The following is a 57,671-nucleotide window of genomic DNA, read 5'->3' on the forward strand; positions in this document are numbered from 1 at the left end:
TGTCGCGGTAGTGAAAATATGCTGTAAGCGTTGTTGCTGTTTGTGGGAAAGATCGATAAATAATCCATTTAACATCGTCATAAATTCTTGTGCTGCCTGCTGAAAATCCTCTGCTCCGTAAGTGTCAATCCATTGTTGATAAGGATTGTTTGCCACTGGCGTTTGCTGACTCAGTATTTTGCCTATTTCCGCATAACCTAGCATACAGGGTGCGAGTGCGGTATAAAGCTCAGCCAATCCCCCTTTCATTCCACAATCTAAAACATAACGCGTATAAGCCACACAAGCGGTTGATTCTTGCACCTGATGCAACGTCTCTTCTGAAATGCCCCACGCTTTACAAAAAGCAACGTGTAGCTGAGTTTCTTTTAATAACACCTCATTCGCTTGATGTGCAGTCAAAATTTCAGCAAAATTTTCTGCTTTAAAAATGCCTAAAGATAAGGCACGACTATATTGAAATAAATATAAATAATCTTGCTGCAAGTAGTGCTGAAAACATTTTTTAGCCAGTGTTCCCTGACTTAATTGTTGAACAAAAGAATGGTGAATATAATTATCCCAATACGGCTGGCTTTGGACGATCAAGTTTTCTACGGTAAGCATTTGATTTTCCTTTTTTTTTATATTGAAGTAAATAATGCCATCTTGTCCCATTTACCACATAAACCCAATGAGAGAAAATGTCCCATTGAGTTTAGCCTAAAAAAATAAATTTGCGAATGAAATCTTTTCTCAATTAATCACTTTTAGCGACTTTCATAATGCGATGAACTTCCAGTTCTAATTTTTTGTCGGATTTATCCACTTCAACCAAAATTTTTACCTCATCGTTCGGGGTAATAGTTTTACCACGCCACGCACGAGGTTCAATTTCTAGCTCAATTTCTCCGCTCTTATCACGGAATAAAAAATCATCTTTGCTTAGTTGTTTGACAATATGGCCTTGTAAAACAAGATGTTGCTCATCTTCCCAAGACGCTTGTTGGCTAATTTGGCTTATTGGTAAATTATTCATCACGGATTTTTTACCCTTAATTTGAGCTTGCGGATTATTAGGATCAACAAACCCTCCGTGCATTTTATGGGCTTTTTTATGCTTATGGTGATGTGTTTCTTGTGCTTTTTCTCCTTTCTCCGTATTTGACACAGGTTGTACTGTCTGTTGCTCTCGCTCAGGGGATTGTTCACTCGTTGTTGGCAAATTTTCTGCACTCACCATAAGGCTAGCAGTTGATAATAGTAAAATTGTTGCTAAACTAAGTTTTTTCATTGTTACACTCCTTTCAAATGGCAAGACGGCTGTCTTGCTGGAAAGATTAAAACAAAGAAATATTAAGAGAATCTTAAGATAGGTAAAAAAGGAAAAAGAATGCGTTGTGAAAATATGTCGGCATTTATTGTAATGGATATTGTGCGTGAAGCGGCGAAATACCCGAATGCCATTCATTTTGAAATTGGCCAACCAGATTTACCCCCATCTCCGAAAGTGAAACACGCCTTACAACAAGCCATTACAGACAATCAATTTAGTTATACAGAAAGCCTTGGCTTACCGGCATTGCGTGAAAAAATCAGTGAATTTTATTACCGCACTTATCAAGTGGATATTGCACCACATCGCATTATTCTTACCCCCGGCACAAGTGGCGCATTTCTTGTCGCCTATGCCTTAACGCTTAACCAAGGAGATAAACTGGGGCTAACCGATCCTGCGTATCCGTGCTATAAAAATTTTGCTTATATGATGGATATTGAGCCTGAATTTATCCCGGTAGATAAACAAGATTGTTATCAGCTTTCCCCGCAACAACTTGTCAATCGCCCAATCAAAGCCTTACAAATTTCCTCGCCCGCTAACCCTACGGGCAATATTTATACCCCTGAACGCCTGCAAGCCCTGAATGAATATTGCATTGCCAATAAAATCGATTTTATTTCCGATGAACTTTACCACGGCTTAGTTTATGATGAACAAGCCGCCACAGCCTTGCAATTTAATCCTAATGCCTATGTGATCAACGGATTTTCTAAGTATTTTTGTATGCCGGGAATGCGTTTAGGTTGGCTTATTGTGCCAGAAGCAAAAGCCCGAGAAGCAGAAATTGTGGCGCAAAATATTTTTATTTCAGCGCCCACATTAAGCCAATACGCCGCATTAGAAGCCTTTGATGATGACTATCTAAACCAAATTAAAGCCAAGTTTAAACAACGCCGAGATTTTCTTTATGAAGAACTAAAACAACTGTTTAACATTGAATTTAAACCACAAGGCGCATTTTATCTTTGGGCAGATGTGTCTGCTTACACCCAAGATAGCTATGAATTTGCAAAAAAAATGCTGGCTGAAATTCAAGTTGCTGCAACTCCCGGGATTGATTTTGGTGAAAATGGCACAAAGCACTACTTACGTTTTGCTTATACCAGAGATATTGAACATTTACGCGAAGGGGTTGAGCGAATGAAGCGGTGGCTTACTAAACAGACTAATCACACAACAGCAAAATAAAAAGAATAAGGAATAGTATGAATTTTCAAGCAGATACAGAACAAGCCCTGTTGGATATCGTAAAGCAAGAAGTCGTGCCAGCGTTAGGATGTACCGAGCCGATTTCCCTTGCATTAGCCGCTGCCACGGCGCGACAATATTTAAATGCAATACCAGAGCGTATTGAAGCAAAAGTTTCGCCTAATTTGATGAAAAATGGAATGGGCGTCACCGTACCCGGTACGGGAACCTTAGGGCTAACAATGGCGGCTGCGATTGGAGCCATTGGTGGTGATCCTAATGCAGGATTGGAAGTGCTAAAAAATATTACCACGGAACAAACTGAGCAAGCGAAAAAAATGATTCAAGAAGACAAGGTTTCTGTTTCTATTTTTGAAACGGAGCATATTTTGTATTCTGAGGCAACGTTATATCATCAGCAGGACAAAGTGAGTGTTCGCATTGCTGCACACCATACCAATGTCATTTACATTGCCAAAAATGATCAGCTGATTTTCACCAAACCTTGCGCCGTAGAAAGTGATAATTTATACGAAATTTTCACCGCACTTTCTGCGAAAGCCATTTTTGATTTCTCCATTCAAGTGGAGCTTGCCAAGATTAAATTTATTGATGAGGCAGAAAGGCTAAACTCTGCCCTTTCACAAGAGGGCTTACGGCAAGATTATGGTTTGCACATTGGACGTACGTTACAAAAACAAATTGCTGCGGGATTGCTCGGTAATGATTTAATGAACCGCATTATCATCGAAACAACAGCAGCTTCTGATGCCCGAATGGGCGGTGCCAATTTACCCGCAATGAGTAATTCTGGTTCAGGTAATCAAGGCATCGCTGCAACAATGCCTGTTGTGGTAGTGGCAAAACATATTAACGCTTCAGATGAGCAACTTACTCGCGCATTATTTCTTTCTCACCTTATGGCAATTTATATTCATAGCAAATTACCAAAACTTTCCGCATTATGTGCTGCGACCACCGCCGCAATGGGCAGTTCCGCTGGCATTGCTTGGTTACTGACGGGCAAATTTGAAACCGTGAGTATGGCAATTAGCAGTATGATCGGTGATATTAGCGGCATTATCTGCGATGGCGCTGCAAATAGCTGTGCAATGAAAGTATCCACCAGTGTAACCTCAAGTTATAAAGCCGTACTAATGGCATTAGATAATATGCAAGTAACAGGCAATGAAGGCATTGTAGAACATTGTATCGATCGCTCAATCAATAATCTTTGCAACATTGCTTCACGTAGTATGCAATATACCGACCGCCAAGTAATTGAAATTATGGTGAGCAAACCCAAAAAATAAAATAGAATAAATAAGCTTATTTAATGAATGGCAATATAAAAGAGGGGGATATTATCCCCCTGCTAGCTTAACCTTAAAACCTTTTTGTTCTAATAATTGTTTGAGTAACTCTCGTTTTTCGCCTTGGATTTCAATCAAGCCATTTTTCACAGAGCCACCACAACCACAACGTTTTTTCAGTTCTGCAGCTAATTTTTTCAATTCATCATCGGGCAAGTCTAGACCTTTTATTACGCTAACGCCACTCCCCTTTCTTCCACTCACTTGGCGTTCAATGCGAACGATGCCATCACCTTTAGGGCGAATAGGCTGTTGGTTTTTTTCTGTTTTGATTCTGCCTATTTCCGTAGAGTAAACTAAAGTGCTTTCTGACATATTAGCCCTCAATAGAAGCATTAATTGCACGCAATACTTCTGCTGGATTTTCAGCTTGAGTAATTGGACGGCCGATAACCAAATAATCAGAACCCGCTTGAATTGCCGCTGCTGGTGTCATTACACGACGTTGATCACCAAAGTCTGCGCCAATAGGACGAATACCCGGAGTGATCAGTTTGAAATCGCTACCACAATGTGCGCGTAAAATTTCGACTTCTTGTGGTGAACATACTACGCCATCAAGTCCTGCACGTTGAGTTAAATGAGCGAGACGAATCACTTGCTCCATTGGTGAGGCATTAATGCCAATTTGCAGCAGATCGAGATCTTCCATACTCGTTAGCACAGTAACGCCAATTAAAATTGGCGCATCTTTTCCATAAGGCACAAGAATATTTTTGGCTTCTTCCATCATTCGCAAGCCACCACTGGCGTGTAAATCCACCATCCAAACGCCTAAATCTGCCGCAGAACGCACCGCTCTTGCCACCGTGTTAGGAATATCGTGAAACTTGAGATCAAGAAAAACGTCAAAATTACGGCTATGTAGCTGTTTGACAAAATTTGTGCCTAGTGTGGTAAACATTTCTTTGCCTACTTTTAAGCGACATTGGCTTGGGTCAAGCTGATCCACCAAAGCAAGGGCTTGTTCTTCTTTTTCATAATCTAAGGCAACAATGACTTTACTGCTCATTTTCTCTTCCTCGTTAGTTAATGATATTCAATATCTGGCGTGGGTTTGATGGTTTCCCATTGGCGGCAAGAAGGGCAGCACCAGATGAGTTTATTGGTTTGATAACCGCAATTCGTACAGCGATAATCAAAACCTTGTTTAATCCGCTCACCAACCATTTTTGAGAGTAAAATGAGGCTCTCTTTACCTCGCCCTTCTTCTGCACTTTCAATTTGATATTGGATAAAGCGATGAAAAACAATGGTTGTTGGATTTTGATTGAGCTGTTGATAAAGTTTGGCTTGCGCTGCCACAAGGCCATCTTTTTCTGCAATAAAATCCGCTAAGGCAAGATCAACGGCGCTACTTTTGCCTACTTGGCTTGCTTTAATAAGAAAAAGCTCAAAATTATCTTGTTGATGTAATTCTTCATAGCAATATTTTAAGGCGGATAATGCCTCACTAATATAAGCGGGATTTTGCTGTAAAATATTTTCTAAATTTTTTACCGCACTTTGGTAATCCAGTTGCAAGATTTCATTTTGAGCCAATAATAGCGAGGCTCGGATACAATTTGGATAGACGGTTAATGCACGCTGTAAAAGCGCGGTGGTTATTTTTCTTTGTTCTGAATCTAGGCTCTGAGCATATTCACAATAGTAATGCGCCAAAGGGATAGGATCAAAGTGCGGTGAAATTTTGGCAAGTTTTTCTGCGACATTAATGGCTTTTTTCCATTCTTTCATTTTTTGATAAATCACCGCTAACTGCTGTAAGGCATTTTCAGCAAAATCGGGTTCATCGACTAAAAGAATATACAATGCTTCAGCACGATCAAAAAAACCAACCGTCATAAAATCCCGTGCAAGCTGTTGTTTGGCGAGAAGTTTTTGTTCAAAGCTATAATTTGGACTACGATCTAGGGCTTGGTGGATTCGCAATGCTCGATCTACTTCACCACGAGAACGGAATAAGTTTCCTAATGTGAGTTCCGCTTCAAATTGCGAACTTTGTTCAATTTCATTTTCTTGCTCTTGTTTTTGTAAAATACCTAAAAACAAATCAACTGCTTTTTCTTGCTGATTAGAGAGAAGCAAATTCACCCCCGTTACATAATCACGGGATAATTTATTCGTGATGTCTTCCTGATCCTTTTTCGCACTACGATGCCCCATATACCATCCATAAGCTGCGGCAATAGGAAGCAGTAGAAAAAGCAGCTCGAGCATTATTGTGCAGCCTTATCTCGGCTTGAAGTTAATTCAGTAATTTGTGAGGAAAGGCGTTTTACCTTGCGTGCTAATCCCATATTTTTTAATTTTAATTTGAGATAAAAAAAGCCAGTAATAAACCAACCTAAAAGCAAGCCAAAACCAAATAAGATAGCCACTAAAGTAGAAAGCTGTAGTTCACTTTGAGCAACAATATAATTAAAGGTAATGAGTTGATCATTATTCGCCCCAATGGTGATGGCGACAAGTACAACGGCGAGTAAAATAATAAAACCGAAAATATACTTAATCATTACGCACTCCAAAAGATTTAAATAAATACAAAAAACGACACAAAGGTGCCGTTTAGTTAGCTGACTATTATGCTTGAATATCTACACGCATTCTAAGATCTTTACCAGCTTTAAAGTGCGGTACAGATTTCGCATCTAATTCAACTTTAGCACCCGTTTTAGGGTTACGCCCTACACGAGGCTGACGGAAATGTAGTGAAAAACTGCCAAAACCACGAACTTCAACACGCTCTCCATTTTCTAAGGTCTGCGCAATTTGCTCTAAAATCTCTTTTACTGCATTTTCTACCTCTTTAACTGAAATAGAAGGATGCTGTTGAACTAATGCTTCAATGAGTTCTGATTTAGTCATAATATTCTCCTAACTATCAATAAGTTAGCGTGAGTTTCCTCACGCCAACTTTAAAGGGAACTAAAATTATTCACCTTTAGCTGCTTTGAATGCTTCAGCCATTGCATTTGGAATAACCACTTCTTCTTTATTCACATTTGCAACTGCCGCCGCTTCTTCAGCTTGATCTTTCGCTTTCACAGATAAGTGAACTAAACGGGCTTTACGATCTACACCGGTGTATTTCGCTTCAACAACATCACCTTCAGCAACTTCACTTGTTAAATCAGCAGCACGGATGTAACCTTCAACACCGCCGTCTAACTCAACTTTAGCGCCTTTTGCATCTGCTTCAACAACTTTAGCACTTACGATAGCGCCTTTTTTGTTTGCTGCGATGAAGTTATTGAATGGATCATCTTCAAGTTGTTTGATACCTAAAGAGATACGCTCTTTTGCTGAATCCACTTGTAATACTACTGCAGAGACTTCATCACCTTTTTTGTAGTTACGAACGGCTTCTTCACCTGGAACATTCCAAGAAATGTCAGATAAGTGAACTAAACCATCAATCCCCCCTTCAAGACCGATGAAGATACCGAAGTCAGTAATTGACTTAATTTTACCTGTAACTTTATCGCCTTTGTTGTGAGTGTCAGCAAATTGTAACCACGGGTTAGGTTTACATTGTTTTAAACCTAAAGAAATACGACGACGTTCTTCGTCAATTTCTAATACCATTACCTCAACAGTATCACCTAAGCTAACCACTTTAGATGGGTGAATGTTTTTGTTTGTCCAATCCATTTCAGAAACGTGAACTAAGCCTTCAACGCCTTCTAAAATTTCAACGAAACAACCATAGTCTGTTAAGTTAGTCACTTTACCAGTTAATTTGCTACCAACTGGGTGATTTTCTGCGATAGCAACCCAAGGATCTTGACCTAATTGTTTTAAGCCTAAAGATACACGAGTACGATCTTTATCGAATTTTAATACTTTAACTGTGATTTCATCACCCACATTCACGATTTCGCTTGGGTGTTTAACGCGTTTCCAAGCCATATCAGTGATGTGTAATAAACCATCAACGCCACCTAAATCAACGAATGCGCCGTAGTCAGTTAAGTTTTTAACTGTCCCTTTAACTTCTGCGCCTTCAGCAAGGTTAGCTAAGATTTCTTCACGATCTTGACTGTTTTCTGATTCAATAACAGCACGACGAGAAACCACAACGTTGTTACGTTTTTGATCTAATTTGATTACTTTGAATTCTAATTCTTTACCTTCAAGGTGTAAGGTATCACGCACTGGACGAGTATCTACTAATGAACCCGGTAAGAATGCACGAACACCGTTTAACTCAACTGTGAAACCACCTTTCACTTTACCGTTGATTAAACCGATAACTGTTGCTTGTTCTTCATAGGCTTTTTCTAATTCAATCCAAGATTCGTGACGTACTGCTTTTTCACGAGATAATTTAGTTTCACCGAAACCATCTTCCACAGCGTCTAACGCAACGTTTACCACGTCGCCAACTTTAACGTCTAATTCACCTTGTGCATTTTGGAATTCTTCAGCTGGGATACGCGCTTCAGATTTTAAACCTGCATCGACATATACGAAGCCTTTTTCAATAGCAACAACTGTACCGTTAACGATTGAACCTAAACGAGTTTCAAGGTCTTTTAATGATTCTTCAAAGAGTTGAGCAAAAGATTCTGACATAATTAATCTTCTAAATTTAGTTAATAACGTCCACTTTATATCCATAAAAAGTGGGGCTGATAATAAATGTTTATCCATCCTTGAATAAACTGATGAAAATAATTTAAGCCTTAGAGACTAACCTTCTGACGAATATAATCAAGTGCTTGGGCTATTACCGCCTCAATACTTAATTCCGTGCTATCTAATAGCAATGCATCATCCGCAGGTTTAAGTGGCGCAACAGGACGATTTCTATCGCGAAAATCACGCTCTTTTATCTCGGCTAAAATCTGTGCAAAGTTACCACTAATTCCTTTATTTTGCAACTGTTTATAGCGTCTTTTCGCTCTTTCTTCGACACTTGCATCTAAAAATAACTTGACTTGTGCCTGAGGGAAAACCACCGTCCCCATATCTCGCCCGTCTGCGATAAGCCCTTTCTCCGTCGCAAAGCTTTGTTGTAACTGCAATAATGCTTGGCGCACTTGTGGAAACACCGCCACTTTTGAAGCCGCATCAGCCACTTCTTGAGTGCGAATTTGTCCACTCACATTTTCCCCTTCTAAGATAATTTTCACTTCATTATCTTCAGGTAAAAATGCCACATCTAAATGACGTGCTAAATTTGCCAACGCCATTTCATCATCTAACGACACTTGCTTTTTCAACGCAGCCAATGCCGTAACACGATAAATAGCTCCGCTATCTAACAAAGCAAAACCTAATTGCTGTGCCAACGCATAACATAACGTGCCTTTACCCGCGCCACTTGGACCATCGACGGTGATAATAATATTGTGCATAATTATCCTTATTTATCTTCTCATTTATGAAACTAAGCATAGCATAATTACCGTATTTTATCACCGCTATAGATCAAAGTGCGGTCAAAAATTTTCTTATTTTTTAAGACACTTGAGTCACGTCAATCGCATTTGCATTCCAAAAATCGACTGGGGCATTTAGAACAGGACGAACGACGCCAACACGAATAACAAAATCACCAAAACTTTCTTCGCTATTACGTTCAGTTGCCCAATAGCCAATCAGTCGATCAATTTCTGTCAAAATATCATCAATGGTTTGATTTTCTTGATAAAGGCGAGGAATACGACAACCTTCACGATCTCCACCAAGGTGAAGGTTATAACGCCCTATCGCTTTCCCGACTAAACCAATTTCAGCAAGCATTGCACGTCCACAACCATTTGGACAGCCTGTAATACGGGTCACAATATATTCTTCAGGAATACCGTGCTTAGCCAAACTTTTTTCAATTTCAGTCGTAAAATCAGGTAGAATACGTTCAGCTTCTGCCATTGCTAATGGGCAAGTAGGAAAAGCCACACAAGACATTGAATATTCACGTTGTTTGGTAATTTTTTCCATTAATCCATACTGGCGAGCAATCGCTTCTATACGCGCTTTTTCCTCTTCTGGCACGCCTGCAATAATAATATTTTGATTTGCTGTAATACGAAAATCACCCTGATGGATTTTGGCAATTTCCAGCATTCCTGTCATTAATGGTCGCTTAGGATCGTTATCTGTAATTCGCCCACTTTCAATAAATAAGGTTAAGTGCCATTTATTATCAATGCCCTTTACCCAACCAATACGATCACCTCGCTCAGTAAATTGGTAAGGACGAATCGGTGCAAAAACAAATCCCATACGGCGTTCAACTTCTGCTTTAAACCCTTCTAGCCCCATTGCTTGAATGGTATAACGCGTACGCGCATGTTTACGATCTGCACGATTACCGAAATCTCGTTGTGTGGTGACAATCGCCTCAGCGGCTATAAGGGTTTGCTCAAGGGAAATATACCCCAGTTCTAATGCCACGTGGGGATAGGTTGTTGTATTACCGTGCTCCATTGATAAGCCACCGCCCACTAAGACATTAAAGCCCGCTAGCTCTCCATTATCGCCTTTAATGGCAACAAAATTCATATCATTACCAAACACATCAACATCATTAAGCGGTGGGATAGAAACGGTGGTTTTATATTTACGTGGTAAGTAAGTTTTCCCTAAAATCGGTTCCTCTTCTGGTTCAAGTAAGTTTTCCGAACTCATCGCCTTCTTCCCGTCAATCCACACATCTAAATACCCTCGTGTACGAGGCAATAAATGCTCAGAAATTTTCTTTGCCCATTCATAAGCTTGCTGATGAAGCTCACTTTCAATTGGATTTGAAGTACATAACACATTACGGTTCATATCAGAGGCTGTTGCAATTGAATCTAAGCCAATGCGATGTAATAAACGATGCATATCCTGTAATTTTGTTTTCGGCACACCGTGATATTGGAAAGTTTGTCGATTAGTTAAACGAATTGAACGATAGTAACTATTTTCCCGTGCGAATTTGTCAATTTCGATCCACTGAAACGGCTTAATGATCCCTCCCGGTAAACGACAACGTAGTAGCATAAACTTGCGAGGTTCTAATTTTTGAGCCAAACGCTCAGCGCGAATATCGCGATCATCTTGTTCATACATACCGTGAAAGCGAATAAGCTGAAAATTGTCGCCATTGAAGCCCCCCGTTAAACCATCATTTAAGTCTTCTAAAATTGTACCGCGTAAAAAATTGCTTTCTTCTTTCAGACGCTCATTATCTGAAAGTGGTTGTGCTTTCCATTCTAAGCCTTTTTGTATGTTGTCTGTCATTTCCATCACTCCTCAATCTTAATACACATCACGTTGGTAGCGTTTTTCTTCGCGCAATCCATCTAAATACTCTTCGGCTTCATCAGCAGTCAATTTACCTTGGGTCGCAATCACCTCTAAGAGCGCTTGATTCACATCTTTTGCCATTTTGGTCGCATCACCACACACATAAATATATGCCCCCTCTTGTAACCATCGCCATATTTCTTCGCCATTTTCTCGAATCTTATCTTGCACATAGATTTTTTGTGATTGATCCCGTGACCACGCGAAGCTGTATTTATGTAAGAAGCCTTCCTTAGCAAATTGTTGCCATTCGGTTTGATACAAAAAATCGAGAGCAAAATGCGGATTACCGAAAATAAGCCAATTTCGCCCTTCGGCATTTTCCGCTGCTCGCTGCTGAACAAAAGCGCGAAATGGTGCAATTCCAGTACCAGAGCCGATCATAATAATGGGGCTTTTTGGATCCTGTGGTAAACGGAAATGATCGTTTTTCTCGATAAAGACTCTGACCCGTCCATCTTCTTCTACACGATCGGCTAAATAGCTTGATGCACCGCCAGCACGAGCTTTGCCTTGATAGTCATACCGCACAACGCCCACTGTTAAATGCACCTCTTCCCCTACTTCAGCTGCACTTGATGAAATGGAATACAAACGTGGTGTTAGTGGTCGGAATAAACTCGCTAATTGTTCAGCGGTTAGTTTGGTAGGAAATTGATGTAACACATCAACGATCGGCGTTTGTGCCACAAATTGGTGGCATTTTTCAACATCTTGCACGATCTCATTTAATAGATCATTTTTCGCCAATATGGCATAAGACTTCACAAAAGCCACATTATTTTGCGTTAATTCTAGCTCAGATTGAAGTGCGGTGGAAATTGATAACGTTTTTTCTTTTAATGTCACTTCTGCATCGCCCTCAACACCAACGGCAGCTAAGATTTCTGCAACCAAATCAGGATCATTTTCAAAATAAACACCGAGTGCATCACCCGCTTGATAGTCCAACCCTGAACCAGACAGGTCAAGTTCTAAATGTCTAACATCCTTCGCAGAACGACTATCCGTTAAGCGTTGATTCGTTATTAAGGAAGCGCTAAACGGGTTTTCTTTATTAAATGGTGATATTGAAGTCAGTGCAGCTTTCTTATGTTCTTGAATAGCCCCCCCTTGAGTTTGGGTCTGTTGATTTATAACGTTTTCTTTAATGGCATTGGTAATATTATTCACCCACTCTTCAGCAACAGATTTAAAATCCAAATCTACATCAACACGACTTAGCAAACGCTCTGCCCCTAAATTCGCAAAAGCGTGATCAAAATCTTTTCCCGCTTGACAAAAATGCGGGTATGAACTATCCCCCAAGCTCAACACGGCAAATTTCATTCCCGCCAATTTCGGGGCTTTTTTACCTTGCAATAATTTCAATAACAATACGCCTTCTTCTGGCGGTTCGCCTTCACCTTGTGTAGAGGTCACCAAAATAACCACCTTTTCTTGTGCAATATTTTTCGCTTTGTAGTCAGCCAGTGATTTACGAGAAACTGCAATGCCTTCACTTTGTAGCCGTGCCGCAAGTTGATCAGCCACCGATTTAGCGTTGCCTGTTTGCGAAGCTGACAGTACGCTCACCTCAAGAATGGTATTGGACGCAGAAAAAGTGGGGGAAAAACCCACCGCACTTTTCATTGCCGTCTCGCTCGCCTCTTGTGATTTCGCCCACGCATAGCCAGACAGCCAAGCCAGTTGAATATTGTTTAAACCTGAAAGTGTCTGTAACACTTCAGGGCTAAGTGGTAAAGTGATATTTGCCATCATTCCCCCAATAATAAAAATAAAATACAATTTCTACACGGTTTGCTTATCAGCACAGGGTTTAAAAGTGCGGTCGTTTTTTAATGATTTTCTAAAATCATTCCGCCCGCAACCGTGTGATAGGTAACCTCATCAATTAAAATAAATGCACCCGTGGCTTTATTTTGTTCGTAGGTACTGGCAGTTATCGGTTGCTGTAAACGAAGACGTACTTGGGCAATATCATTCATTTGGATCTGTGTTGCATCACTATTGTTCAGCAAGGTTTTTAAATCCAAAATTTGCTCAATCTCATTCACTTTAGCAAAAACCGTTTGTGTTCCCTGCTTAAGCAAATATTTACGCGCAGGATTAAGAGGCGTTTGGTCAAACCAGCAAAGTGTCGCCGTTAAGGTAGTTGTTGGCGCTAATGATGAATTAAGGGCTAAAAAGGTATCGCCACGAGAAATATCAATATCATCAGCAAGACGAAGTGTAACTTGTTCCCCCTCACTGGCTTGTGATACCAAGCCATTTGGTGAATAAATTTCAGCAATATGGCTTTGTAATCCATTTGGTTCAATTCTCACCGGATCACCCTGTTGAATGTTTCCCGCTTCAATACGCCCTTGATAGCCACGAAAATCATCTGCTTTATCGGGATCTAAACGTAAAACAAATTGAACCGGAAAATGAAATGTATCCTTTTTTTCTGAACGCGTATCATCAGTGGGTAAATTTTCTAATATCGTTAAAAGTGGCTCACCTTGATACCAAGGGGTACGTTCACTTTTATGTACGATATTGTCCCCTTGCAAAGCGGAAACGGGAACAAATTGCACTTCTGGTAATGCAAGCTGCTGCGCTAACCTACTATAAGCATTGATGATCGCGTTGAACTTCTCTTGAGAGAAATCCAATAAATCCATTTTATTTACGGCGACTAAAATATGCGGGCAACGCAAATGTTTTAAAATCGCAGAATGGCGTTTTGTTTGCGGCAGCAGCTCCACATTCTCTTGTGAAAAATCAAGCTGTGTCGCATCAATCAATACCACTGCGGCATTCGCTGTTGAAGCGCCCGTGACCATATTACGGGTATATTGTTCGTGTCCCGGTGTATCCGCAATAATAAATTTTCGTTTTGCGGTAGAAAAATAACGATACGCAACATCAATCGTAATGCCTTGTTCACGTTCGGCTTCAAGCCCGTCAGTTAAAATGGAAAAATCGATCGCTTCCCCGTTTCGTTTAGATTGGTTTAGGCTTAAAAGCTGATCACTTAATAATGCTTTGCTGTCATAAAGTAAGCGTCCAATTAAAGTACTTTTACCATCATCAACACTGCCTGCTGTGATAAAACGTAACGGTGCATATTGGGTTAATTGGCTCATAGTTATTCCTTCTTTCTCTATCTTTTCTGAAATGCTGTTTGCTGGTAATTTTTTAGAAATAGCCTTGCTTTTTACGTCGCTCCATTGCGGCTTCACTCGTGCGATCGTCCATTCGCGTTGCACTACGTTCAGAAATTTCACTTAATGCCGTTTCCTGAATAATTTCACGTGGTGTTGTTGCGTGGCTTGCGACAGGGCAAGTACAACTAATGTCCCCTACCGTACGAAAGCGTACCGAACGAATGAGACTTTCTTCCCCTGCTTCCTTTGGCGTTAATGGCGTGATAGGAACCAAAAGCCCGTTTCGTTCCACCACTTCACGGTTATGAGCATAATAAATAGAAGGCAATGCTAATTTTTCTTGTTCGATATATTGCCAAATATCCAGTTCTGTCCAATTAGAAATCGGGAAAACACGCATATTTTCACCTTGGTGCAGTTTTGCATTGTATAAAGACCACAATTCAGGGCGTTGTGCTTTTGGATCCCATTGACCAAATTCATCACGAAAAGAAAAAATCCGCTCTTTCGCACGTGCTTTCTCTTCATCGCGTCGAGCGCCTCCCATCAAGGCATCAAAGCCATAAGCGTCAATCGTTTCTAGTAAGGTAATGGCTTGAGCCGCATTACGACTATCATTTTCTTTACGCAAAACGACCGTTCCTTTGGCAATGGAGTCTTCTACTTTGCCAACAATTAATTTTGCTTGAAGTGCTGCCACGGTATCATCACGAAATTGGATTACTTCAGGATAATTATGCCCCGTATCAATATGCACCAAAGGAAAAGGTAAAACTAATTTTCGTCCCGCTAATTGAAAGGCTTTGCGTGCCAATGCTAGCAACACAACACTGTCCTTCCCACCTGAAAAAAGTAAGGCTGGATTACGACATTGTGCGACAACCTCGCGAATAATATAAATAGCCTCAGCCTCTAGCCAGTCAAGATGACCTGTTTCAATCTGATTTTGTGTTGTCATTATGCTTCCTTCTGTTTATTCTCATTAAAATCGGTATAGTAAAAATATGGTTAACATTTCATCTATTTATGTAATCCGCACTCTTTGCTATCTTTATTCTCCCACCACCAACGTCCAGCTCGAATATCGTCTCCTGCTTTTACAGGCGCTGTGCAAGGGGCGCAGCCAATACTTGGAAACCCCTGTTCATATAACGCATTGTAGGGAATTTGATACTTCAAAATATAAGCCCACACCTCGTTTTCAGACCAATCATAAATAGGGTTATATTTCGCAATTTGGCGACTTTCATCTTGCTCATAAAAAGGTAACGTAGTACGTGTTGTTGATTGCGAACGGCGTTGCCCTGTGAGCCAACAATCTGCTGAAGCTAAGGCACGATTTAACGGTTCAATTTTACGCAAATAACAGCATTCTCTACGCAATGCTACGCTTTCATAAAAAGCAAATTTCCCTTTTTGTTCTTCATAGTGTTTTATGGCTTGAGTATCTGGATAGAACAGCTCAAAATTCAATTGGGGATAGGTCTTTTTTAACACGCTCAGCAAGGCTAAGGTTTCAGGATTTAATTGCCCTGTTTCAAGAGTGAATACGGTAATTTTCGCTTTAGTTTTCGCAATGACATCGGTAATCACCATATCTTCCACCGCAAGACTACTAGCAAATTTAATCTGTTGATGTGCGTTGCTAATGTCTTGCAATCGTGCCAAAAGCTGTTTTTCTTTCGCCTCAAGCTGAACAAAATCATCTTGTGTCGGCTGAGGGATCATCCATAATTTAGGTTTTTCCATTGGTTTGCTTCCTCTTTTAACCCTCAATATTCGTTATGCAACCTGCTTTGGTTGTAAACGTGTGAATGTAAAGTGCGGTGCTTTTTGAGGCTGTTTTTCTTCCCCAAACCACGCTAATTTTTCCTGCAAGGCGACCACTTCCCCCACAACGATTAACGCGGGGGTCGGTGCGTTTTCAGCAATTTCTGCCAAATTTGCTAAGATGCCTGTTTGTGTTTGTTGTGTTTCTAATGTTCCGTGCGAAATGACGGCGACAGGCGTCGTACTGGCTCGCCCAAATTGCTGTAATTGTGTAGCGATCTCGTGGGCATTTAAGGTTCCCATATAAATAACTAAGGTTTGCTGGCTTCGGGCAAGGCTTTGCCACTCAATCTCTGCCGCATCATTTTTGCGATGCCCTGTAACAAACACCGCACTTTGGGCATAATCACGATGCGTAAGCGGAATGCCTGCATAGGCGGTTGCCCCAATCGCTGCGGTAATACCGGGTACTACTGAAAATGGAATGTGGTGTTGTGCCAGAATTTCCAACTCTTCGCCAGCTCGCCCAAAAACAAAAGGATCCCCACCTTTCAATCGAACAACACGTTTCCCTGCCTTGGCATACTTCACAAGCAAGGCATTGATCTCTTCTTGTGCCACAGCATTCCCCCGCCCCCGTTTGCCGACAAAAACACGTTGTGCATCACGGCGAATTAAATCTAAAACCGCTTCTGAAACCAACGCGTCATACAACACAATATCGGCTTGCTGAATTTCTTGTAATCCTTTTAAGGTCAATAATCCCGCATCTCCCGGTCCTGCCCCTACAAGCGTAACGCTCCCCCCTTGAAAATCAGCGCTGTCAAGTTGATATGCTAATTCTTGAGTTGCTTGTTCAAGCTGGTGGTTTTTGATGAACTGCGCAAATCGCCCATTAAATAATTGCTCCCAAAAACGGCGACGTTGTGTAACCGAACGAAAGCGTTGCTTAACTTTATACCGCCATTTCCCCGCAAGCGCTGCCATCGTCCCTAAATACTGCGGTAAACGAGCTTCAAGCTTTTCCCGTAATAACCTCACCAATACCGGGGCTGTGCCACCACTGGAGATCGCAATTTGAATAGGATCACGATCAATGATTGAGGGGAAAATCGCACTGCAATGGGCTTGATCATCAACAACATTAACAAATTTATGCTGATTTTCGGCAAGAGTGAAAATACGTTGGTTTAATGTCTTATCGTTGGCTGCCGCAATCACGAAAAAAACCTGTTGCAACTGTTCTGAATGAAAGGTTTTCGCTAACCAAATAATACGTTCCTGTTGCCAAAGTGCGGTGAGTTCTGCACCAAGTTTTTCCGCTACAACGCGTACTTCTGCATTCGCTTTCAGCAATAAGCTCACTTTGCGTGCGGCAACAGCACCGCCCCCAACAACCAGAACGGGACGATTTGTTAATTCAGCAAATAATGGAAAATATTTCATAATCTCACTCCTTAAACTGTTTTTTAATCAGCTTGTGAATTGCAATGCACGCAAGCCTGAAAATAAAGTTGATCAAACAACGCGTTATCTGCAAAATGTTGCTGATTAATTGTTGCCCAATCACCAAATTGTTCATTAACATCAAGCGCATTTACCTTTGGGAAAAGTGCGGTGAATTTTTGTGCTATTTTGGCATTACTTGGACGAAAGTGATGTTGAGCGGCGAGTTCTTGTCCTTGTTCCGACCATAACCCTTGCAAATAAGTTTGTGCCAGCTTATGCGTACCATTGATTTTTGTATTCGTTGTTTCCGCCACCAATACAGGGGTGTATAAAGTAAGGCTCGGATAAATTACGCTAAACCCTTGTGTATCAAGACGCTGAGCCGCTAAAGCCGCTTCATTTTCAGGGGTTATCAACACATCCCCAAAATGACGTTGCGTGAATACCATTGTGGCACTTCTCGCCCCCGCTTCTAATACCGGCACATTGCGTAAAAGACGGCGTATAAAATCCAATTGCTGTGCTTCACCAGAAAATGCCTGCTTGGCGTAAGAATACGCTGCAAGGTAAGCAAAACGTCCATTGGCGGAAGTTTTAGGGTTAGCAAAAACCACACGAACATCATTACGCGTGAGATCTTGCCAATCTCGAATTTGTTTTGGATTTCCTTTTTTTACCAAAAACACCATTACCGAACCAAAGGGCGTAGCATTGTTTGGGAAACGCTGCGCCCAATCAGATGCAACAAGCCCTTTTTGCACCAATAAATCAATATCATTCGCTTGGGTTAATGTCACAATATCTGCTGGAAGCCCTTTTGCCACGCTTAACGTTTGCTTACTTGCACTACCATGGGATTGGGAGATCACGATGTTCGCGTGTTGCTGGCGAAAAGCTTGATTATAATCGTGATAAAAATCGCGAATAACGTCATAAGCAACATTAAGCAACACCTTTTTTTCTGTTTGTCTTGAGCAATTTAGCAGCCCAAGCACAATCACAAATATGCCTGCCAAAAGCACAACACCTTTCTTCATTCTTGCTCTCCGAAAACAGCATTTGAAAACGATGAACAAGTTATAAAGCAAAAATTTACAATTCAAAAATAACAAAATTTTATTTTTTATAACAAAATGGAATTTATAAGGCAAAATAAAACAGATATAAATTCCATTTAGGAATAATAAATGCGTTTTTGTTCTTTGCGCTTGTAAAAAAGTGCGGTTATTTTTGACAATGTTTTTTGCTGATATGTCATATGAAGCAAAGGTACGACTAGAATTTGCCCTTCAATCAATCTATGAAGGTAACATCGTGAAAAAAAAGAGTAATATGGAGAAATCAACGATGCGAACCGTTCTTCCTTTTTTTAAAAGTGGTATGACTATCAGTATTTTATGGATAGTTTCGATGATTATATTGCCATTGGCACTATTAATTGCTACTGCATTACAGCTTAGCGGTAAAGAAATTTTAGCCATCGCGTTAAGTAAACCTGTTATTGCCGCGATTTGGCTTTCTTTTAAACAAGCTTTCATCGCTACGCTGATTAATATGCTGTTTGGTTTTTTACTCGCTTGGGTGTTAGTGCGTTATGATTTTATTGGGAAAAACCTCATTAATGCACTCATTGATTTACCCTTTGCCTTACCCACTGCGGTTGCAGGGATTGCGTTATCTGCACTTTATTCGCCACAAGGATTGTTTGGAAAATGTTTATCTAATATAGGTATTCAAATTGCTTATACCCCTAATGGGATCACTGTCGCCTTAATTTTTGTTAGTTTGCCTTTTATAGTGCGAGCCATTCAGCCTGTTCTGACCGCTTTCGATTCTAGCTATGAAGAAGCCGCCCATCTTTTGGGAGCTAGCCCGCTCATAACACTCATCCGTGTCATTCTTCCGCCACTTCTTCCCGCTCTTATCAGTGGAGCAGGAATGGGATTTGCGCGTTCATTAGGTGAATATGGTTCGGTGATTTTCATTGCCGGGAATGTGCCTTTAGTTTCTGAAATTGCACCATTGATTATTATGTCAAAATTGGAATTGTATGATGTTCAAGGGGCTGCCGTCGTGGCACTCGTAATGCTTTTTATCTCTTTTCTATTAATTTTGGCTATTAATATTATGCAATGGCAATTCAGCAAACACATTACAGAGGTGAAATAATGAAAGATTTTCGTTACGCCAAATGGCTTCTCATTACCCTTGCTCTGGGCTTTTTTGCCATTGTGTTACTCGCCCCCTTATGCAGCATATTTTATTATGCCTTTGCACAAGGCATTCATTTTTTTCTCGCTTCTTTAAGCAATGAAGAAGCTTTAGCAGCAATTTGGCTTAGCTTAAAAGTGGCATTGATTATTTTACCAATCAACATTTTTATTGGTGTCGTAATGGCTTGGACGATTGCCTATTTCAATTTTAAAGGCAAAGCTATCTTGACCGCGATGCTTGATTTGCCCTTTTCTCTCTCGCCAGTGGTTGTGGGGCTAATGTTTTTGCTTCTCTTTGGCTTAGATGGGCTGGTAGGAAATTGGCTATTTGAACACGGCATTCGCGTGATTTTTGCTGTGCCAAGTATTGTGATTGTTACGCTTTTTGTTACTTTTCCTCTTATCGCGAAATCCCTTATTCCAACAATGAATGCACAGGGAAACAGCGAGGAGCAAGCCGCGATTATCCTTGGCTCAAATGGCTGGACGTTATTCTGGCGTGTCACTTTTCCGAAAATTAAATGGGCATTACTCTATGGCATCATTTTAAGTAATGCCCGTGCAATGGGGGAATTTGGTGCAGTGAGTGTCGTTTCAGGGCATATTCGTGGCTTAACCAATACCCTACCGCTCTATATTGAAATCAGCTATAACGAATACCAATTTGTTGCTGCTTTTGCTTGCGCAAGCCTACTGGCGCTACTCGCGCTATTCACACTCGGATTAAAATATTTAGTGAGCTGGCAAGCTAAACGCAAACTTAATAATACATTTAATAAATAGGAGGCGATGATGTCGATAAAAGTTGAGCAATTAGAAAAACATTTTGGCAAATTCCACGCCTTACAAAACATTCACTTACAATGCGAGCAGAACCAACTTACTGCCTTGCTTGGACCAAGTGGCTGTGGAAAAACTACCTTATTACGCATTATTGCAGGGCTAGAATTTGCTGATCAAGGGCGAATTTTATTTAATAATCAGGATGTTACCCATCTTTCTGCCAAGCAACGTCAAGTGGGCTTTGTGTTTCAACATTATGCGTTATTTCAAAATATGACCGTATTTGATAATGTCGCCTTTGGTTTACAAGTGAAACCACGAAAAACACGCCCTAGCCGTGAAAAAATCACACAAAAAGTTACCGCACTTTTACAGTTGGTTGAACTTGCCCATTTGGCACACCGTTATCCTCATCAGCTATCAGGTGGTCAGCGCCAACGCATCGCACTTGCACGCGCCTTAGCCGTTGAACCCAAAGTCCTTTTATTAGATGAACCCTTTGGCGCCCTTGATGCTCAAGTGCGTAAATCATTACGTCGTTGGTTGCGTGATTTACACCAAGAATTAACAATAACAAGTTTATTTGTTACTCACGATCAAGATGAAGCCTTGGACGTTTCCGATCGTATTGTGGTGATGAATAAAGGAAAAATTGAGCAAGTCGATGTTCCCAATAAAATTTACCACGCCCCACAAACGCCTTTTGTAACCCAATTTGTCGGCGATGTGAATGTTTTTCACGGGCATATTGATCAGGGAAAATTAGTCATAGGGGAATTTAGCCACCACCTCAATTCTGCTGCCAATACGCCAACATCCGTTGAAAATCAATCTGCTACGGCTTACATTCGTCCTTATGAACTCACGCTTTCACGGCAAAATCAAAATGCGTTAGCATCAGGAATCATTACGCATATTAATGCGATAGGCTTTATTGTACGCATTGAAATTCAAAGTGAACAAAGTGAGCAACCGATCGAAGTGATTTTGACCCAACAAGCTTATTTAAAAGAAAAATATCAAGTCAATGATCAGGTTTACCTTGTGCCAGATAAACTTAATTTATTCCAGCAGATGAATATTTAAATAACCGCTTACTCATACAATGAAAATGGAAAATATTTAACCGATTTGCAAGAAAAGGAACGCACAAAAATTGTATTTTATCGCCTTGTTAAATTAATAGGCGCTATTTTGGCGCTTATTTTTTAGCTAAATATTGTATTTAAATCAGTTTCCAATTTATCCAACATTTCATACCGTTTACGATACATTGAACGTTTTTTGCTTTGAATATCTTCTAAAGGTTTGCGTTCTATCTCAAGTGGTAATGTCCAGTAACCTTGAACATTTAAATTACCGGCATTTTCTTGCCAGAACTCATCATAATTAAAAAGTAAACGCTTAGAATCATTCCAGCGAAATTTAGCTTGTCGTTTATGAGAAATACCAACTAAATCACAACCTAATTGTTTTGCTAATAATTTAAAGGCATTGACAAGCATAAACATTGGTCTCATTCCATGTAATTCTTTTGTCGCAAGGCGAACAATATCTTGCGCATTTTCCCCTTTCGGGCCTTGAATAGAAGCAATTAAGATTTGATGTGGTGATAAAAAAGTAAAAGAAGCATCATACACACTACGCTGATTCTCTTGATCATAAATATTCAGAGAGAAAAAACCTTCCAACGGATCAATTTGATTAAGATTAATCTTTAAAAACAATTTTTCCGTTAATTGTGATAGTGACAATGTTTGCTGTTCAACCAGTTGTTGGCAAAATGCCTCTCCTAACTTATCTTCTGCAAGTAAAAAATGTTGTGAAATACTATCTAATCGCTGCTGCACATTAAAAGATTTATCACAATACGCATAAAGCAAAGCGTTAGTGCGATATAAATTTTGATTAAAAAACGTCGCCCATAATGGCTTTTCATTTAAAAATGCGGTGAATGTTTGACATTGCTTGGCATATAACGATGTCCTCACCAAATAACGTAATTTTTCTCTTATACGCTTTAGTACTCGTTTTTCAACAGGATAAAGTTGAGCAAAAGAAGGAAAAGAAAACGAACTGGACATAAAAATACCGATAAAAAGCCAAAATAAGATGGAAATTTTAATAAAAAATAACCGCACTTTCAATGTAATAAAAGTGCGGTTAAATTTTTACACGATTTTAATTAATCTTTTTTATTATTTAACTGTGGTAAAAAAGAGTCTTTTGAAATGCTTAACAAGCCAGTTTGGGTGTAAATACCTAATTTATCACGGGTATCGACAATATCTAAGTTACGCATTGTTAATTGACCGATGCGATCTAATGGATCGAATGGGGCATTTTCAATTTTTTCCATACTTAAACGTTCTGGGTGATAGGTGCTGTTTGCTGATGACGTGTTTAAGATGGAATAATCATTGCCACGGCGTAGTTCAAGAGTAACTTCACCAGTGATCGCACGCGCAACCCAACGCTGCGCAGTTTCACGTAACATTAATGCTTGCGGATCGAACCAGCGACCTTGATACAATAAACGACCTAGACGTAAACCGTTAATGCGGTATTGTTCAATGGTGTCTTCATTGTGGATTGCACTGAGCAAACGCTCGTAGGCAATATGTAATAATGCCATTCCCGGCGCTTCATAAATACCGCGAGATTTTGCCTCAATAATGCGGTTTTCAATTTGGTCTGACATTCCTAAACCGTGGCGACCACCAATGCGGTTTGCTTCAAGGAAGAGTTCGACTGAATCGCTAAATGATTTACCATTTAATGCCACTGGCACGCCTTCTTCAAAGCGAACCGTAACTTCTTCAGGTTTAATTTCTACCTCTTCGCGCCAGAATGGTACGCCCATAATTGGATTCACAATACGAATGCCACGGCTTAATAATTCGAGATCTTTCGCCTCGTGTGTTGCCCCCAGCATATTAGAATCTGTTGAGTAGGCTTTTTCGACAGACATTTTATATTCAAAACCATTGGCGATTAAGAATTCTGACATCTCGTGGCGACCGCCGAGTTCCTCAATAAAGCGATCATCTAACCAAGGTTTATAAATTTTTAAATTTGGGTTAGTTAATAAACCGTAACGATAAAAACGCTCAATATCATTCCCTTTGAAGGTACTTCCATCGCCCCAGATATTGACATCATCTTCTTTCATTGCAGAAACCAACATTGTTCCTGTTACCGCACGACCTAATGGTGTGGTGTTGAAGTAGGTTGCGCCCCCTGTAGAAATATGAAATGCCCCACATTGGATCGCCACAATCCCTTCGTGCGCAAGCTGGCTACGACAGTCGATTAAACGTGCGTTTTCCGCACCATATTCCATCGCTTTGCGTGGAATGGCATTGTAATCTTCTTCATCAGGCTGACCTAAATTTGCCGTATATGCATAAGGAATTGCCCCATTTTGACGCATCCAAAGCAATGCGGCACTGGTATCTAATCCGCCAGAAAAGGCAATCCCAACTTTTTGTCCTACTGGAAGGTTTTGTAAAATCGTGTTTGACATAGTAATACCTTAGTTGTTGCTTTTGTGTGAGTAATGTTAAACCGGTTTATTATCAATGAAATCGCCTTTAAAGTCCATTAGGCATTAAAGCGATTTTACTGCTGGAAGCATTAATTCAGGATCAGGATATTGATAAACAAAATCTAATTCTTGGCAAATTTTATTGCCTTCAATAATTCGCCTTGGATCCGTAGATGAACAAATAAAGTGCGGTGCAATTACACCAAGTTTTTCCGCCATTTTCCCATAATATTGCGCTTTGGTCGGATGATAAGGCGCAGAAAGATGATACAAACGCTGCCCACTTGGGGTTTCAAGCAAAAGCTGAATCGCTCTCGCACAATCATCAATATGCACTAAATTGACTGGCGTGTTACCTTGTTTCACATCTTGCTTATTTGCTAACGCATAAACTGGATGACGATCTGCCCCCACAAGCCCTGCAAAGCGGATAATATCGCAATCAACATTAGGCAATGTGGCTAGCCATTTTTCAATTTCAAGCAAGCCCTGCCCAATTTCACTGTCAGGTTGTGGCAACTGCGCTTCATCAAAATGCCCACTTTGCATCGGAAAAACGGAACTGGAACTAATAAAAATAAAATGCTGAACACCGTGATTTAGCGCCTCATTGACCAAATTTTTAATGCCTTGCACATAATCTTTGACATCAAAAAAATATTGGCTTGGTGGAATATTTATCACCAAGCTATCCACGGTCAAAAGCGCAGATAAATCATCAGGATCGGCATTGATTTCAGGCTCAAGCAACAAGTGATAGGTTTCCAATCGCATTAAGCGCATTTGTTCCACCTCATCGTGTGTACGTTTCGTGCCTTTTACTGTCCAGCCTAAATGTTTTAAATGGCGAGCAAGGGGCAACCCTAACCAACCTAATCCAACGATTGCAACAGATCGCATATTACCTCGGTAATCCAATTATTGTGTCGTCAATTCTAGCCGAAAAAGCACCGCACTTGAAAATAATTTGCTTCCCGATTGATTATTTCGTCAATAAATCCAATGCTTCTTGGTATTTATCCACCGTTTTTTGGATCACCTCAGCAGGAACTTTTGGGGCGGGAGGTTCTTTATTCCAACCGCTGTTTTCCAGCCAATCACGGATAAATTGTTTATCAAAAGAAGGCGGATTTATGCCTTCTTGGTAGCTGTCCACCGACCAAAAACGGCTAGAATCCGGTGTTAGCACTTCGTCCATTAAAGTAAGCGTGCCGTTTTCATCTAGTCCAAATTCAAATTTGGTATCACAAATGATAATGCCTTTGGTTAATGCATATTCTGCCGCTGCTTTGTAAAGTGCTAGGGCTTTTTCTTTTACTTGCGCCGCTAATTCCGCCCCAATGAGTGCTTCACATTCGGCATAGCTAATATTGATGTCGTGATTGCCCACTTCTTCTTTACTTGACGGGGTAAAAATTGGCTCAGGCAATTTGCTCGCTTCTTGCAAACCTTTCGGTAATTCAAGCCCACAGATCGTTCCTGTTTGTAAGTAATCTTTTAAGCCACTTCCCGTGAGATAGCCACGAACAATAGATTCAATTTTAATCGGCGTTAAACGCTGACATACAACAGCACGATCTTTGACTAAATCAGCTTCCGCTTTTGGCAATACATCATAGACACTGTCGCCGGTAAAATGATTTGGCATAATAGGGGCTAATTTATTAAACCAGAAGTTAGAAATTTGGGTAAGAATTTCGCCTTTGCGTGGAATGGGATCATCTAAAATCACATCAAATGCCGATAAACGATCGGTTGCCACCATTAACATTCGTTTGTCGTCAATTTCATAGAGATCACGCACTTTGCCTGAATAAATTTTTTTTAGACTTAATTCGCTCATTTTTACCTCGTTTAGCTCATAAAAAAACTGCCGAATATTGTACCGCACTTTTAATTAATTTACGCAAACGTTTGCTTGTTTTTTTAGAATAATTGAATAAATCCTTATTACAAAGAGAAAAGAAAAAGAAAGTATTGAGAATCACACAAAGATCAGGGAAAATAACCCTCATATTTTTCAGTATAACGAATAATAACCTATGTCTTTAAACGATTATCCACAACAAGTTAATAAACGTAGAACTTTTGCTATTATTTCTCACCCCGATGCAGGTAAAACCACTATCACAGAAAAAGTGTTGCTTTATGGAAATGCGATTCAAAAAGCAGGGTCAGTGAAAGGGAAAGGTTCTGCGCAACACGCCAAATCAGACTGGATGGAAATGGAAAAGCAACGTGGAATTTCCATTACCACTTCTGTCATGCAATTTCCTTACAATAATTGCCTAGTCAATTTATTAGATACTCCGGGACACGAAGACTTCTCTGAAGATACTTACCGCACATTAACCGCAGTAGATAGCTGTTTAATGGTGATAGACAGTGCCAAAGGGGTTGAAGAGCGCACCATTAAACTAATGGAAGTCACTCGCTTGCGTGATACGCCAATTCTCACTTTTATGAATAAATTGGACCGCGATATTCGTGATCCGATGGAATTATTAGATGAAGTAGAAAGCGTACTCAATATTCATTGTGCGCCGATTACTTGGCCGATTGGTTGCGGTAAATTATTTAAAGGTGTTTATCATCTTTATAAAGATGAAACCTATCTTTACCAAACAGGGCAAGGGCATACGATTCAACAAGTTCGCGTGGTGAAAGGTCTTGATAATCCTGAATTAGATCAAGCAGTAGGCACAGATTTAGCACAGCAATTGCGAGATGAATTAGAACTGGTACAAGGCGCATCTAATGAATTTGATCTATCTCTTTTCCTTTCTGGCGAATTGACCCCTGTATTCTTTGGTACAGCACTAGGTAATTTCGGGGTTGATCATTTCCTTGATGGTCTAACTGAATGGGCGCCAATTCCACAAGCTCGTCAAGCAGATACCCGAATCGTAGAAAGCAGTGAAGAAAAGCTTACTGGCTTTGTCTTTAAAATCCAAGCCAATATGGATCCAAAGCACCGCGACCGTGTTGCATTTATGCGTGTTGTTTCAGGAAAATATGAAAAAGGGATGAAACTGCGCCACGTTCGTATCGGTAAAGATGTCGTGATTTCAGATGCACTTACCTTTATGGCAGGCGATCGTACTCACGCTGAAGAAGCCTATGCGGGGGATATTATCGGTTTACATAACCATGGCACGATTCAAATTGGCGATACTTTCACGCAAGGGGAAGAATTAAAATTCACTGGCATTCCAAACTTTGCCCCAGAATTATTCCGCCGTATTCGCCTTAAAGATCCACTCAAACAAAAACAATTACTCAAAGGTTTAGTACAACTCTCAGAAGAAGGTGCTGTGCAAGTTTTCCGCCCTCTCACCAATAATGATCTTATCGTCGGTGCGGTAGGGGTGTTGCAATTTGATGTGGTTGTCGCTCGCTTAAAATCTGAATATAACGTCGAAGCCATTTACGAAACCGTAAATGTCGCCACCGCACGCTGGGTGGAAGGTGATGATGTGAAAAAATTTGAAGAATTTAAACGTAAAAATGAACAAAATCTTGCTTTAGATGGAGGGGATAATCTCACCTATATCGCCCCAACAATGGTTAATCTGAACCTCACTCAAGAGCGTTATCCTGACATCACTTTCTTTAAAACAAGAGAACATTAATCACCAAAATGGGCTTACTGCCCATTTTTCTTACTTTACCAATCCCTCTCATATACAGCAAATATTCCCCCTTTACAAAAAAGTGAATTAATCATTTTATCTATAAAATAGCAAGTTTATCTTTTCTAAAAAAACTTGAAATACCCCTTATTCAAGCTTACAAGAATATAGAAATGAAGAAAAAACGAAGCAATTACATCATTAAGCTACCATAAAATTTAAGAAATTATTAACTCTCACCTTATTTTTGCTACTAATAATGTTCTTTAAAGAAAAAATTACGCTGAATGAAGGTTATTCTGGTAAAAAAACTAGGAAGAATTTAGTGAGATTGAACAGTTTTAGAAAAAACCTTGCTTATCCAATAGTTAATAGGTTTTGTAATACTTCTTATAATTTTATAGTAGATACAAAAAGAAAATTACTCTATATAAACGTAAATGACGAATAGAAAAGCTGAATTTACAATTATCTTATTGATTTACTTGATATTTTAAATGGTGCCCGAGGGCGGACTTGAACCGCCACGACTCGAAAGTCGAGGGATTTTAAATCCCTTGTGTCTACCGATTTCACCACTCGGGCTGAGTGATATGCTGACTGCGGTTGAAATATGGAGGCGTGTCCCGGAGTCGAACCGAGCTACATGGATTTGCAATCCAGTGCATAACCGCTTTGCTAACACGCCGTAGCGTAAATTGGAGCGGGAAACGAGGCTCGAACTCGCGACCCCGACCTTGGCAAGGTCGTGCTCTACCAACTGAGCTATTCCCGCTTTCGCTGCAACACATTCGCTGTCAGTGGCGTGCATTTTACTAACTTCTTGAACGCTGTCAATTAAAAATATGAAAAAACATTATTGATTGATGAAAAAAAATGCAAAGCTAACAAACTTGCTTTAAAACAAAGCGATTTATGGATAATTTTAGATCGTTTTTAATCCTTGTGTCTTATCAGCAAACTAAATTTAAAATCTACTTTCAACAGGCGATCCTTTATGCCAAAATGGCACTATTCTATTTATCAAGACTGCACAAAATTGTTTTCTTTATGAATACAAAGTGCGGTGCAATTTTTTGTAATTTTTACGAGGAAGGATATGACACAACAATATAAGATTGAAACATTACTCGCGCAAGCAGGCAATCGCACAGATGAAAGAACCGGTGCCGTTTCCACACCAATTTTTCTTTCCACTGCCTATGGCCATCATGGTATTGGTGAAAGTACCGGTTATGATTATACCCGAACAAAAAACCCAACCCGTACCGTTTTAGAAGAAACTATTGCAAAATTAGAAGGCGGTGAAAGGGGCTTTGCTTGCGCCTCAGGTATGGCTGCCATTCAGTTAATTATGCAGTTATTTGCTTCTCCGGATGAATGGATTGTCTCTAGTGATGTGTATGGCGGTACTTATCGTTTATTAGATTTCGCCTATAAAAATACGCACGGGGTGAAACCTGTTTATGTCAATACGGCCTCTCTTGATGCCATTGAGCAGGCCATTACGCCAAACACCAAAGCGATTTTTGTGGAAACCCCTTCAAATCCGTTAATGGAAGAATGCAATGTGCCAGCTATTGCTAAATTGGCGAAAAAACATAATTTGTTACTTATTGTTGATAATACATTCTTAACGCCAGTACTCTTCCGTCCTTTAGAATGTGGCGCTGATATCGTAATCCACAGTGGCACAAAATATCTTGCAGGGCATAATGATGCGTTAGTGGGCTTAGTCGTTGCCAATGGGCAAGAATTATGTGATCGTTTATTCTATATCCAAAATGGGGCGGGCGCAGTGCTTTCACCATTTGATAGTTTCTTAACTATTCGCGGAATGAAAACCTTAGCATTACGTATGGAACGCCATCAAAAAAATGCCCAAGAATTAGCGAAATTCCTCGCAAGCCAACCACAAGTGAAGGATGTACTTTATCCAAATAAAGGCGGAATGCTCTCTTTCCGTTTGCAAGAAGAGTCTTGGGTAAATCCGTTCTTAAAAGCAATTAAGCTCATTACTTTTGCTGAAAGCCTTGGCGGTACAGAAAGTTTCATCACCTACCCTGCAACCCAAACGCATATGGATATTCCAGAAGCAGAACGTATTGCCCGCGGTGTGTGTAATTGCCTGCTACGTTTCTCGGTGGGATTGGAAGATGTGGAAGATCTCAAAGCGGATCTACTACAAGCCTTCGCCCAATTAAACTCATAAAACGGAGAAAAGATAATGAAAGTCGCTGTTTATAGTACCAAAAGCTACGATCGTAAATATTTAGAATTGGTCAATGTGAAATACGGCTTCGAGCTGGAATTTTTTGATTTTATGCTCACGGAATCGACAGCGAAAATGGCAGAGCATTGCGATGTGGTGTGTATTTTCGTGAATGACGATGGCAGTCGAAAAGTATTAGAAAAACTCGCCGCACTTGGCGTAAAAATGGTGGCGTTGCGTTGTGCTGGTTTTAATAATGTCGATCTCAAAGCGGCACAAGAATTAGGCATTCAAGTGGTTCGTGTACCAGCCTATTCACCAGAGGCGGTGGCTGAACATACCGTTGGTTTAATGCTAACGCTAAACCGTAAAATTCATCGTGCTTATCAAAGAACAAGAGAAGCGAATTTCTCTCTTGAGGGTTTAACCGGCTTTAATATGCACGGACGCACCGTTGGCGTGATTGGTACAGGAAAAATCGGCATTGCGGTAATGCGTATCTTAAAAGGATTTGGTATGCATATTTTGGCTTACGATCCGTTTAAAAATCCTGTTGCCGAAGAATTAGGCGCAGAATATGTTGAATTAGATGAATTGTATGCAAAATCACATATTATCACTTTGCACTGCCCTGCTACGCCAGAAAATTATCATCTACTCAATCGTGATGCCTTTGCTAAAATGCGTGATGGGGTGATGATTATCAATACAAGTCGTGGAACATTGATTGATACACAAGCCGCAATAGATGCGTTAAAACAGCGTAAAATTGGCGCATTAGGAATGGATGTGTACGAAAATGAACGTGAGCTATTCTTTGAAGATAAATCAAACGAAGTGATTCAAGATGATGTCTTCCGCCGTTTATCATCGTGCCATAATGTACTTTTAACAGGGCATCAAGCATTTCTTACCGAAGAAGCGCTAACCAGTATTTCTAATGTTACCTTAGAGAATATTTATACCTTGCAAACAGGTAAGCCTTGCCCTAACCTAGTGTTGCCTTCTTAACTTTTAACAATTGAACTGATTAGTGTGAGCAATTTGATTTTATGCTATGATGCCCACACTTTAGCAATCACGCCAATATGGCTAGAAACAAAAAATAAGGAAAATAAAATGAGTGAAGTATTACATACTACTGACGCCACTTTCGAGGCAGATGTTTTAAGATCTGATGTCCCTGTATTGTTAGATTTTTGGGCGCCTTGGTGTGGCCCTTGCCGTATGGTAGGCCCTATCCTTGATGAATTAGCTGCAGAACTTGGTGATAAAGTCAAAATCGTAAAAATTAACATTGACGAAAACCAAGCAACCCCATCCCAATTTGGCGTTCGCAGTATTCCAACATTATTAATGTTTAAAGAAGGAAAAGCTGTCGCAACACAAGTAGGTGCATTACCAAAAAATCAATTAGCGGCATTTATTGCACAAAATAGTTAATTTCCTCTAAAAAATAACCTCATCAAATGATGAGGTTATTTTCATTTCAATGGTAGAAATTTTGCATTCTCTCTCTTGCTTAACTTGGCAACATTCCCAAAATTACACAATATGCTATAAAATTTATCTACTTCAAACGCTCTTTCAACCAATGAAAAAATGTATCGCCATTCATAAATCCTGTAATTCGAGCGGATTCAATTTCATTACCTTGCTGATCAAAAAAGATAAGGGTTGGTAACCCTAGCACATTTAATTTTTCCATTAATGCTTTGTTTTCATTGCTATTTTTTGTCATATCAACTTGTAACAATAAAATATTGTCAAACGCCTGCTGAACCTTGGGATCAGAAAAAGTATATTTTTCAAATTCCTTGCACGCCACGCACCAGTCAGCATACAAATCAAGCATAGCAAAAGTGCGGTCGTTTTTTTGCAAAATTTTTTGTAGCTCTTCATAAGTACTTACTTTTTGAAAAGTATTTTGATGAGCGTTTGTTACTTGCACTAAATTAGATTCAGCCCACAGCCACCCTTGCAAGGGCTTAACCAACATCATTGCTAAGATGAAAAAGCCAATACGCAACACCCAGCCAATGCCTCGCCCCTGTATTTGCAAGCCTGCCCATAAGCAGAAAGACACACCAAGCAACGCCCATAAGCGGTTTTCCCAGATTTCGGGCAAAATGCGAGAAAGCAGGAAAACTGGCAAAGCAAGCATAACAAAGCCGAAAATCACTTTCACTTTGTCTAACCAATCACCCGATTTTGGCAAGATGCGATTACCGAAAACCGTCGCTAGAATCAATGGCACGCCCATTCCTAAGGCGAGTAAATAAAGAGTAATCGCGCCCGTAAATAAATCACCGCTTTGCGCAACATAAAGTAATGCCCCCGATAATGGCGCGGAAGTACAAGGTGATGCCACAAGTCCTGCGATCATTCCCATTACAAAAACGCCACCAAACGCGCCCCCCTTTTGTTTTTGGCTTAATAAGGTCAGCTTTGTTTGCAATGATGAAGGCAATTGTAAGGTGAATACACCAAACATTGATAAGGCAAGCAAAATAAAAATCAACGATAAACCGATTAGCACATAAGGACTTTGCAGTGCAATTTGAAACGGCAAGCCTATCGCAGCCACCGCTAAACCAAGCAAGGTGTAAGTCAATGCCATTCCTTGTACATAAGCCAAACTCAAGCCTAAGGCACGCACGGTGCTTGGGCGTTGCCCGCTACCAATCACCACCGCGGAGAGCAACGGTAACATTGGCAATACACAAGGGGTAAATGCCAAACCAACGCCTAATACAAAAAAGCCAAACACAGCATATTTGCTTTCAAAGAGACGTTGCGCCAAAGATTGCTGTTCATTTAATGCAGGCATAAGTGCGGTGTTTTTGGGCGAAGATTTTTCTACTGAATCTAATGATGAAGGCTGCCATTGCACAATTTTGGTTTCTGGCGGGTAACAAAACCCTTTGGTGCAACCTTGGTAGGTCACGCTAACTGTGTGTGGTGTTGTTGATGAAATCGGCACAGTTAAGGCTAAATGGTCACGATAAATTTCCGTTTCACCAAAAAATTCATCTTGATATTTTTCTGCGGGTGGAAACGGTAAACGTGCAATTTTTTGTTCCGCTTGTTCAACTGAAATTTCTTTTTTATAAAGATAATAATCGGGTGCAATTTGCCATATTAACTGCAAATTCTCCCCATTAGATTGGGTAGAAAATTGAAACGCCTCATCCGCGTGCAAAAATCGCGGTTTGCTATCAAACAGCCCTGCCTGTGCCACAAGTGCGGTACAAAAACAAAACAAAAAGGTAAAAATCTTTTTCATTCTCGCTTACTACCCTGATTAAATATTAAAACATAAAGCTCATTTGTGTGGGCTTATTCTAGCACAGTATCAACAGGCTAGATGGATAAAAAGTCTTGAGTTCTTTCACTTTATCTTATTTTCTTCGCTTACCTTCACCTTACTTAATTCTTAAAGAAAAATAAGAGTTGATAATCGTTATTATTTGATATAGTATGCCCACCTTAGTTATTTCGCAATAAAAAATAAGAGGCTATCAAATGAAAAAAGGAATTCATCCTGAAAATTACCGTACGGTACTTTTTTATGACAGTAACGCCAAACAAGGCTTTTTAATTCGTTCTTGTGCCAGAACTACACAAACGATGAAATGGGAAGATGGCAAAGAGTATCCCGTATTTATGTGTGATACCTCCTCTGCCTCTCACCCATTTTATACTGGCAAAACAAGACAAATTAATAATGAAGGCAGAGCAAGTAGCTTCCTGAACAGATATAGCAAATTTGGCTCACTCAAATCAAAATAAGGAGACATTATGCAAGTCCTTTCCTCATTAAAAACCGCAAAAACACGCCATCCTAAATGTAAAGTGGTTCGCAGACACGGTGTTGTTTATGTCATTTGCAAAGAAAACCCTCGCTTTAAAGCACGACAAGGTGGAAAAAAGAAAAAGCGTTAATTATTTGTAACATTATTTATCCATATCGCCCTCTAAGTTTACTAGAGGGCGTTTTTTCTTATCGCCTTAAATCCATTAAACCTATGATTTAGATCATAAAATTAAACAGAATTCACCACTTATACTTGTTACAATAATGTTGCAATTATACAATGGCGAACTTAGAATACCTCAGAATTATTAGTTTAAATCGCCAATAAAAATTGGAAAGGAAGACGTTAATATGGTTACAGCAAAAGTTTTAATCGTTGAAGATGAAGCCATTACAAGGAACACGCTAAAAAGCATTTTTGAAGCAGAAGGATATGACGTATTTGAAGCCAATGACGGCGTACAAATGCACAACATTCTTTCCAGCCAAGAAATTAATCTTGTCATTATGGACATTAATTTACCCGGCAAAAATGGACTAATGCTCGCACGAGAATTGCGTGAAACAACCAACACCGCATTAATGTTCCTCACAGGGCGTGATAATGAAGTGGATAAAATCTTAGGCTTAGAAATTGGCGCGGATGATTACATCACCAAGCCATTTAATCCAAGAGAATTAACGATTCGTGCGAGAAATTTATTACAACGCACTATGGCTGAAAACACCAAACACACCTCTCAACAAGTGGAACAATATCGTTTTAATGGCTGGACGTTAGATCTCAACAGCCGCACATTGATTAATCCAGAAGGTGAAGAATACAAACTACCGCGTAGTGAATTCCGTGCGATGTTACAATTTTGCGAAAACCCGGGGAAAATTCAATCTCGTGAAGAATTATTGAAAAAAATGACTGGGCGTGAACTAAAACCGCAAGATAGAACCGTGGATGTAACCATTCGCCGCATTCGTAAGCATTTTGAAGATCACCCTGATACCCCAGAACTTATCTCCACCATTCACGGTGAAGGGTATCGTTTTTGTGGGGAAATTGAGGCATAAGATAAGCGAATTTTTTAAGTGCGGTATAAAAAATAAAAATTTTTCCACCGCACTCATTTTTTGCTTTCTCTTCAAACGGCTTGCCTTTACTAATTTCCACTAACCCCTTAAAATGCTCCAAAATTTTTCTGGTATCACATAATGAACTCCTTAAAAACCCTTTTTATTCCTTTAATTATCAGTTTGTTACTGGCTGGCTGTGCGCTTGATATTGATGAGAACCGTCCAACCAATGTGCAATATATTGAAAAAAACGACCGCACTTGGCAGCAACATTTGCAACAAATTCAACAAATCCAAGCCTATCACGCAGAAGGGCAAATTGGCTATATCAGCACCAAACAGCGCTTTTCTACTGCCTTTGATTGGCAATATCAAACCCCCACCGCCTATACACTGGTGCTTTCTTCCGCCCTAAGCCGCGCAAAACTTACCTTCAAAATGCACGCGCAAGGTTTAACCATTTCTGATGAAAAAGGTAATCAGCGTTCTGCAAAAGATGCGCAACGATTATTACGTGAAATTATCGGAATGGATATTCCTCTCACCCAACTGGCCACTTGGCTAAAAGGGGAACCAAACAATCAGCAAGATTACAACGTAGGGACAAACCATTTGCTGGCGAACTTCACTTATCGCATAAATGATGAACAATGGACGGTAGATTATTTAAATTATCACCAAGAACGCTCGCCCGCCTTGCCGAGAGATATTTTGCTAAAAAACGCCCAACAAACCTTAAAAATTCGCGTTAATCATTGGAAATACTAATGAAAAATTATCATTTTTCCACCGCACTTTTAAATCCACCAAAAAATGGACGATACCGCTTTCCTAGCCCTGCAAAATTAAATTTGTTTCTTTATATTAATGGACGCTTGGAAAATGGTTACCACGAATTGCAAACCCTGTTCCAATTTCTGGATTTTGGCGATTGGCTAGACATTGAGGTAAGGGAGGATTCACAGATTCTTCTCTCACCAGAGATACCTCAATTAAAACAAGAAGAGAATCTCATTTATCGTGCCGCGCGTTTACTCCAACAGCATACAGGTTGCCAACTAGGCGCGAAGATTCACTTGGATAAAATCTTGCCAATGGGAGGCGGCGTTGGCGGAGGCTCATCGAATGCGGCGACGACACTGGTAGCACTTAATACGTTGTGGAATACCCAATGTTCTCTTAAAGAATTAGCGGAATTAGGCTTACAACTGGGGGCAGATGTGCCAATCTTTGTTCACGGTAAAGCGGCTTTTGCTGAAGGAGTAGGAGAAAAAATTGATTATTGTCATCCACCAGAAAAATGGTATGTGGTGCTAAAACCTGAGGTTTCTATTTCAACAGGGCTTATTTTTCAAGATCCTCATTTGCCACGCAATACCCCAAAAAAGCCTCTTTCACAACTTTTAGCTGAAAATTATACAAACGATTGCGAAAAAATTGTGCGAGATCATTATCCAGAGGTTGAAGAACTACTGGGCTGGTTGTTACAATATGCCCCCGCAAGACTAACGGGAACAGGGGCTTGTGTTTTCGCAGAATTTGACGATGCTCAATCTGCTCAAGCAGTATTTCTAAATAAGCCAAAAGACTGTTTTGGTTTTGTTGCACAAGGAGTGAATGTTTCGCCATTGCATCAAGTGATGAAACATTTATTCAAATAAGATCAATATGTTACACATTCTTCCATCTAAAATTCTGAGGTTAATTTTACAATGCCTGACATAAAACTTTTCGCTGGTAATGCAACGCCAGAACTAGCAAAACGAATTTCTGAACGCTTATATCTCTCACTGGGTGATGCCACTGTGGGACGTTTTAGTGATGGAGAAATTCAAGTTCAGATCAATGAAAACGTGCGTGGTAGTGATGTTTTCATTATTCAATCAACCTGCGCGCCAACAAATGATAACCTAATGGAATTACTTGTGATGGTTGATGCCTTACGCCGTGCATCAGCAGGCCGTATCACTGCGGTAATCCCTTATTTCGGCTATGCGCGTCAAGATCGCCGTGTACGCTCTGCTCGTGTTCCAATCACGGCAAAAGTCGTGGCAGATTTCTTATCAAGCGTTGGGGTGGATCGCGTTTTAACTTGTGATCTTCACGCGGAACAAATTCAAGGTTTCTTTGATGTACCAGTGGATAACGTATTTGGTTCCCCAGTGTTAATTCACGATATTTTAAAGAAAACCGATCTTGAAAACCCAATCGTTGTTTCGCCTGATATTGGCGGTGTGGTTCGCGCTCGTGCAGTTGCTAAATTGCTCAACGATACCGATATGGCAATCATTGATAAACGTCGTCCAAAAGCGAATGTCGCACAAGTAATGCATATTATTGGTGATGTGGCTGGACGTGATTGTATTCTTGTTGATGATATGATCGATACAGGGGGAACACTATGCAAAGCAGCAGAAGCCTTAAAAGAACGTGGTGCGAGACGTGTCTTTGCTTACGCAACCCACGCAGTATTCTCTGGCTCAGCCGCGAAAAACCTTGCCAGTGATGCCCTTGATGAAATCGTCGTAACCGACACAATCCCACTTATTCCTGAAATCAAAGCGTTAGGTAAAGTGCGGGTGCTTACGCTTTCAAGTATGCTTGCTGAAGCCATTCGCCGTATTAGTAACGAAGAATCGATCTCTGCAATGTTTAGCTAGTTGCATAGATACACAAAACAGAAACAACAACAAAAAGCTGATTACATTGTAATCAGCTTTTTTCATCAATATCTCAGTGCTTAAAAATTGACATTATCCCCACAGGTTCAGCGAGTTAGCCTTGATAATGCCCTACACCAAGTTCATCTTCCTTGCGCGTGCGGTTAATCACGGCTTGTGGGGATTGCACGACACGCAAACCCATTTGGTCTTCGGTGCGCACAACATCACCACGCAGAGAGTTGGTGAATACATCGGTGATTTTAATATCAACAAACTTACCAATCATATCTGGTGTTCCGACAAAATTCACAATCCGATTTGTTTCAGTTCGACCAGTCAATTCCATAATATCTTTTTTAGAGGGGCCTTCCACTAACACGCGCTGTTCTGTGCCAAGCATTGCCCGGCTAAATTGTGCCGCTTGATTGTTAATGCGTTGTTGTAGCACATATAAGCGTTGTTTTTTCTCCTCTTCGCTCACATCATCAGGAATATCCGCTGCTGGTGTTCCCGGGCGGGCAGAATAGATAAAGCTAAAGCTCATATCGAAATTTACTTGTGCAATCAGATTCATTGTATCTTCAAAATCTTGCTCTGTTTCGCCGGGGAAACCAACAATAAAGTCAGAGCTAATCTGAATATCCGGGCGTACTTTGCGTAATTTACGAATAATGGATTTATATTCTAATGCCGTATGCCCACGCTTCATTTGATTTAGAATACGATCTGAACCACTTTGTACAGGTAAATGTAAAAAGCTAACTAATTCAGGGGTATCCTCATAAACCTCAATAATATCATCCGTAAATTCAATCGGGTGGCTCGTGGTAAAACGCACACGATCAATGCCATCAATCGCCGCCACTAAACGCAATAATTCAGCAAAAGAACAAATCCCCCCATCGTGCGTTGGCCCGCGGTACGCATTCACATTTTGCCCTAATAAATTCACTTCACGTACGCCTTGTTCGGCTAGCTGTGCGATCTCAAATAGCACATCATCTAGCGGACGGCTCACTTCTTCGCCACGGGTATAAGGCACAACACAGAAAGTGCAATATTTATTACAACCTTCCATAATCGACACAAAGGCCGTTGGCCCTTCAGCACGCGGTTCTGGTAAACGGTCAAATTTTTCAATTTCAGGGAAACTCACGTCCACCACGGAACTTTTCCCGCCACGAATCTGATTGATCATTTCAGGCAGGCGGTGCAAGGTTTGTGGGCCAAAGACAATATCAACATAAGGCGCACGGCTACGAATATGCTCGCCTTCTTGTGAGGCCACACATCCCCCTACGCCAATCACTAAAGCAGGATTTGTTTTCTTTAATTCTTTCCAACGTCCTAACTGATGAAATACTTTTTCCTGTGCTTTTTCACGAATAGAACAGGTGTTTAACAGCAACACATCCGCTTCTTCAGGAATCTCAGTTAATTCCAAACCATGTGTACTATTTAATAAATCTGCCATTTTTGAGCTGTCATATTCATTCATCTGACAGCCCCACGTTTTAATATGTAATTTTTGCGTCATAATTTGCTTTAAAATCGTTTAACCTGTAAAAATCAACTGGCTATTTTACCGACTTGTGCGAATGGTGGCTAGTTAAAATAATCTTTTCTTTTGAATTTTACTCATAAAAGGTAAACTAACGGGCAATGAAAAAGGTCTGTGCGGTATAAAAATAACGAAAAAAACCACCGCACTTTTAGCTAGAATAAAAAGAGGCAAAAATGGATACACAACGCGATGTAATTATTGTTGGTGGTGGAATGGTAGGCGCCGCTTGTGCCGTGGGATTAGGGCAACAAGGATTAAATGTGCAACTGATTGAAAGCGCGCCCTTGCCAACCTTTTGTGCAAACTCGCCTTATGATTTACGCATTTCCGCTATTAGTCTTGCCTCAGTGCAATTATTGCAACAATTACAAAGCTGGCAATATATCGAAAAAATGCGTCTTTGTCCCTATCGAGCCTTAGAAACGTGGGAAATTGATGGCTTTTCTACCTACTTTCATTGCGAAGAATTAGCGCATTCCGAACTTGGTTATATGGTAGAAAATAATGTTATCCAGCTTGGTTTATGGCAAGCCTTTTCATCACTTGAAAACGTGCAAAGTCGCTTACAAGCGAAAATAGAACGTGCAGAAAAGTGCGGTGAAAATTGGCAGATTTTTTTAACCAATGGCGAACAGTATTCCGCCCCTTTAGTGATTGCCGCAGACGGGGCGAACTCGCAACTTCGCCAAATAGCTGGCATTGGTGTAACCGGCTGGCAATATCGGCAAGATTGTTTATTGATTTTAGTGGATACGGAATTGCCACAACAAGATACCACTTGGCAGCAATTTTTCCCTTCAGGCCCAAGAGCCTTTTTACCCCTCGAGGGGCAACAAGCTTGTCTTGTGTGGTATGACAGTCCTGAAAAAATCAACCAGCTGAAACAATTATCCAAAGAAAAATTAGCCCAAGCCATTGAACAAGCCTTCCCTGCTCGATTAGGTCGCATTAAGGTGCAACAAACGGGCAGTTTTGCACTCACCCGCCGCCACGCTCAACACTATTATCGCCAAGGCATTGTCCTCGTAGGGGATGCCGCCCACACGATAAATCCATTGGCTGGACAAGGCGTAAACTTAGGCTTTAAAGATGTCAAAGCCCTATTACAAGTCATTGAAAGTGCGCAACAAAATCAACAAAATTTGGCTTCTGATGAAGTATTAAAACGCTATCAAAATTTGCGTATGAAAGATAATTTACTGATGCAATCCGCGATGGATTTATTTTATAAAGGTTTTAAAACCGAGTTATTGCCAGTTAAAGTAGCCCGTAACTTAGCCTTATTCCTTGCAGGGAAAGCTACGCCACTAAAAAAACAAGCGTTGAAGTATGCCTTGGGGTTGTAATAGTAAGTGTAAAAATGCGGTGAAAAATCACCGCACTTTATCTTTATTTATTCATAGCCTTCACCTAACAGATTCGGCAAAAATTGAGCTTGTTGGATTCGTTTGACACGTGTTTCAATACGTCCATCACTATATAATTCAATTTCACGCCAGCCCGGTTGTAGTGTATCTAAGGCAAAGCTATTGCTATCAGGCTTAAATTGGATACAGGTAGATGGCGTTGCCATTACTTTGTAGCCTTTCCATTCGCTATCTACCGCTTGGTGAATATGACCATATAAAATGCCTTTCACATTATTAAATGGCGATAACGCATAGGCTAAATCTAAAGAATTGCGTAAATTATGCTGATCTAGCCAAGCAGAGTTGGTAGACAAAATATGATGATGTAGCACCACCAAAGAATAACGTTCAGGATAATCTTTTAGCTTGGACAATAACCAATCAATTTGATATTGTCCTAACTGTCCGTGAGGCACACCAAAAACTTGGCTATCAAGCATTAAAATTTGCCAATGTTCGCCAATTAACAAATGTTTGAATGGGTTAATATTGCCATGAGTATGATTCAAAATATCAAACATTTTTGGCTGAAAATCGTGATTGCCGGGGATCCAAAACACCATTTTCTCAAGTATTTGCACCATTTTACAGAAACGGAGATACCCCTCACTACTGCTATCTTGTACTAAATCCCCTGTTGCAAGGACAAGTTCATAATTAAAATTGCTTTGTTTAATTTCACTTAATACTTGGCTGAAACTGGCTTGTGTATTAATACCAAGTAACTCACCACTTTCATCCTTAAACAAATGAGGATCTGTAATCTGCACCAAACGGACAACTTCTTCTTCCGTTGGGTATGTATAAGTATTCATAAAAATACTCTCTCCTCTTGTTAATTTATAATACATCGCTATACGTTACAAACTTCAAAAAAATTTGCATTACCTAAATTTGAAAAATGTTAACTGGATCATAGTTTATGGCTAAATTTCTGATGAAAATTCGATTCAGCTCACATTTTTTTCCATTGTTTCTGTAAATCAAGGTAATTTAGTTGTAGCCATAATAAGCCTGTAACCGCAAGTCCATTATCAATCTTACCATTGCAAATCCATTCATAAGCGGTTTGACGGGGGATCACGTGAACACGAATATCTTCATTTTCATCTGCCAATCCATGAATGCCTTGTGCCTTACCACTATCTACCTTGCCTACAAATAAATGAATACGCTCTACAATGCCACCAGGGCTATCCCAAAACTGCATCACTTCACGCAAATGTTCTACTTGTACGCCTGCTTCTTCTTGGCTTTCTCGTTGGGCAACCTCATTAGGCAACTCACCTTCTTCAACCATACCTGCAATGAGTTCTAATAACCAAGGAGATTGACTAAGCTGTGGATTATAAGCCCCTATGCGTACTTGCTCCACCATCACCACACTATCCACATCAGGATCATAAGCGACCACCACAGAGGCCGCACCTTTTACGAGCAATTCACGGGTTACCACCCCACTTTCACCACCGGCAAAAAGTTTATGCTTAAAATAGACTTTCTTTAAATTAAAAAAACCGTCATAAAGCGGTTCTTCCTTGATAATTTGAATATCTTGCTGAGTAAATTGTTGCAAATCAGACATAAACAATCCTCGTTATAAATTGTTTGCTAAGAATACGCCAGTTTTTTACAAAAAAAAATGTAATTCTTCTTACTTTTGTTGAAAAATTTGACCTTGTTCACAAAATTTTTTCTTAATAGGCTAACTTTTTCTCAATCGATCTGAACTGACTAAAAATAATGCCACAACCATTAGCAAAATCGATCCAGAAAAGAGTAATGTATTCACTGGGCTAGAATGATCGACAATAATTAATCGCACCATTGCGGTAATTCCGATATATAAAAAATAGCGTAACGGAAAATGATAGTCAGTTTTAAAATATTTCACGATCAGGGCAAGAAACTCAAAATATAAAAAATACACAACGATTTTTTCGACCAACAAATAGGAGGCTTCTTCTGAATGCTCAAATAGCACTAATGCTAAGCCATAGGTTTCTTTGGCAAGAAAAATCACCAAAATTAAGGCAAGAATTAATAAGGAAATGTTTAATGTCCACTGCAAAAGCGAAGAAATTGCTTGTGGGAAATAATTTTTTTCATTCATCGTGATTCAATCAAATAAAAAAGTGAGTAAAAATTTGTGGTAGGCGTTCAATCAGTAAAGCTTTTCCAGCCACCTCTTCATCTTGCCAAGCTTGCAATAATATTTCAGGGCTAAACATTTGGCGAGCCTGCTCGGCTAAAGGTAAATAGCTAATATGCCAAGGTTCATAGCCAATCTGCAGACGTGCTGGCATATTAGAAAAAGGGAAATAAAAATCAAAGATTTGTACATTTTCTTGTAACCATTGACTCAGTTCCGCAAAATATCCCCCTTGTTCATATTCCCAAGGCTCTAATTGTAACTGCTGATGTTGGGGTAATAAATGAGGATCAAAAACATCAATTTCAGTTCCCCAATGATGCCGACTTCCGCCCGGTAATGCTGACCAGCGTAAAATGGCTTGACACTTTTGCCAATCAGAATAATTCGCTAGCGCTAAGGCTTCCCCCTGATCATTATGCACCTTTCGTTTTCCTTCAAATTTTTCATTCCAAATTCGCTGTTGTCGCTGAAAATCCCGAAAACTACTGGCAGGCTGTAAATTAAAGCCATTTTTGACCGCACTTTGCTGTAATGCTTGAAAGGCCTTTACAGCATCAGGCTGAAGGAAATGTTGAAGCGAAAACGGACAAGGTAAAGAAACTAAATGCTCACGAGATTTTCCCGTGAGCATCGCAGATGTTAATGTTTTTGCCATAAATTCTCCTTATTTCGCATTTAGCAAATTGATGAGCATTTGCTGATACACATCACCTAATGTGGCAAGATCTTGACAACTTACACATTCATTAACTTTATGAATCGTGGCATTTAATGGCCCAAGTTCCACCACTTCGGCGCCCATTAAGGCGATAAAACGTCCATCGGAGGTGCCACCTCCCGTTTCAAGTGCGGGGGTAATTTTGGCAATTTTTTCTAAGCTATCCACGACAGCATTCACTAATTTACCCGGCTTTGTTAAAAAAGGTTTACCCGATAAATTCCACTCAATGCGATAATCAAGTTGATGCTTTTCTAGCATTTGCTTTACGGTTTGCTTAATTAGCTCGTCCGTTACTTCAGTGCAATAGCGTAAATTAAACTGCACATAAAGCTCGCCGGGGATCACATTATTACTGCCTGTTCCTGCTTGAATATTGGCGATTTGTAAGCTAGTTGGCGGGAAAAACGCATTACCCTGATCCCATTGGTAGGTGGTTAATGCTTTTAAAAAATCAACGGCTTTATGCACGGGGTTATCCGCTAAATGAGGATACGCAACGTGTCCTTGTACACCTTGAATATAAAGGTTACCTGTAATCGAACCACGGCGACCATTTTTTACTACATCACCTAATTTTTCAGCACTTGAAGGCTCACCAACTAAACAATAATCAATCAGTTCACCTCGTTCCATCAGGGTTTCCACCACGCGTACTGTACCATCTTTTGCCGCGGCTTCTTCATCAGACGTAATTAGCAATGCAATCGTTCCGGGGTGATTTGGATTGGCTTTCACATATTGCTCTGCTGCAACCACCATTGCGGCTAATGAGCCTTTCATATCAGCTGCACCACGTCCATAAAGCATATCATCAACAATTTGTGCGGAGAAAGGGGGATAATCCCATTGCGTTTCATCACCCACTGGCACCACATCAGTATGCCCAGCAAAGGCAACCACAGGGCTTTTTGAACCGTGTTTTGCCCATAGATTTAATGTATCATTAAAAGGTAGCCATTCAATCTCAAAGCCCAATGCTTCTAAGCGCGTAGCAATAAGTTGCTGACAACCTCGATCATCTGGACTAATAGAAGGACGTTGGATCAACTGCTGTGCTAAAGTAACGATTGTGTTTTTCATTATTTAACCTTTCTTATTTACCAAAAGCCTTTGCGTATGCTGCAACGTCAAAACCGATTAACGCAATGTTATCTTGTAAAATAATTGGACGTTTAATTAGCGTAGGCTGTTCTGCTAATACCTTAAGTGCGGTGCTTTTTGATAGATTTTTTTTCACCTCTTCCGCTAAATTACGCCAAGTAGTACTGCGTTTATTCAGCAAATTTTCCCAACCAAATTGGCTTTCTGCTTTTTCCAACCAAGCCTGTTCTAATCCCTCTACACGATAATCGTGTAAACGATGCTCAATCCCATTATCTATTAGCCATTTCAAGGCTTTTTTCACTGTATCGCAGTTTTTTATACCATAAACTGTAATCATTTTTTGTCCTTTCCTAAAGCTTCTCACATAAATGTAAATATTCAATTGTAGAATTAGCGCTATAAGAGCGATTTTTAGAAGTATCTGAACGAAAGCGTTGATAATCTATAGAAAAGCAATCATATCTACCGTATTTGCTCATTATTTGTTTTATTCGTTCTAAGCTCATCAACCCCTCATTATTGTAACTCAAAAATATATATTTAAATTTTGCTGATTGTATTAATCGTTCAAACTCATCTTCAACATTAGATCTACTGCAATATTTAGATCTCACATAATCTCTTAACCCTGTTTTCCCTTTAGGCTGAAATTCTTTGTATTCTGAAATTGTATTTAGCAAATGATAATTTGCTCCATATTGCCTCGCATTATAAGGAGGATCTAAATATAATATATCTCCTTCAATCCGATTAATTAAATTATTGGCGTTTTCATTATAAACCTTATGAGAATTTGAATTTATTTCAAATAAAGCAGGCTCAATAACTAATTCTTTTTGTGCCGATCGTTTAATTTTTTTCAAAAAAGCGCCATAGACAGAAGCTGTATTAGCTATTTTATCGGCACTTTCAAGTAAAGAGCATAGTAAAAAGTAATATTGGCTATCTGATATGAAGTATTTATTATACCAGTCTTCTATTCTTTTTCTAATTGCATCTATTTTCTTCCCATTATTCTCTGAAAAATAAAGACGATTAGCTTTTCCATTTTCAGAATATTCTTCAAAAATAAACCCAGGGATCCCTTCTAAATTATTTAATTCATCTAATAACGCTTCATACGATATAGAGGTATGATTTTCTATATAATTCTTATTTAGAATATAACTATACAACTCTATATCGTTACTAATAACCTGTTTAACTAGAGGTTTAAATTTTCTACCAATAATTCCCGTACCAGCAAACATATCACAAAATACCTTATCAGATAGTTCATATCCAACAACAGATGTTATTCTATCAAAAATAAAGTCTGATAATTTATTCTTTGAGCCAATATAATTCATTATTCCTCGTCATCTGGATATAATGTTTTAAACACAGAATCAATTGCTTGATGTGCAGCTAATTCACTTACTTTCTTAATTACCGTTTTTCTATACTGCACAGGATCATATTGATAGCAACCTATGCAACCAAGTTCATCATTATAATTCTCATTTCCTTCATAAAAATCATATGGATTACCTTTAATGTTTTTAGCACTCCAACGAATATTGGTTTCTTTACAGCGTTTGCATATTTGCCTTTTTATATCATTCGCAGCTTTACATAGAGGTTGGAAATCATCTAAAGATTGAGAATTCATATCTGAGACTCTCAAGTCATTCTTTCGTCCATCTTTATGATCGATTTCAATTTTTGTATTTTCTGAAAATCCTTTTACTCCTAACATCACACAAGGTTTATCTTTATAGTGATTTTTAATATCTGACCTAATTGCTTGACTAAAAGAATTCTGAGTATTAAAACCGTTTAATCTAATAGCATCAATACCATTACCTGAAGAACGACTTTTATCTGTCTCTACAATATATTCTTTTGCTAGACTAGAGCTACCTCTTCCCCAGCTAAACCCATTTCCTAGCTGAAGTTCACTATAATTACCAATAAACTCATTGACAAATACCCATCTACTTACACCTTTATCATCTGGATTAGCTAATTCAAGGAATAGATCTTTTTTTGATTTTCTCTTCATTTTAATTTCTTAAAAACCATTATATATTCATGTTTAAACAAAAAATAATCACTTTTTAATGCTCTATATCTCCAAATATCTTGTTTACCAAGCTTTCCTCGATTTCCTTCTATATTTTTTACCACAATTCCTTTAAGCTTAACTTTAAAATGCTTTCGTATTGCATACATTAAGTAAAACCCCAAAGGAATAACTTCACTATTCTTATAAACGTCTCCGATAACAATAGCAAAATATCTATTCTCTGCAAGAAAAGAGAATGCATTAGCTATTACTTGAGTAAATTTATTAATAAAAATATTAAGATTGGATATCTGAGATAAATCTTCCGTTCTATCAGTAAATTTAATGATATCCATATAGGGAGGATGAGCAATAAAGAAATCTATTTGATCCTTATTCAATTCTTTTAAATTACTTGATAAACACTCAGAAAAAAGACAAGAATTTGAGACATCATAATGATTAATAAAATATTTGATAGAATCTGATTCTTTCATTTGAGATCTTACATAATCAATAATAGATTGATTAATATCAAACCCTATGAAATTTCTATTCAGACTTTCACATTCATATAGAGTAGTTCCACTCCCCATAAATAAATCTAAAACCGTATCTCCTTCTTTAGTGTAACGTTTTATTAATTGATAAGGAATTTGAGGAATAAAATTCCCATGATAAATATTCTTATGTTTACCTTTTTTATCCCTCTCGTTGAATAACCAAAGGCTCTCTACATTAATATCTGTAGATTTCCAATCTTCTTGCATCATTATTTCAACAAATATGCTCTTAATGTCGCAAAATCATTGTCCATTTCATCAGAAAGTAATGGCAATTTATTGTGTTTATCCAACGCTTCAGGTAATGGAAGTTCAAGGGATAAAATTCGTTCGACACTTTCTTTGAATTTTGCTGGATGTGCGGTACAAAGGAATAACCCCGTTTCTCCCGGTTGTAAATCTTGTTTCAATACGCCATAGGCAATTGCACCGTGTGGTTCACATAAATAGCCTTGGTTATTCATTGCACGTAATGTTTGTTCGGTCTGTTCATCATTCATTGCTACAGAATGAAGATCAGATAATTCCCAATGATTGCGTTTAAATAACTCTTCTACACGTGGCCAGTTATTCGGGCGACTCACATCCATCGCATTGGATAAGGTTGCAACGGTGTCATTTGGCGCCCATTCGCCAGTGCGCAAATAACGTGGTACCGTGTCATTCGCATTAGTTGCGGCGATAAAACGTTTAATTGGTAATCCCATTGTTTTAGCGATTAATCCTGCTGTAAGGTTACCAAAATTGCCACTTGGTACAGAAACCACAAGATTTTCACGCGCTGCTTTAGGAAGTTGCGCCACCGCTTCAAAATAATAACAAACTTGTGCCAATAAACGACTAATATTAATCGAGTTGGCTGAATTTAAACCAATCGCTTGACGTAGCTCAGCATCATCAAATGCTTGTTTTACTAAGGCTTGGCAAGCATCAAAATCACCATTAATGGCGATAGTACGAATATTTCCACCTAGGGTACAGAATAATTTTTCTTGTAGTGGGCTGATTTTTCCTTTGGGATATAAAATCACCACATCAATATTTTCTAAACCATAGAAAGCGTGCGCCACAGCCGCCCCTGTATCGCCTGATGTTGCCGTTAAAATGGTGATTTTGCCATCTCCACGCACAGTCGCGAGCGCTTGTGCCATAAAGCGTCCACCAAAATCTTTAAATGCAAGGGTAGGTCCATGAAATAATTCTAAAGCATAAATATGATCTTCAACTTTTTCTACTGGTGCAGGAAAAGTAAAGGCATTTTTAACCATTTGGGCCAATTTATCCGCTGGAATTTCATCACCAATTAACGCCCCTAAAATTTTTTGACTACGTTCAACAAGCGGTAAATCAAGTAAAGCATCAATATTCTCTAAGTGTGGAATAATTTGCGGAAAAAATAAGCCTTGATCTTTGCCTAATCCTTGACGAACTGCCTGTGCGAAATTCACTTGTTCTTCGGGGTGTTTGATGTTGTATAAATTCATAATTAATCCGTTTGAGTTTTGATTTTGTCTAAAATTTTTTATCTTTGATAATTGATAACAGGTTTCGCTCGTTAAGCAATTTAGTTTCTTTTGCTTACCCCAAAAAAAAGTAAGCAAAGAAAAGGGAACCTGCGCAAACCCCTTTTCTCGTTTTATTGCCATTTGGGCAATTTATCTGGGCGTTTAGCCCAATTCCCTTGCGCCCTGATTATCTACCTTACAAACATGGACGAAGCCTTCGTTGTTTTGTAAATAATGGTTTTCTAAATAAGTGGCTACTTTACTTGCCGTTCCTAAATCAGGGGCAATAGCAAACATTGTTGGCCCCGATCCAGAAATACCAGAGGCTAATGCGCCCAAATCACGTACCGCTTGTTTTACTTCCGCAAAATTAGGTAATAATGCTTCACGATAAGGTTCTGCAATCACATCTTTCATCATATATGCAGCGAGTGCTTCTTGCTGTGTATGACAAGCATGAACAAAACTACCTAAATGACGACCGTGCGTAATCACATCTTGACGTGTGTAGCTCTTCGGTAAAATCGCACGTGCTTCAGAGGTTGAAACTTCAATACCCGGGTAGGCCAACACCCAATACCAATTGTCAAAAAAAGGTAATTGCTGACAAATATTGCCGAGAGATTGTACCATTAATTGCACCCCACCTAAATAACAAGGGGCAACATTATCATAATGAATTGAACCTGAAATACGCCCTTCCAGTTCCCCCATCATTTCTAAAAGTTCCATTTTAGAAAAAGGCTCATTATGAAATTTATTTAATGCCACCAACGCCGCCACAATAGAACAAGCACTTGAGCCTAAACCTGAGCCAATTGGCATATTTTTTTCCAATGTTAGGCGTAATGGCTTGATTGTGCCATTGCGTAGTTTTAACCGTTCACTAAATAATACATAAGCTTGATAAACAATATTTTTTTGCGGTTCTTTTGGCAATTTACGCACAAAATACCCCGCACTTTCTAATTCAAAGCCTTGCTTGATTTCTTCTATTTGTACGACATCACCCAGTAATGAGCCATCAATAGGTGATACAGCCGCACCCAAAGTATCAAACCCGACACTAATATTCGCACTTGAAGCTGGGGCGTAAATTCGTAACATAAATGCTCCTTAATGATGTAATGTTCTTAAAATATCCGCAAAAATACCGGCTGCAGTAACGGCATTCCCCGCCCCATAACCACGTAATAATAATGGAATAGGTTGATAATAACGGGTGTAAAATGCAAGGGCATTTTCGCCATTTTTCACTTTATATAGCGGATCATCTTGCCCTACTGCCACAATAGACACTTTACATTTTCCGTTTTCAATTTGTCCGACATAACGCAAGACTTTACCCTCTGCTTTTGCTTTTTCTACACGATCATTAAACTCGGCATCAAGCTGTGGTAACATTGCCATAAATTCATTCACCGATTTACCTTCCGCAAATCCTTTTGGTAACACGCCTTCTACCTCTACATCGGTTAATTCCAATTGCATTCCTGCTTCACGTGCTAAAATAAGCAATTTACGTGCCACATCTTGCCCTGATAAATCATCTCGTGGATCGGGTTCAGTAAAGCCTTTTTCTCGTGCGAGTGTGGTTACTTCAGATAATGACAAACCTTCTTCTAACTTACCAAAAATAAAGGAAAGTGAGCCTGATAAAATACCGCTAAAACGAATTAACTCATCACCTGCTGCGAGTAAATTTTGCAGATTTTCAATCACAGGTAAACCAGCCCCAACATTTGTTTCATATAAAAATTTATGCTGGCTTTGGCGTGCGTTCTCACGCATTAAATGATAATAGGCAAGTTCTCTTGTGTTGGCTTTTTTATTTGGTGTAACCACGTGGAAGCCTTCACTTAATGCCCGTGCATAAAGCCCAGCCACACTTTCAGCAGAAGTACAATCAACAAAAACCGGATTCACCACGTGATGTAATTTAATAAAAGAAAGTAACACATCAAAATCAGAAGGCTGTGTCGCATTTTCGAGATCCTCTTGCCAATGGGCTAAATTTAGCCCATTTGCATCAAGTAACATTTTATTTGAATTTGCAATAGCGCAAACTCGAATCTCAATGTCCTTCTTTGCTAAATAATCACGCTGATTTTTTACTTGTTCAATTAATTCACTTCCCACACCGCCGACACCGACAAGAAAAATATCTACCACTTTTTTATTGTTAAAAAGTGCTTGGTGAGTTGCTTTTACCGCTTCAATCGCTTTATTTTGCGGAACAACAGCAGAAATTGACCGCTCAGAAGAGCCTTGTGCGATTGCAACAATACTGATATTCGCTTGAGCTAGGGCAGAAAAGAAACGCGCGGCAATCCCTTTCGCCTGTCGCATTCCTTCGCCCACGACAGAAATAATCGAAAGATCTTTAATCACCTCAATCTCTTCAAGATCTTGATTTTTAAGTTCTTGGGCAAATTCCACTTCTAAGGCATTTTTAGCAATATCAACCGCTTTTACCGGCACACAGAAACTAATGCTATATTCAGAAGACGACTGAGTAATCAAAATAACCGACACTTTTGCTTTAGACATTGTTGAGAACACGCGCGCTGCCATTCCCACCATTCCTTGCATTCCCGGCCCTGATACATTGAACATCGCTAAATTATCTAAATTCGTGATCCCTTTTACTTGTAATTGTTCAGATTGTGCATTGCCATCAATAATTGACCCTTTGGCTTCAGGGTTACCGGTATTTTTAATTAAACAAGGGATATTGGCTTGGACAAGTGGCCCGATAGTCCGTGGGTGGATCACTTTTGCACCGAAGTAAGAAAGTTCCATTGCCTCACGATAAGAAAGGCTTGGCAATAGGCGTGCATCAGGAACCAAACGAGGATCGCAAGTAAACACGCCATCTACATCCGTCCAAATTTCACAAACAGAAGCATTCAAACACGCGGCTAAACAGGCAGCAGAATAATCCGACCCATTACGCCCTAATAGTACAAGTTCCCCCTTATCATTACCTGCGGTAAACCCTGCCATTAATACAACATTTTTCTTTGGAATACGAGTGGCATCAATACGTTTGGTCGATTCCTCAATATCCACAGAGGATTCTAAATAACTTCCTTGTGCCAATAATTTTTCCACCGGATTAATCACCGTTACTTCGTAACCACGTGCTTCAAACCACGCTTTCATCATTGCAATAGATAATTTTTCACCACGGCAATCAATGGTTGCTTTTACCGCATCGTCTAACACGCCTTTGGCACGAATTTCGGCTAATAATTCTGCAATTTGTGCAAATTCTGCATCAATCACGGCCTTACAACCGGCAAGATCAAACTTCTCATTTTCTGCATATAACCCATTAATAATGGTATAGAAAATTTCACGTGCTTGATTAAAATCGGTATCGGTAGGAAGGTTTTGGCTGGCTTTTTCAGAAAGGGCAACAAGATAATTTGTAATCTTCGCAGGCGCAGATAATACCCCTGCCGCTTGCTCTTCTAAATGAGCTTTTTCAATCAATCGGGCTGCTTGCGAAAAGCGTTCTGGATTGGCAAGCGATGTGCCACCGAATTTTAAAACGCGCATAGAAATCTCCTAAAAATAATGTTGTGAAAGTTAAAATACTTATAAAAAAACCCGCACTTTAGAATGCGGGTTTCTTGTGTTCCTGTGTTTAACGCACTACCCCGCCCCATTCATTGTAATAATGGTAATCATCGTGGTGGTAAGCATTGTGATAGTACGTTGCATTGTCAATTTTTTCTTAATAAAAAATGTGCTGTTAGAAATACCGAAATTTTCACGCCTTGTCAAATAGAAAATGAATAATATAGAATATTTCCTTAATGTTTATAAAAAATAGGTTATTCCCGACAATGGATATTCAACATAATTTGCAACAGGTACAACAACATATTCAGCACGCTTGCCAACAAGCACAACGTCATTCAGCAGAAATTACCCTCCTTGCTGTGAGCAAAACCAAACCGGTCGAAGCCATTCTTACGGCTTATCAAGCTGGACAACGTCAATTTGGTGAAAATTATGTCCAAGAAGGGGTAGAAAAAATTCAACAGCTTGCTGACAACCATTTAGATCTAGAATGGCATTTTATTGGCCCATTGCAATCAAACAAAACACGTCTTGTTGCGGAACACTTTGATTGGATGCAAACCCTTGATCGTAGCAAAATTGCAGATCGTTTAAATGAACAGCGTCCTCATTATAAAAAACCACTGAATGTCCTTATTCAGATAAATATCAGTGATGAAAAAAGCAAATCAGGTATTCAGCCTACGGAAATTTTGCCTCTCGCAGAGCATATCAAAAACTTACCGCACTTATGTTTACGAGGGTTAATGGCAATTCCCGCACCGACCACCGATATTGCACAGCAAAAACACTCCTTTCAACAAATGCAACAGTTATTCCAGCAATTACAGCAGGCGTTGCCTGAATGTCAAATTGATACCCTTTCGATGGGAATGTCTGATGATCTGCATTGTGCCATTGAATATGGCGCAACAATGGTTCGTGTCGGAACGGCAATTTTTGGGGCAAGAGATTATAAAGCCTAAACTGTATAATGCTTTTTTATTCACGCTATGGCATAATGCCTGTTCGTTTAAGCAAATAAGGGGATAAATAATGCGAATTTTACATACAATGTTACGCGTGGGCGATTTAGATCGTTCAATCAAATTTTATCAAGATGTATTAGGTATGCGTTTGCTACGTACCAGTGAGAATCCCGAATATAAATATACCCTTGCATTCCTTGGCTATGGTGATGAAGAGACGTCTTCCGTTCTTGAGCTGACTTATAACTGGGGCGTCAATGAATACGAGCTAGGTAATGCCTATGGTCATATTGCTATTGGTGTTGATGACATTTATGCGACTTGTGAAGCCGTGCGTCAAGCTGGCGGTAAAGTAACCCGTGAACCCGGCCCTGTAAAAGGCGGGAAAACCGTGATCGCGTTTGTTGAAGATCCCGATGGTTATAAAATTGAATTTATCGAAAATAAAAACGCTCAAGCTGGCTTAGGCAATTAACCCCTTAAGAGTTATACAAAGTGCGGTGAAAATTTCACTTAAATTTTACACCGCACTTTCTATTAATAAATAATATGATGACTGATACTCCCACAGAACCGATAAACTATAATTTATTAAAGCACCGCTTTCGTGGTTATCTCCCTGTTGTGATTGATGTAGAAACCGCAGGCTTTAATCCACAAACAGATGCGTTATTAGAATTAGCCGCGATTACACTAAAAATGGACGATGAGGGGTTACTGATCCCTGATCAAAAATGTCATTTTCATATTAAGCCGTTTGAAGGGGCGAATATTAACCCAGACTCATTAAAATTTAATGGCATTGATATTGATAACCCATTGCGAGGGGCAATTTCTGAAAATATCGCAATCAGTGAATTATTCAAAATGGTTCGTCAAGCACAAAAACAAGCAGAATGCCAACGTGCAATTATTGTGGCGCATAATGCCACCTTTGACCAAAGTTTTCTGATGGCAGCGGCAGAACGTGTAAAGGCAAAGCGTAACCCTTTTCACCCTTTCGCAATGTTTGATACCGCAACCTTAAGTGGTTTTATGTTTGGACAAACTGTTTTGGTAAAAGCTTGCCAAGCGGCAAATATCCCCTTTGATCATAAACAAGCACATTCAGCTTTATATGATACAGAACGCACAACGGAATTATTCTGTTATATGGTCAATCACCTTAAACAACTTGGTGGTTTCCCTCACCACATCACAGAATAAGTGCGGTAATTTTTTTATTTATTTTTTCTATTATTTTAAATAAGGACTATGCAATGTTACTCTCTAACCCTGTTGTTATCTCGATCATTGTATTGCTTGCATTAAGCCTATTGCGTATCAATGTGGTTATCGCCTTGATTATTTCCGCATTAACGGCTGGTTTATGCAGTAATCTTGATCTTAGCCAAACAATTCAAACCTTCACAGGTGGCTTAGGTGGCGGTGCCGAAGTGGCAATGAACTATGCTATTTTAGGTGCTTTTGCTGTTGCAATCTCGAAATCGGGCATCACCGATCTCCTTGCCTTTAAAGTTATCCAAAAATTAGGCCATTCGCCAACAGGGCTTTCAATGGCAGGCTTTAAATATTTTATTTTAGCCGTGCTTGTAATTTTCTCTATTTCATCACAAAACTTATTGCCTGTGCATATTGCCTTTATTCCCATTGTTATCCCTCCACTTTTAGCTATTTTCAATAAACTTAAGCTAGATCGCCGTGCGGTTGCTTGCGTGCTAACCTTTGGTTTAACCGCAACCTATATGCTTTTACCGGTGGGATTTGGGAAAATCTTTATTGAAAGTATTTTAGTAAAAAATATTAATCAGGTTGGCGAACCACTAGGCTTACACACTAGTGTTGGCGAAGTCTCTCTTGCTATGGGCTTACCTGTTATCGGAATGATCTTAGGCTTGCTCACGGCGGTATTTATTACTTATCGCAAACCGAGAGAATATGCGGTGGCAGACAAAACACTTAGCACCGCTGAAATTGAACAGCATATTGCAAATATTAAACCTTTCCACGTCATCGCAAGCCTCATTGCGATTGTGGTTACCTTTGGCTTACAGTTGTTTACCGATTCCACCATCATTGGCGGTTTAGCTGGTTTAATCATTTTTGCCCTATGTGGTATTTTCAAACTCAAAGAAAGTAACGATATTTTCCAACAAGGCTTACGCCTTATGGCAATGATTGGCTTTGTGATGATTGCAGCCTCAGGTTTCGCAGCGGTAATCAATGCCACAGGTGGCGTAACTGAATTAGTTCAAACCTTCAGCCAAGGTTTAGGGGCAAACAATAAAGGATTAGCCGCATTCTTAATGTTAATCGTTGGATTATTTATCACAATGGGCATTGGCTCATCTTTCTCAACGGTACCAATTATTACCTCAATCTATGTGCCACTTTGCTTAACCCTTGGCTTCAGCCCACTTGCAACAGTCTCTATTGTTGGTGTCGCTGCGGCACTTGGTGATGCAGGCTCACCGGCTTCGGATTCTACATTAGGCCCAACATCAGGCTTAAATATGGACGGCAAACACGATCACATTTGGGATTCCGTTGTCCCTACCTTTATTCACTACAATATCCCACTCATTATTTTTGGTTGGATTGCGGCAATGTATTTATAAGTTATGTTATACACAAAATAAGCAGTAAAAGGACATCACAAGATGTCCTTTTTTATGCGATAATTTTCCACTGTGTAAATCTCACTAAATCAATATTGAACAGAAAGATGAACAAAACCCAACTTATTCAAGCATTACGCCAAAAAATAGCACAATGCTACCAACAATATCCCGTATCAGACACACAAAAAATCTATGCAAAATTTGACCGCACTTTATTTAGTGAAGATTTTCAACATTTCAAATTTTATCGCACAGAATTAAACAACACACTCGCCCAAATAGAACGTTTGCAAGAAAACGAACACACTCAGTGTCAATTTTATACTGAAAAACTGCTCGCCCAGCTACAAGCCTTATTAGATGCCCTCAAACAACACAAAAGAAGAGATAAAAAAACCTTTACTAATCCTTCTCCACAATCGGCTCAAAATAAACAACAGCACGCCATCCATCGCCTTCCACCAAGAGAACGATTAGCTAAATATTACGAAGCCTTACAAGCATTAAACCAAAAAATCGCTCACCAGCAAGATCAATATATCCAAACACAAAACGAATTAAAAAAACAACAGCTTCAGCAACTTATCCGCCACACAGAACAACGCCGTACCCGTTGTTTAGAAGCGATTGAATTATTAGAAGAGCATTTAGATAATACGCAATAGAAAATATAGCCGTATCAAAACACAGGCTTTATTTTTCAGAATAGGCTTTCCATTTTAACATTCGCTCAATAATTGTGATTAATTCTGCGCGTTCATAACTGTCTAAACCGTGCAATAATTGTTCTAATTGTCTTGCTTGATCCATTGAACGATTACTACTACTTGTTAATAAATCCGCAATTTCACAATGAAAGATTTCTGATAATTCTAATAAACGCAAAATATTAGGTACAGACTTGCCTCGCTCCATTCTTGACACCGCATCATTACTAATATCTAAAATTTCTGCCAACTGTGCTTGGGTTAATCCTACCGCTTGACGATATTTTGCAATCGCTTGACCTATTGTAAGTAATAGCTGTTCATCTTTATCAAGCATTGTTCTCTCTCCTTATAATGAAGAGAGAATAATAGATATTGACTTCTATACATAAATAGCGGAACATACTTACATTAGATCTTTAACATCTAATATTATATTTATTACAAATCTATTTTTGAGCGAAAAGCGAAAAGCGAAAAGCGAAAAGCGAAAAGCGAAAAGCGAAAAGCGAAAAGCGAAAAGCGAAAAGCGAAAAGCGAAAAGCGAAAAGCGAAAAGCGAAAAGCGAAAAGCGAAAAGCGAAAAAATTTTTATTGGACGACACAACCTGACGCAAGTCTTTTTTTAACTTAATTTAGAATAACTTTTAATGAATAGCCCATAAGTGAAAAGTTATGAAGAAAACGCATCAGCTTGCACAACGCTTAAGCATAATTTTATCCCAGCTCAATTTGGGAAAACGTCTTGATATTAATGAGTTAGCAGAGGATTTTGATGTATCAATCAGAACCTTACAACGTGATATCAACGAACGCCTTAATTTTCTTCCTTGGGCAGAGCTAGGGCCAAGATTTTATAAACTAGACCGTCAAAAATTGGATATTCTCACCGAAGAAGATATCCAACGTTTTGCCCTTTTCGCCAGTATCTCCAATCTTTTTCCAAGTGTCGATAAGGCCTTTTACCAAGAAAAATTAACTCAGTCAGTGCAAGTTAAAGGTTTTCAATATGAAGATGTATCACATCTTCAAGCACAATTTAATCAATTAAAACAAGCCATTAGCAACAATAATTTTATTTCATTTAAATATTGTAAACTCACCACTCAGCAAACAAATTTTTACCAAATTGCGCCCTACTCACTGACTAACAAAAATGGAATCTGGTATCTAATTGGCACCGATCAACATCAAGACAACAAACAAAAAACCTTTTGCTTTACCCAA

57 protein-coding genes and 3 tRNA genes (2 of these 60 cut by a window edge) are annotated in these 57,671 nt (G+C 39.5%); 22 read left to right on the forward strand and 38 right to left on the reverse strand.

Annotated features, from left to right (window positions below):
- Together tenA and L4F92_RS08325 are read right to left on the reverse strand one after the other, a co-directional pair.
- Positions 1-606, reverse strand: the 5' portion of a protein-coding gene (gene tenA, locus L4F92_RS08320; RefSeq protein WP_250363387.1) for a thiaminase II. It extends 45 nt beyond the left edge of the window; 606 of the gene's 651 nt are visible here — the first part of the coding sequence; it begins with the start codon at positions 604-606; its stop codon lies beyond the left edge, outside the window.
- A 133-nt stretch (positions 607-739) separates the two neighbouring features.
- Complete coding sequence (locus L4F92_RS08325) at positions 740-1,273, reverse strand: YgiW/YdeI family stress tolerance OB fold protein (RefSeq protein ID WP_250363388.1); 534 nt, start codon at positions 1,271-1,273, stop codon at positions 740-742.
- A 99-nt stretch (positions 1,274-1,372) separates the two neighbouring features.
- On the opposite strand from L4F92_RS08325, the gene L4F92_RS08330 reads away from it, so the two are divergent.
- Together L4F92_RS08330 and L4F92_RS08335 are read left to right on the forward strand one after the other, a co-directional pair.
- Positions 1,373-2,509, forward strand: coding sequence for a pyridoxal phosphate-dependent aminotransferase (locus L4F92_RS08330; RefSeq protein ID WP_250363389.1), 1,137 nt, complete (start codon positions 1,373-1,375; stop codon positions 2,507-2,509).
- Between the two features lie 17 nt (positions 2,510-2,526).
- Positions 2,527-3,822 carry an L-cysteine desulfidase family protein gene (locus L4F92_RS08335; RefSeq protein WP_250363390.1) on the forward strand — a complete coding sequence of 432 codons (1,296 nt, stop codon included), beginning with the start codon at positions 2,527-2,529 and terminating at the stop codon, positions 3,820-3,822.
- 51 nt (positions 3,823-3,873) lie between these two features.
- Here the strand turns inward: L4F92_RS08335 and yciH are convergent, their stop codons facing one another.
- The 14 genes from yciH to L4F92_RS08405 form a co-directional block, all read right to left on the reverse strand.
- Complete coding sequence (gene yciH, locus L4F92_RS08340) at positions 3,874-4,197, reverse strand: stress response translation initiation inhibitor YciH (RefSeq protein ID WP_250349753.1); 324 nt, start codon at positions 4,195-4,197, stop codon at positions 3,874-3,876.
- Between the two features lies 1 nt (position 4,198).
- Positions 4,199-4,894, reverse strand: a complete 696-nt coding sequence (pyrF, locus tag L4F92_RS08345) for an orotidine-5'-phosphate decarboxylase (protein WP_250349752.1) — start codon at positions 4,892-4,894, stop codon at positions 4,199-4,201.
- 17 nt (positions 4,895-4,911) lie between these two features.
- Positions 4,912-6,102: a lipopolysaccharide assembly protein LapB gene (lapB, locus tag L4F92_RS08350; protein WP_250363391.1), complete on the reverse strand. Its 1,191-nt coding sequence runs from the start codon at positions 6,100-6,102 to the stop codon at positions 4,912-4,914.
- Positions 6,102-6,398, reverse strand: coding sequence for a LapA family protein (locus tag L4F92_RS08355; protein ID WP_250349750.1), 297 nt, complete (start codon positions 6,396-6,398; stop codon positions 6,102-6,104). Before L4F92_RS08355 ends, lapB begins: the two co-directional genes overlap by 1 nt.
- 67 nt (positions 6,399-6,465) lie before the next feature.
- Positions 6,466-6,750, reverse strand: coding sequence for an integration host factor subunit beta (locus L4F92_RS08360; RefSeq protein WP_250349749.1), 285 nt, complete (start codon positions 6,748-6,750; stop codon positions 6,466-6,468).
- Between the two features lie 66 nt (positions 6,751-6,816).
- Positions 6,817-8,460: a 30S ribosomal protein S1 gene (rpsA, locus tag L4F92_RS08365; protein ID WP_250349748.1), complete on the reverse strand. Its 1,644-nt coding sequence runs from the start codon at positions 8,458-8,460 to the stop codon at positions 6,817-6,819.
- Between the two features lie 110 nt (positions 8,461-8,570).
- Positions 8,571-9,245 carry a (d)CMP kinase gene (gene cmk, locus L4F92_RS08370; RefSeq protein ID WP_268738984.1) on the reverse strand — a complete coding sequence of 225 codons (675 nt, stop codon included), beginning with the start codon at positions 9,243-9,245 and terminating at the stop codon, positions 8,571-8,573.
- 103 nt (positions 9,246-9,348) lie between these two features.
- Entirely contained in the window at positions 9,349-11,118 is a 1,770-nt protein-coding gene (gene cysI / locus L4F92_RS08375) for an assimilatory sulfite reductase (NADPH) hemoprotein subunit (RefSeq protein ID WP_250363392.1), read from the reverse strand.
- A gap of 18 nt (positions 11,119-11,136) precedes the next feature.
- Positions 11,137-12,942, reverse strand: coding sequence for an assimilatory sulfite reductase (NADPH) flavoprotein subunit (locus L4F92_RS08380; protein ID WP_250363393.1), 1,806 nt, complete (start codon positions 12,940-12,942; stop codon positions 11,137-11,139).
- An 80-nt stretch (positions 12,943-13,022) separates the two neighbouring features.
- The gene (locus L4F92_RS08385; RefSeq protein WP_250363394.1) at positions 13,023-14,315 is read right to left on the reverse strand and encodes a sulfate adenylyltransferase subunit 1; all 1,293 of its coding nucleotides are present in this window, start codon (positions 14,313-14,315) and stop codon (positions 13,023-13,025) included.
- A gap of 52 nt (positions 14,316-14,367) precedes the next feature.
- On the reverse strand, positions 14,368-15,294 hold the full coding sequence (gene cysD / locus L4F92_RS08390) for a sulfate adenylyltransferase subunit CysD (RefSeq protein ID WP_250363395.1): 927 nt from the start codon (positions 15,292-15,294) through the stop codon (positions 14,368-14,370).
- A 62-nt stretch (positions 15,295-15,356) separates the two neighbouring features.
- Entirely contained in the window at positions 15,357-16,085 is a 729-nt protein-coding gene (locus tag L4F92_RS08395) for a phosphoadenylyl-sulfate reductase (protein WP_250363396.1), read from the reverse strand.
- A 33-nt stretch (positions 16,086-16,118) separates the two neighbouring features.
- Positions 16,119-17,552: a siroheme synthase CysG gene (cysG, locus tag L4F92_RS08400; RefSeq protein WP_250363397.1), complete on the reverse strand. Its 1,434-nt coding sequence runs from the start codon at positions 17,550-17,552 to the stop codon at positions 16,119-16,121.
- Positions 17,553-17,575: 23 nt separating this feature from the next.
- On the reverse strand, positions 17,576-18,592 hold the full coding sequence (locus tag L4F92_RS08405) for a sulfate ABC transporter substrate-binding protein (protein WP_250363398.1): 1,017 nt from the start codon (positions 18,590-18,592) through the stop codon (positions 17,576-17,578).
- A 310-nt stretch (positions 18,593-18,902) separates the two neighbouring features.
- Here L4F92_RS08405 and cysT point away from each other — a divergent pair, with 310 nt between their 5' ends.
- From cysT to L4F92_RS08420, 3 genes are read left to right on the forward strand one after another with little or no spacing between them, the layout of a single operon-like run.
- Complete coding sequence (gene cysT, locus L4F92_RS08410) at positions 18,903-19,724, forward strand: sulfate ABC transporter permease subunit CysT (RefSeq protein ID WP_250363399.1); 822 nt, start codon at positions 18,903-18,905, stop codon at positions 19,722-19,724.
- Entirely contained in the window at positions 19,724-20,551 is an 828-nt protein-coding gene (cysW, locus tag L4F92_RS08415; RefSeq protein ID WP_250363400.1) for a sulfate ABC transporter permease subunit CysW, read from the forward strand. The genes cysT and cysW overlap by 1 nt, the downstream gene beginning before the upstream one ends.
- A gap of 9 nt (positions 20,552-20,560) precedes the next feature.
- Positions 20,561-21,637 carry a sulfate/molybdate ABC transporter ATP-binding protein gene (locus tag L4F92_RS08420; protein ID WP_326938227.1) on the forward strand — a complete coding sequence of 359 codons (1,077 nt, stop codon included), beginning with the start codon at positions 20,561-20,563 and terminating at the stop codon, positions 21,635-21,637.
- Positions 21,638-21,759: 122 nt separating this feature from the next.
- Here the strand turns inward: L4F92_RS08420 and L4F92_RS08425 are convergent, their stop codons facing one another.
- The 4 genes from L4F92_RS08425 to L4F92_RS08440 form a co-directional block, all read right to left on the reverse strand.
- The gene (locus L4F92_RS08425; protein WP_250363402.1) at positions 21,760-22,635 is read right to left on the reverse strand and encodes a VirK/YbjX family protein; all 876 of its coding nucleotides are present in this window, start codon (positions 22,633-22,635) and stop codon (positions 21,760-21,762) included.
- Positions 22,636-22,736: 101 nt separating this feature from the next.
- Entirely contained in the window at positions 22,737-24,077 is a 1,341-nt protein-coding gene (argG, locus tag L4F92_RS08430) for an argininosuccinate synthase (protein WP_250363403.1), read from the reverse strand.
- Positions 24,078-24,161: 84 nt separating this feature from the next.
- Positions 24,162-24,998, reverse strand: coding sequence for an SDR family oxidoreductase (locus tag L4F92_RS08435; protein WP_250363404.1), 837 nt, complete (start codon positions 24,996-24,998; stop codon positions 24,162-24,164).
- An 82-nt stretch (positions 24,999-25,080) separates the two neighbouring features.
- Entirely contained in the window at positions 25,081-25,941 is an 861-nt protein-coding gene (locus L4F92_RS08440; RefSeq protein ID WP_250363405.1) for a phosphoribosylaminoimidazolesuccinocarboxamide synthase, read from the reverse strand.
- A gap of 199 nt (positions 25,942-26,140) precedes the next feature.
- Between L4F92_RS08440 and prfC the strand changes: the two genes are divergently transcribed.
- Complete coding sequence (prfC, locus tag L4F92_RS08445; protein ID WP_250349738.1) at positions 26,141-27,730, forward strand: peptide chain release factor 3; 1,590 nt, start codon at positions 26,141-26,143, stop codon at positions 27,728-27,730.
- 498 nt (positions 27,731-28,228) lie between these two features.
- Here the strand turns inward: prfC and L4F92_RS08450 are convergent.
- The 3 genes from L4F92_RS08450 to L4F92_RS08460 all read right to left on the reverse strand — a co-directional run bounded on the left by L4F92_RS08450 (position 28,229) and on the right by L4F92_RS08460 (position 28,505).
- Positions 28,229-28,315, reverse strand: a tRNA-Leu gene (locus tag L4F92_RS08450).
- Positions 28,316-28,344: 29 nt separating this feature from the next.
- A tRNA-Cys gene (locus tag L4F92_RS08455) sits at positions 28,345-28,418 on the reverse strand.
- A gap of 11 nt (positions 28,419-28,429) precedes the next feature.
- Positions 28,430-28,505 (reverse strand) — tRNA-Gly (locus L4F92_RS08460).
- A 324-nt stretch (positions 28,506-28,829) separates the two neighbouring features.
- Here L4F92_RS08460 and L4F92_RS08465 point away from each other — a divergent pair.
- From L4F92_RS08465 to trxA, 3 genes are all read left to right on the forward strand, one after another.
- Positions 28,830-29,942 (forward strand): methionine biosynthesis PLP-dependent protein, encoded by a 1,113-nt coding sequence (locus tag L4F92_RS08465; RefSeq protein WP_250363406.1) that lies wholly within the window; start codon positions 28,830-28,832, stop codon positions 29,940-29,942.
- Between the two features lie 15 nt (positions 29,943-29,957).
- The gene (locus L4F92_RS08470; protein WP_250363407.1) at positions 29,958-30,953 is read left to right on the forward strand and encodes a 2-hydroxyacid dehydrogenase; all 996 of its coding nucleotides are present in this window, start codon (positions 29,958-29,960) and stop codon (positions 30,951-30,953) included.
- 108 nt (positions 30,954-31,061) lie between these two features.
- Positions 31,062-31,385, forward strand: coding sequence for a thioredoxin (gene trxA / locus L4F92_RS08475; protein ID WP_250363408.1), 324 nt, complete (start codon positions 31,062-31,064; stop codon positions 31,383-31,385).
- A gap of 127 nt (positions 31,386-31,512) precedes the next feature.
- Here the strand turns inward: trxA and L4F92_RS08480 are convergent, their stop codons facing one another.
- Positions 31,513-33,228 (reverse strand): protein-disulfide reductase DsbD, encoded by a 1,716-nt coding sequence (locus L4F92_RS08480; RefSeq protein ID WP_250363409.1) that lies wholly within the window; start codon positions 33,226-33,228, stop codon positions 31,513-31,515.
- A 239-nt stretch (positions 33,229-33,467) separates the two neighbouring features.
- Between L4F92_RS08480 and L4F92_RS08485 the strand changes: the two genes are divergently transcribed.
- The 6 genes from L4F92_RS08485 (at position 33,468) to L4F92_RS08510 (ending at position 37,487) form a co-directional block, all read left to right on the forward strand.
- Positions 33,468-33,734, forward strand: coding sequence for a type B 50S ribosomal protein L31 (locus tag L4F92_RS08485; protein ID WP_103852717.1), 267 nt, complete (start codon positions 33,468-33,470; stop codon positions 33,732-33,734).
- A gap of 9 nt (positions 33,735-33,743) precedes the next feature.
- Entirely contained in the window at positions 33,744-33,887 is a 144-nt protein-coding gene (gene ykgO, locus L4F92_RS08490; RefSeq protein ID WP_017806982.1) for a type B 50S ribosomal protein L36, read from the forward strand.
- Positions 33,888-34,110: 223 nt separating this feature from the next.
- Positions 34,111-34,824 (forward strand): two-component system response regulator ArcA, encoded by a 714-nt coding sequence (gene arcA / locus L4F92_RS08495; protein WP_250363410.1) that lies wholly within the window; start codon positions 34,111-34,113, stop codon positions 34,822-34,824.
- A 141-nt stretch (positions 34,825-34,965) separates the two neighbouring features.
- Positions 34,966-35,595 (forward strand): lipoprotein insertase outer membrane protein LolB, encoded by a 630-nt coding sequence (gene lolB / locus L4F92_RS08500; RefSeq protein WP_250363411.1) that lies wholly within the window; start codon positions 34,966-34,968, stop codon positions 35,593-35,595.
- The gene (gene ispE / locus L4F92_RS08505) at positions 35,595-36,488 is read left to right on the forward strand and encodes a 4-(cytidine 5'-diphospho)-2-C-methyl-D-erythritol kinase (protein WP_250363412.1); all 894 of its coding nucleotides are present in this window, start codon (positions 35,595-35,597) and stop codon (positions 36,486-36,488) included. Before lolB ends, ispE begins: the two co-directional genes overlap by 1 nt.
- 51 nt (positions 36,489-36,539) lie before the next feature.
- Complete coding sequence (locus L4F92_RS08510) at positions 36,540-37,487, forward strand: ribose-phosphate pyrophosphokinase (protein WP_250349712.1); 948 nt, start codon at positions 36,540-36,542, stop codon at positions 37,485-37,487.
- A gap of 115 nt (positions 37,488-37,602) precedes the next feature.
- Here L4F92_RS08510 and miaB read toward each other — a convergent pair whose 3' ends face one another.
- Positions 37,603-39,027, reverse strand: a complete 1,425-nt coding sequence (miaB, locus tag L4F92_RS08515; protein WP_250363413.1) for a tRNA (N6-isopentenyl adenosine(37)-C2)-methylthiotransferase MiaB — start codon at positions 39,025-39,027, stop codon at positions 37,603-37,605.
- A 200-nt stretch (positions 39,028-39,227) separates the two neighbouring features.
- Between miaB and L4F92_RS08520 the strand changes: the two genes are divergently transcribed.
- Complete coding sequence (locus tag L4F92_RS08520) at positions 39,228-40,400, forward strand: FAD-dependent monooxygenase (RefSeq protein WP_250363414.1); 1,173 nt, start codon at positions 39,228-39,230, stop codon at positions 40,398-40,400.
- Positions 40,401-40,447: 47 nt separating this feature from the next.
- Here L4F92_RS08520 and cpdA read toward each other — a convergent pair whose 3' ends face one another.
- The 12 genes from cpdA to thrA form a co-directional block, all read right to left on the reverse strand.
- Positions 40,448-41,278 (reverse strand): 3',5'-cyclic-AMP phosphodiesterase, encoded by an 831-nt coding sequence (cpdA, locus tag L4F92_RS08525; RefSeq protein ID WP_250363415.1) that lies wholly within the window; start codon positions 41,276-41,278, stop codon positions 40,448-40,450.
- Between the two features lie 140 nt (positions 41,279-41,418).
- Positions 41,419-42,048 (reverse strand): ADP-ribose diphosphatase, encoded by a 630-nt coding sequence (gene nudF, locus L4F92_RS08530; RefSeq protein WP_250349708.1) that lies wholly within the window; start codon positions 42,046-42,048, stop codon positions 41,419-41,421.
- Between the two features lie 120 nt (positions 42,049-42,168).
- The gene (gene psiE / locus L4F92_RS08535; protein WP_250363416.1) at positions 42,169-42,576 is read right to left on the reverse strand and encodes a phosphate-starvation-inducible protein PsiE; all 408 of its coding nucleotides are present in this window, start codon (positions 42,574-42,576) and stop codon (positions 42,169-42,171) included.
- A gap of 10 nt (positions 42,577-42,586) precedes the next feature.
- Complete coding sequence (locus tag L4F92_RS08540) at positions 42,587-43,273, reverse strand: M15 family metallopeptidase (RefSeq protein ID WP_250363417.1); 687 nt, start codon at positions 43,271-43,273, stop codon at positions 42,587-42,589.
- 9 nt (positions 43,274-43,282) lie between these two features.
- Positions 43,283-44,419: a succinyl-diaminopimelate desuccinylase gene (gene dapE, locus L4F92_RS08545; protein ID WP_250363418.1), complete on the reverse strand. Its 1,137-nt coding sequence runs from the start codon at positions 44,417-44,419 to the stop codon at positions 43,283-43,285.
- 13 nt (positions 44,420-44,432) lie between these two features.
- Entirely contained in the window at positions 44,433-44,780 is a 348-nt protein-coding gene (locus L4F92_RS08550; protein WP_250363419.1) for an ArsC family reductase, read from the reverse strand.
- Between the two features lie 13 nt (positions 44,781-44,793).
- Positions 44,794-45,792 (reverse strand): DNA adenine methylase, encoded by a 999-nt coding sequence (locus L4F92_RS08555; protein ID WP_250363420.1) that lies wholly within the window; start codon positions 45,790-45,792, stop codon positions 44,794-44,796.
- The gene (locus L4F92_RS08560) at positions 45,792-46,487 is read right to left on the reverse strand and encodes a restriction endonuclease (protein ID WP_250363421.1); all 696 of its coding nucleotides are present in this window, start codon (positions 46,485-46,487) and stop codon (positions 45,792-45,794) included. The genes L4F92_RS08555 and L4F92_RS08560 overlap by 1 nt, the downstream gene beginning before the upstream one ends.
- Positions 46,484-47,263, reverse strand: coding sequence for a DNA methyltransferase (locus L4F92_RS08565; protein WP_250363422.1), 780 nt, complete (start codon positions 47,261-47,263; stop codon positions 46,484-46,486). The genes L4F92_RS08560 and L4F92_RS08565 overlap by 4 nt, the downstream gene beginning before the upstream one ends.
- Positions 47,263-48,537 carry a threonine synthase gene (thrC, locus tag L4F92_RS08570; RefSeq protein WP_250363423.1) on the reverse strand — a complete coding sequence of 425 codons (1,275 nt, stop codon included), beginning with the start codon at positions 48,535-48,537 and terminating at the stop codon, positions 47,263-47,265. Before thrC ends, L4F92_RS08565 begins: the two co-directional genes overlap by 1 nt.
- A 183-nt stretch (positions 48,538-48,720) precedes the next feature.
- Positions 48,721-49,665, reverse strand: a complete 945-nt coding sequence (gene thrB, locus L4F92_RS08575) for a homoserine kinase (RefSeq protein ID WP_250363424.1) — start codon at positions 49,663-49,665, stop codon at positions 48,721-48,723.
- Positions 49,666-49,674: 9 nt separating this feature from the next.
- Entirely contained in the window at positions 49,675-52,122 is a 2,448-nt protein-coding gene (gene thrA / locus L4F92_RS08580; protein WP_250363425.1) for a bifunctional aspartate kinase/homoserine dehydrogenase I, read from the reverse strand.
- A gap of 290 nt (positions 52,123-52,412) precedes the next feature.
- Here thrA and L4F92_RS08585 point away from each other — a divergent pair, with 290 nt between their 5' ends.
- From L4F92_RS08585 to priC, 5 genes are all read left to right on the forward strand, one after another.
- Entirely contained in the window at positions 52,413-53,114 is a 702-nt protein-coding gene (locus L4F92_RS08585) for a YggS family pyridoxal phosphate-dependent enzyme (protein WP_250363426.1), read from the forward strand.
- A 70-nt stretch (positions 53,115-53,184) separates the two neighbouring features.
- Entirely contained in the window at positions 53,185-53,592 is a 408-nt protein-coding gene (gloA, locus tag L4F92_RS08590) for a lactoylglutathione lyase (RefSeq protein ID WP_250349699.1), read from the forward strand.
- Positions 53,593-53,669: 77 nt separating this feature from the next.
- A complete protein-coding gene (gene rnt / locus L4F92_RS08595; protein WP_250351661.1) occupies positions 53,670-54,323 on the forward strand; it encodes a ribonuclease T in 654 nt (217 codons plus the stop codon).
- A gap of 53 nt (positions 54,324-54,376) precedes the next feature.
- On the forward strand, positions 54,377-55,735 hold the full coding sequence (locus L4F92_RS08600; protein WP_250363427.1) for a Na+/H+ antiporter family protein: 1,359 nt from the start codon (positions 54,377-54,379) through the stop codon (positions 55,733-55,735).
- Between the two features lie 107 nt (positions 55,736-55,842).
- On the forward strand, positions 55,843-56,403 hold the full coding sequence (gene priC / locus L4F92_RS08605; protein WP_250363428.1) for a primosomal replication protein PriC: 561 nt from the start codon (positions 55,843-55,845) through the stop codon (positions 56,401-56,403).
- 28 nt (positions 56,404-56,431) lie between these two features.
- Here priC and L4F92_RS08610 read toward each other — a convergent pair whose 3' ends face one another.
- Positions 56,432-56,782, reverse strand: coding sequence for a helix-turn-helix domain-containing protein (locus tag L4F92_RS08610; RefSeq protein ID WP_250349696.1), 351 nt, complete (start codon positions 56,780-56,782; stop codon positions 56,432-56,434).
- A gap of 337 nt (positions 56,783-57,119) precedes the next feature.
- Here L4F92_RS08610 and L4F92_RS08615 point away from each other — a divergent pair, with 337 nt between their 5' ends.
- Positions 57,120-57,671 carry the 5' portion of a helix-turn-helix transcriptional regulator gene (locus L4F92_RS08615; RefSeq protein ID WP_250363429.1) on the forward strand. It continues 354 nt past the right edge of the window, so only the first 552 of its 906 coding nucleotides appear in the window; its start codon is at positions 57,120-57,122; the stop codon falls past the right edge of the window.

It is taken from the genome of Avibacterium sp. 21-595 (genome assembly GCF_023611905.1).
Taxonomy (GTDB): Bacteria; Pseudomonadota; Gammaproteobacteria; order Enterobacterales; family Pasteurellaceae; genus Avibacterium.

Bases quoted from the DNA above. Each gene is read 5' to 3' on its own strand.
- L4F92_RS08325 (WP_250363388.1), bottom strand. From the start codon at position 1,273: ATGAAAAAACTTAGTTTAGCAACAATTTTACTATTATCAACTGCTAGC.
- L4F92_RS08330 (WP_250363389.1), top strand. From the start codon at position 1,373: ATGCGTTGTGAAAATATGTCGGCATTTATTGTAATGGATATTGTGCGT.
- L4F92_RS08335 (WP_250363390.1), top strand. From the start codon at position 2,527: ATGAATTTTCAAGCAGATACAGAACAAGCCCTGTTGGATATCGTAAAG.
- yciH (WP_250349753.1), bottom strand. From the start codon at position 4,197: ATGTCAGAAAGCACTTTAGTTTACTCTACGGAAATAGGCAGAATCAAA.
- pyrF (WP_250349752.1), bottom strand. From the start codon at position 4,894: ATGAGCAGTAAAGTCATTGTTGCCTTAGATTATGAAAAAGAAGAACAA.
- lapB (WP_250363391.1), bottom strand. From the start codon at position 6,102: ATGCTCGAGCTGCTTTTTCTACTGCTTCCTATTGCCGCAGCTTATGGA.
- L4F92_RS08355 (WP_250349750.1), bottom strand. From the start codon at position 6,398: ATGATTAAGTATATTTTCGGTTTTATTATTTTACTCGCCGTTGTACTT.
- L4F92_RS08360 (WP_250349749.1), bottom strand. From the start codon at position 6,750: ATGACTAAATCAGAACTCATTGAAGCATTAGTTCAACAGCATCCTTCT.
- rpsA (WP_250349748.1), bottom strand. From the start codon at position 8,460: ATGTCAGAATCTTTTGCTCAACTCTTTGAAGAATCATTAAAAGACCTT.
- cmk (WP_268738984.1), bottom strand. From the start codon at position 9,245: ATGCACAATATTATTATCACCGTCGATGGTCCAAGTGGCGCGGGTAAA.
- cysI (WP_250363392.1), bottom strand. From the start codon at position 11,118: ATGACAGACAACATACAAAAAGGCTTAGAATGGAAAGCACAACCACTT.
- L4F92_RS08380 (WP_250363393.1), bottom strand. From the start codon at position 12,942: ATGGCAAATATCACTTTACCACTTAGCCCTGAAGTGTTACAGACACTT.
- L4F92_RS08385 (WP_250363394.1), bottom strand. From the start codon at position 14,315: ATGAGCCAATTAACCCAATATGCACCGTTACGTTTTATCACAGCAGGC.
- cysD (WP_250363395.1), bottom strand. From the start codon at position 15,294: ATGACAACACAAAATCAGATTGAAACAGGTCATCTTGACTGGCTAGAG.
- L4F92_RS08395 (WP_250363396.1), bottom strand. From the start codon at position 16,085: ATGGAAAAACCTAAATTATGGATGATCCCTCAGCCGACACAAGATGAT.
- cysG (WP_250363397.1), bottom strand. From the start codon at position 17,552: ATGAAATATTTTCCATTATTTGCTGAATTAACAAATCGTCCCGTTCTG.
- L4F92_RS08405 (WP_250363398.1), bottom strand. From the start codon at position 18,592: ATGAAGAAAGGTGTTGTGCTTTTGGCAGGCATATTTGTGATTGTGCTT.
- cysT (WP_250363399.1), top strand. From the start codon at position 18,903: ATGCGAACCGTTCTTCCTTTTTTTAAAAGTGGTATGACTATCAGTATT.
- cysW (WP_250363400.1), top strand. From the start codon at position 19,724: ATGAAAGATTTTCGTTACGCCAAATGGCTTCTCATTACCCTTGCTCTG.
- L4F92_RS08420 (WP_326938227.1), top strand. From the start codon at position 20,561: ATGTCGATAAAAGTTGAGCAATTAGAAAAACATTTTGGCAAATTCCAC.
- L4F92_RS08425 (WP_250363402.1), bottom strand. From the start codon at position 22,635: ATGTCCAGTTCGTTTTCTTTTCCTTCTTTTGCTCAACTTTATCCTGTT.
- argG (WP_250363403.1), bottom strand. From the start codon at position 24,077: ATGTCAAACACGATTTTACAAAACCTTCCAGTAGGACAAAAAGTTGGG.
- L4F92_RS08435 (WP_250363404.1), bottom strand. From the start codon at position 24,998: ATGCGATCTGTTGCAATCGTTGGATTAGGTTGGTTAGGGTTGCCCCTT.
- L4F92_RS08440 (WP_250363405.1), bottom strand. From the start codon at position 25,941: ATGAGCGAATTAAGTCTAAAAAAAATTTATTCAGGCAAAGTGCGTGAT.
- prfC (WP_250349738.1), top strand. From the start codon at position 26,141: ATGTCTTTAAACGATTATCCACAACAAGTTAATAAACGTAGAACTTTT.
- L4F92_RS08465 (WP_250363406.1), top strand. From the start codon at position 28,830: ATGACACAACAATATAAGATTGAAACATTACTCGCGCAAGCAGGCAAT.
- L4F92_RS08470 (WP_250363407.1), top strand. From the start codon at position 29,958: ATGAAAGTCGCTGTTTATAGTACCAAAAGCTACGATCGTAAATATTTA.
- trxA (WP_250363408.1), top strand. From the start codon at position 31,062: ATGAGTGAAGTATTACATACTACTGACGCCACTTTCGAGGCAGATGTT.
- L4F92_RS08480 (WP_250363409.1), bottom strand. From the start codon at position 33,228: ATGAAAAAGATTTTTACCTTTTTGTTTTGTTTTTGTACCGCACTTGTG.
- L4F92_RS08485 (WP_103852717.1), top strand. From the start codon at position 33,468: ATGAAAAAAGGAATTCATCCTGAAAATTACCGTACGGTACTTTTTTAT.
- ykgO (WP_017806982.1), top strand. From the start codon at position 33,744: ATGCAAGTCCTTTCCTCATTAAAAACCGCAAAAACACGCCATCCTAAA.
- arcA (WP_250363410.1), top strand. From the start codon at position 34,111: ATGGTTACAGCAAAAGTTTTAATCGTTGAAGATGAAGCCATTACAAGG.
- lolB (WP_250363411.1), top strand. From the start codon at position 34,966: ATGAACTCCTTAAAAACCCTTTTTATTCCTTTAATTATCAGTTTGTTA.
- ispE (WP_250363412.1), top strand. From the start codon at position 35,595: ATGAAAAATTATCATTTTTCCACCGCACTTTTAAATCCACCAAAAAAT.
- L4F92_RS08510 (WP_250349712.1), top strand. From the start codon at position 36,540: ATGCCTGACATAAAACTTTTCGCTGGTAATGCAACGCCAGAACTAGCA.
- miaB (WP_250363413.1), bottom strand. From the start codon at position 39,027: ATGACGCAAAAATTACATATTAAAACGTGGGGCTGTCAGATGAATGAA.
- L4F92_RS08520 (WP_250363414.1), top strand. From the start codon at position 39,228: ATGGATACACAACGCGATGTAATTATTGTTGGTGGTGGAATGGTAGGC.
- cpdA (WP_250363415.1), bottom strand. From the start codon at position 41,278: ATGAATACTTATACATACCCAACGGAAGAAGAAGTTGTCCGTTTGGTG.
- nudF (WP_250349708.1), bottom strand. From the start codon at position 42,048: ATGTCTGATTTGCAACAATTTACTCAGCAAGATATTCAAATTATCAAG.
- psiE (WP_250363416.1), bottom strand. From the start codon at position 42,576: ATGAATGAAAAAAATTATTTCCCACAAGCAATTTCTTCGCTTTTGCAG.
- L4F92_RS08540 (WP_250363417.1), bottom strand. From the start codon at position 43,273: ATGGCAAAAACATTAACATCTGCGATGCTCACGGGAAAATCTCGTGAG.
- dapE (WP_250363418.1), bottom strand. From the start codon at position 44,419: ATGAAAAACACAATCGTTACTTTAGCACAGCAGTTGATCCAACGTCCT.
- L4F92_RS08550 (WP_250363419.1), bottom strand. From the start codon at position 44,780: ATGATTACAGTTTATGGTATAAAAAACTGCGATACAGTGAAAAAAGCC.
- L4F92_RS08555 (WP_250363420.1), bottom strand. From the start codon at position 45,792: ATGAATTATATTGGCTCAAAGAATAAATTATCAGACTTTATTTTTGAT.
- L4F92_RS08560 (WP_250363421.1), bottom strand. From the start codon at position 46,487: ATGAAGAGAAAATCAAAAAAAGATCTATTCCTTGAATTAGCTAATCCA.
- L4F92_RS08565 (WP_250363422.1), bottom strand. From the start codon at position 47,263: ATGATGCAAGAAGATTGGAAATCTACAGATATTAATGTAGAGAGCCTT.
- thrC (WP_250363423.1), bottom strand. From the start codon at position 48,537: ATGAATTTATACAACATCAAACACCCCGAAGAACAAGTGAATTTCGCA.
- thrB (WP_250363424.1), bottom strand. From the start codon at position 49,665: ATGTTACGAATTTACGCCCCAGCTTCAAGTGCGAATATTAGTGTCGGG.
- thrA (WP_250363425.1), bottom strand. From the start codon at position 52,122: ATGCGCGTTTTAAAATTCGGTGGCACATCGCTTGCCAATCCAGAACGC.
- L4F92_RS08585 (WP_250363426.1), top strand. From the start codon at position 52,413: ATGGATATTCAACATAATTTGCAACAGGTACAACAACATATTCAGCAC.
- gloA (WP_250349699.1), top strand. From the start codon at position 53,185: ATGCGAATTTTACATACAATGTTACGCGTGGGCGATTTAGATCGTTCA.
- rnt (WP_250351661.1), top strand. From the start codon at position 53,670: ATGACTGATACTCCCACAGAACCGATAAACTATAATTTATTAAAGCAC.
- L4F92_RS08600 (WP_250363427.1), top strand. From the start codon at position 54,377: ATGTTACTCTCTAACCCTGTTGTTATCTCGATCATTGTATTGCTTGCA.
- priC (WP_250363428.1), top strand. From the start codon at position 55,843: ATGAACAAAACCCAACTTATTCAAGCATTACGCCAAAAAATAGCACAA.
- L4F92_RS08610 (WP_250349696.1), bottom strand. From the start codon at position 56,782: ATGCTTGATAAAGATGAACAGCTATTACTTACAATAGGTCAAGCGATT.